Origin of the sequence: Pantoea dispersa, from assembly GCF_019890955.1 — a bacterium.
In the GTDB taxonomy this organism is placed as follows: domain Bacteria; phylum Pseudomonadota; class Gammaproteobacteria; order Enterobacterales; family Enterobacteriaceae; genus Pantoea; species Pantoea dispersa.
On the sequence record NZ_CP082346.1, the window covers coordinates 2,399,296 to 2,455,475 of the forward strand.

Consider the following 56,180-nt stretch of genomic DNA (forward strand, 5'->3'; position numbering starts at 1 on the left):
CTTCACGCCCAGCTGCGAGGCCAGCAGTTCACCGAGAATGACTTTATACTGGCCCGGCTGCAGCACGCTCTGCTGGGTGTTGACCAGATAAGGCGTCAGCGGATCCGGCTCGTCAGGATTGATGCCCAGCATCACGCCCACCGACACGTTGCGCGCACTCTGCAACACCACATCGGCGGTGGTCAGCGGCGCGATCCGCGTCACACCCTGCAGTTTGAGATCCTGCGCGCGCATCTGCTGCGGATTGATGCTGCCGGTGTCGCTGGTCACCAGCGCCTGCGGCATCAGGCCGAGAATGTTGCCTTCCAGCTCGCGCTCAAAGCCGTTCATCACCGACAGCACCGTCACCAGTGCCAGCACGCCGAGCGTGATACCAATTGTCGAGAGCCAGGAGACGAAACGACCGAAACGGTCTGAAGCACGTCCACGCATGTAGCGTAAACCGATGAATAACGCGACTGGTTGATACATGAGATCCGTCTTGGCCGTTGCCCAAAATTAAGTAGAGCGATGATAAAGGAGCCGTCTGCTTTATGAAACCTCTAACCCGCTGAGTCAGTTGCAAAGTTGCGTCAAAATGCGTCCTCCTGCGCGACAATGCACAAAATTACGACAAAATAGTGACGCTATTAGTACGATTATTCGTCAGCAGGTGGGTTAGACTTAGCTTGCAGTACCGGTCTTCGCATCACAGTAAGCGCAGTACGGAGGTTCTTACCATGAGCAGGTTTCCTAAAGGCAGTATCGTTAAACATAAATCTGGCGAGATCAAAGGCGAAGTGGTCAATGTCTTTGAGCAGGGAAACGCGCTAACCGGTTATTATGTGAAGTGGGACGATGGCAACAACAGCTACCATGTCGAGCGCGAGCTGTCATGGGCCAATGTGGATCGTCCTCGCATGCACTACACACAGCAATCCAGTAAATAACGTGACGCGGCCAGGTCGCCATCAATGACGACCTGGCAACCGGCCATACTGGCGGCCCTTCAGGGTGCCGCTGAGGTAAGGTGCGCATTCATGCACCCTGACATAAACTCAGAAAGGAGAGATGATCCTCACGGCGGAATGTGGAATGATGACGCCCTGGAAACTGAGGAGAGAATGTCGGACCTTATGTCGGAACAGCGTCGTTATACCCTGCCTGCTAAAGCAGGCGACCATCGTCAGCTCGGTCAGCTGGTCGGCGCCGCGCAGGCGGTTGAGTGTGCCAGCATCACCGAACGCCACAGCGGTCCGGTGTTAATGATCACCCCGGATATGCAATCGGCCCTGCGGCTGCAGGAGGAGATCAGGCAGTTTACCGATCTGCCGGTCACCAATCTTGCTGACTGGGAAACACTGCCCTACGACAGCTTCTCGCCCCATCAGGACATTATTTCCGCCCGTCTTTCTACGCTGTACCAGCTGCCCACCCTGACGCGCGGCATGCTGATTCTGCCGGTCAATACGCTGATGCAGCGCGTTTGCCCGCACAGCTTCCTGCACGGCCATGCGCTGGTGATGCAGCAGGGCCAGAAACTGTCGCGCGATGCCCTGCGCGACCAGCTGGAGCAGGCCGGTTATCGCCATGTCGATCAGGTGATGGAGCATGGCGAGTACGCGACGCGCGGCGCGCTGCTAGACCTGTTCCCGATGGGCAGCGATCAGCCTTACCGCATCGATTTCTTTGATGATGAGATAGACAGCCTGCGCCTGTTTGACGTCGACTCACAGCGCACGCTGGAGGCGGTGAGCGCCATCAACCTGCTGCCGGCGCATGAATTTCCCACCGATAAAGCGGCCATTGAGCTGTTCCGCAGCCGCTGGCGTGAAACCTTCGACGTGCGGCGCGAACCCGAGCACGTCTATCAGCAGGTGAGCAAAGGCACGCTGCCGGCCGGGATTGAGTACTGGCAGCCGCTGTTTTTCGAGCAGGAACTGCCTACCCTGTTTAGCTATCTGCCCGCCAGCACGCTGGTGCTGAATAGCGGCGATCTGCACGCCAGCGCTGAGCGTTTCTGGCAGGATGCTAACGCACGCTATGAAAATCGCCGCATCGATCCTATGCGCCCGCTGCTGGAACCGGCCACGCTATGGCTGCGCCCGGATGCGCTGCTCAGCGAGCTGAAAAACTGGCCGCGCATGCAGCTCAGCGCTGAGACGCTGCCGGAGAAAGCTGCGAACAGTAATCTGGGTTATCAGCCATTGCCGGAGCTGACGGTGCAGGCGCAGGCCAAAGCGCCGCTCGATCTGCTGCGCCAGTTCCTCGAACAGTTTACCGGTCAGGTGATTTTCTCAGTAGAAAGCGAAGGTCGCCGCGAGAGCCTGCAGGAGCTGCTGTCCCGCATCAAACTGCGCCCGCAGCCGATTGATCGCTTCGAGCAGGCCGATGAGCAGCCGTACAGTCTGATGATTGGCGCCAGCGAGCGCGGTTTTATCGACACCCAGCGCCAGCGCGCGCTGATTTGCGAAAGCGATCTGCTCGGCGAGCGCGTCAGCCGGCGGCGTCAGGACAATCGCCGCACCATCAATCCGGATGTACTGATTCGTAACCTCGCCGAGCTGCACCCGGGCCAGCCGGTGGTGCATCTTGAACACGGTGTGGGCCGCTACATCGGCCTGACCACGCTGGAAGCCGGCGGTATCGTGGCTGAGTATCTGATGCTCTCCTATGCCGGCGATGCCAAACTTTACGTCCCGGTGTCATCGCTGCATCTGATCAGCCGTTACGCCGGCGGCGCCGATGAAAATGCGCCGCTGCACAAACTGGGCAGCGATGCCTGGTCACGCGCGCGCCAGAAAGCGGCGGAGAAAGTCCGTGACGTGGCCGCTGAGCTGCTGGATATCTATGCCCAGCGCGCGGCCAAGGCCGGCTTTGCCTTTAAGCACGACCGCGAGCAGTATCAGCTGTTCTGCGAAGGTTTCCCGTTTGAAACCACGCCGGATCAGGCGCAGGCAATTAACGCCGTGCTCAGCGATATGTGCCAGCCGCTGGCCATGGACCGCCTGGTGTGCGGCGATGTTGGCTTTGGTAAAACCGAAGTGGCGATGCGCGCTGCCTTCCTTGCGGTGGAGAACGGCAAACAGGTGGCGGTGCTGGTGCCAACTACCCTGCTGGCGCAGCAGCATTACGACAACTTCCGCGACCGCTTCGCCAACTGGCCGGTGCGCATTGAGATGCTGTCGCGCTTCCGCAGCGCCAAAGAGCAGGCGCAGGTGCTGGAGCAGGCCAGCGAGGGCAAAATTGATATTCTGATCGGCACCCACAAGCTGCTGATGAGCGATCTTAAGTGGCGCGATCTCGGTTTGCTGATCGTCGATGAAGAGCACCGTTTCGGCGTGCGTCACAAGGAACGCATCAAAGCGATGCGCGCTGACGTCGATATTCTGACGCTCACCGCAACGCCGATTCCGCGTACTCTGAACATGGCGATGAGCGGCATGCGCGATCTGTCGATTATCGCCACGCCACCGGCGCGCCGTCTGGCGGTGAAAACCTTCGTGCGCGAGTATGACAGCCTGGTGGTGCGCGAAGCGATCCTGCGTGAAGTGCTGCGCGGCGGCCAGGTTTACTATCTCTACAACGACGTCGAGAACATCGAGAAAGCAGCGCAGCGGCTGGCCGAGCTGGTGCCGGAAGCGCGCATCGCCATCGGCCACGGTCAGATGCGTGAGCGCGATCTGGAACGGGTGATGAACGATTTCCACCACCAGCGTTTCAACGTGCTGGTGTGCACCACCATCATCGAAACCGGGATCGATGTGCCGAGCGCCAATACCATCATCATTGAGCGCGCCGACCATTTCGGTCTGGCGCAGCTGCATCAGCTGCGTGGCCGCGTTGGCCGTTCACATCATCAGGCCTATGCCTGGCTGCTGACGCCGCACCCGAAAGCGATGACCACCGATGCCCAGAAGCGACTGGAAGCGATTGCCTCGCTGGAGGATCTGGGCGCTGGCTTTGCGCTGGCGACGCACGATCTGGAGATTCGCGGTGCCGGTGAGCTGCTGGGTGAAGATCAGAGCGGTCAGATGGAGACCATTGGCTTCACGCTCTACATGGAGCTGCTGGAAAACGCGGTGGATGCGCTGAAGGCCGGACGTGAACCGTCGCTGGAAGATCTCACCAGCAATCAGACCGAGATTGAGCTGCGCATGCCTGCCCTGTTGCCGGATGATTTTATTCCGGACGTCAATACGCGCCTGTCGCTGTATAAACGCATCGCCAGTGCGGCCGATGAACAGGAGTTGGCTGAGCTGAAAATTGAGATGATTGACCGCTTCGGCAAGCTGCCCGATGCCGCGCGTAACCTGCTGGACATCGCCGCGCTGCGTCTGGTGGCGCGCCAGCTGGGGCTGCGTAAAATCGAAGCCAGCGAAAAAGGCGGCTTCTTTGAGTTCGCGCCGCAAAATCAGGTCGATCCCGGCTGGCTGATCGGCCTGCTGCAGAAAGATGCGAAGCAGTGGAAGCTGGATGGCCCGACGCGACTGAAATTCACCCGCGATCTCAGCGAACGCAAAACGCGCATGGAATGGGTGCAGAATTTCGTCGCCGAACTGGCGAAGAACAGGGTTTAAGGAGCGAGCTCGCAAACTTAGCGGAAAAAATTAAATCACCGCTTGATCCTGTGATATCACAAGGATGGCATCACAGGATTTATTCATGGAAGGAGCTCAATGATGAGCAGGCGAGAGGATATTCTTGACGGCAGTAAAGCAGAAAGAAGTGCTTACGGCCTGGTTTACACAGAAGTATTGGGCTGGATAGATCTCGGTCACGCCCAGGGCAATGACATCAGACAGTTATGGGCGCAAATGCTGTGCGGCGAAGCACAGAGCGGCCTGACGTATGACGTTACCTATAAACAATCAATGGCTGGCCTCAAAAGGCGCCTGACTGTGGGAAAATCAATCACCCGGCGTCTCAAAAAGGTCTGTCATATCACCAAAAGCAAAGCATAGCTCTTGCCATGATGATGACGCTGGCGCGCAGGTTTGAAGGGCTGCAGAATTCTTTCCCTTTTAGCTGGGCTACTGACAGCGGATTCAGTGGCGAAGACCTTGTATTGGATCTCCTGGGTTTTTACCGGGTTGTGGCATGCATGAGCGGCATTTTCAGCCACCTGAAACCAGTGAGTCAGGCGGATGCATTAAGACGCTGGGACCATTATGGAAAAATTGGCTCCTGGAAAAACGAAACCTTTAAGCCACTGCTTTTCCCTGACCCTCTTCAATTCCCTAACGCCAAACCTCACTTTGGTCAGTTACCGATCTTCATGCGAAGCGTAACGCCCTATAATCGGTGGACATCAGAAGATGTTGGCATCATAGACCCGGACCGTGGCTTTATCCATTTTGGTAAGGGCATTTCAAAACTATGAAAAAATCGCTCAGGATTCTACTTTGCGTTCTCATTGCGTGTGTGGTCGGTATGGCCTATGGCTTGAATTATCTCCGTATGGAGTTTGCAGATAGCGCTAATTATACAGAGCACGACACGCTGGATTACGACTTTTATACGCCTGATTTACTCAAAAAGATGCCGCGCATTACTGATAACTATAGCTTTTATTACAGTAACGTATCAGGTCCTAACCCCGCACTGATTTTTCAGCTGAGGTTTATTGGCGCGACCAACGCAGATAAAATTAATGCGTTTATGAAAGAAAAGGGTTTCAAACAAAGCGAAGCGTGCAGTTTCGCAGGTGACTGCTGGACTGGCGACGATCCGCTTGTCACCGTATCGATTGAAATTGAGGAACAACCGCGCACAATTCTCGTTTCGATGGTAGATAAGCGAACCTGATTACCTCATAAACATGCCTGCCAACAGATAATAAGCCAGACCGGTAATAGCTGATGAAATTCGTTATGAGGTGTAAGCCCCGGATCTCTTTTCTTTACCCTGAATTAAAAAACCAACATAAAAAAAGCGCCTTGCGGCGCTTTTTTTTGTTACTGCTGCTGTGAAGTAGCTTTGCCCAATCAGGCCTGATTCGAATTCAGGATCAGCTGACCATTACGGTCGAGCGGGATGCGGGTGCCAGGGTCATTCTCCATACGGATTTTGCCCTGCTGGTCGCCTATTTTATAGGTCACGTCATAACCCAGCATTTTTTCCTGTTTATCGTACACGGTTTTGCAGCGCTGCTCGCTGGTGGTGTAAGTGTCACGATCCTGCAGCGCACCCTGTACCTGGTTACCGCCGTAGCCGCCTGCCAGCGCACCGGCTACGGTCGCGATATCCCGGCCGCGGCCACCACCGAACTGGTGACCAATCACCCCACCGGCCACGGCACCCAGTACGGAACCGGCGATGCGGTTCTCATCCTGCACCGGACGACGGTGCGTGAGGGTAACGTTGCGGCACTCCTGACGCGGTTGCTTGATGCTCTCTTTGATTGGGGTTGCCGAAAGCACCTGAGCATACTGCGGGCCACGATCAAACACATCCATGCTGGCGACGGCGGCCACGCCCAACGCTGCTGCTACGCCGATTCCAATACCCGCTAACATTGATTTATTCACAGGAATGTCCTCCTGAAGTTGTTACCGCGCATTCCTGCCGCAACCCGATCCCGGGTTACCGAGGCATAACCGGCGTGCGCGCCGCGCCGTGTTCGTTGGCATAAGTTTTACAGATGGTCCGAAAATGCAACATCAGATTAATGGAGGAAACGCAGCGGAAAGCCAGCAGGACCAGCTTTTAGGAGAGTTCTGAGCGGCAGTGTCATTGCGCCGTAACCTGGCGCTGATTGAACGGCAATCAGCCGGTTACGGCAGCCGGGCACGCAGCGGGCGGGGGTGACCGCCCGCCAGCGATCAATGCAGTTTGAGACGCGGACGCAGCACGCGGTTGAGGCTGCCGACCAGCATCATCAGACCGGTCTTGAAGTATCCATGGAGCGCAATCTGGTGCATACGGTACAAGGAGATGTAGACAAAACGCGCAATACGCCCTTCCACCATCATCGAACCGCGCATCAGGTTCCCCATCAGGCTGCCAACGGTACTGAAGCGGGACAGCGACACCAGCGAGCCGTGATCTTTATACACGTAGGCTTTGAGCGGCTTGCCTTTGCGCTGGGCGAGGATGTTTTCCAGCGCACGCGACGCCATCTGGTGCGCAGACTGCGCGCGCGGCGGTACGAATCCGCCGCCCGGCAGCGCGCAGGAGGCGCAGTCGCCGATGGCGTAAATATCGTCGTCCAGCGTGGTCTGCAGCGTCTCTTTGACCACCAGCTGATTAATGCGGTTGGTCTCCAGCCCGCCAATCTCTTTCATGAAGTCTGGCGCTTTAATACCGGCCGCCCATACCATCAGATCGGCTTCGATGAATTCGCCCCCTTTGGTATTCAGACCATTGGCTGCTGCGCTGGTGACCATGGTTTGCGTCAGTACGCGCACGCCAAGCTTGCTCAGCTCCTGGTGCGCCGCTGCGGAGATGCGCGGCGGCAGCGCAGGCAGAATACGCTCGCCGGCTTCCACCAGCGTGACGTTGAGCGCGCTGCTGTCGAGACCTTTATAGCCGTAGCTGTGCAATTGTTTCACTGCGTTATACAGTTCTGCCGACAGCTCGACGCCGGTCGCGCCGCCGCCGACAATGGCGATATTGACTTTCTGCAGCTGCCCTTCGCTGGCAGAGAAGCGCAGGAACAGGTTGAGCATCTCATTATGGAACCGACGCGCCTGATGCGGGTTGTCGAGGAAGATGCAGTGATCTTTCACGCCTGGCGTGCCGAAATCGTTCGAGGTGCTGCCCAGCGCCATCACCAGACGGTCATACGCCAGTTCGCGCTGCGGTACCAGTAGCCCACCCTCCGCGTCGCGGATCTCCGCCAGTTCAATGGTTTTTGTGTCGCGATTAATTTGCGTCAGCGAACCCAGCTGGAACTGGAAACCGTGGTTGCGCGCATGCGCCAGATAGCTGAGCGCATCAATACCTTCATCCATCGAACCGGTCGCCACTTCATGCAGCAGCGGTTTCCACAGATGGCTGTGGTTACGATCGACCAGGATGATCTCCGCCTTTTTTTTGCGGCCGAGTTTATGGCCGAGCTGTGTTGCCAGCTCCAGCCCTCCGGCACCGCCACCGACGATGACGATTTTTTCCATGCTTGTAGTCAATGAAGACCCCCTCAAAGTTGTAAACCAAAAGTTAATTAATGGTTATATAAAACCTTAATAAACATAGGGTTGGCGACATTTAATCGCGAGCTGAGGGCAGAATAGCACGGCATAATCATCCGGACATAAGAAAATTGATGTACATCAATCTTTGCACTGCATTATCAGAATGTTACACGTTTTGTGCGCCGCATCACACGGCGCAGCAGCACTCAGGCAAGGGTTTTGAACGCTTTGATGCGTTGCAGATGCGGGGCAATATTTTTGAATTTGTGGCTGGCCTCCTCGTCCCACACGATTTCGTAGTACGGGTGCAATGCGGCCGCGCTGCGCTGATTATCCAGCGCTTCATCGTGACGTGACAAAATGGTCAGGCAGCGGTCGCGGTTCTTTTCACGGAAGTTGCTGACGCATTTGGTGGCGATATCAAGATACTCTTCCGGCCGGTCGATCTTGCCTTCCATGTTTTCATCAGGAAACAGGTTGGGGTTGAATATCGCCTGGCGCATGCCGCAAAGGAAGCCGATGCGTTCTGCCCAGTAGCCGCCCAGGCCGACGCCACAAATCAACGGATGCGCATCGCTGCCCTGCTGGAGCAGTTTGTCGCACTCTTTCAGCAGAAACTGCATGTCGTGTTTCGGATGGCGGGTGCTGTAGCTAATAAGTCTGACGTCCGGGTCAATAAACTGCAGCTGCAGCACCTTTTCATGGTTGCCCGGACTGTTGGAATCAAAACCGTGCAGATAGATGATCATGATTATCCTCAGCGTGGAGTGAGATCCGGGCAGCGGCGATTATCTGCCCGACGCTTTGTGCGCCAGCCAGCGATCCTGCAGGTCACTGAGCTGACGGTGATTTTGCCGCCAGCGCTCGCTGGCCTGCAAACTCTGACGGTCAAAACGTCCCTGATGGTATAACTGCGTGACGCGCGTCGCCTGGATCGGCGTCAAATTATCCAGCACGCTCACCGCGCCAGCACGCTGATTGCACACCAGGATCATATCGCAGCCGGCATTCAGCGACTGCTGAGCCCGTTCCGCGTAGCTGCCCATCACCGCCGCGCCCTCCATCGACAGATCGTCTGAGAAGATCACCCCGTTGAAGCCCAGCTCCTGCCGCAGCACCGTTTGCAGCCAGTAAGGCGAACCACTGGCCGGCAGCGGGTCCACTTCAGTATAGATAACATGCGCGGGCATCACCGCATCCAGCAGCTGCTCATCAATCAGCTGCTGGAAGATTGCCATGTCGTGCTGGCGCAGCGTGGCCGCATCGCGCGTGTCGCGCGGTGTCTCTTTGTGCGAATCCGCGCTGACCGCGCCGTGGCCCGGGAAGTGCTTACCGGTGGTTTTCATGCCGGCTTCGTGCATGCCGTGGATAAACTGGCGCGCCATCTGCAGCGCAATCGCCGGATCGGCGTGGAAAGCGCGATCGCCGATGGCCGCGCTGATGTGGCCGATATCCAGCACCGGCGCAAAGCTGATATCGATGTCCATGGCGATCATCTCCGCCGCCATTTGCCAGCCGGCCTGCTGCGCCAGCTCGCTAGCACGCGCCATGTCGTGCATCGCGGCGAACGATTGCATCGCCGGCAGCTGAGTAAAACCGTCGCGGAAGCGCTGCACGCGCCCGCCTTCCTGATCGACCGCCACCAGCAGCCGGTTGCGCGACGCCGCGCGAATCTGGCGTACCAGCTCCGCCAGCTGCGCAACATCATGGAAGTTGCGGGCGAACAGGATCAGTCCGCCTGTCAGCGGATGTTGCAGAATTTCGCGCTCTTCGGCGTCCAGCTCGTAGCCTTCGACGTCCAGCATCAGCGGTCCGGGCGTTGTCATCGTCATGTTTCGGTTCCTGAATTAAAGATCCTGCCAGCTGGCCTGCGCCAGCCGTTGCAATGTTTGGTCGTGGCTCTGCTCGGCGCGCAGCTGATACCAGCTGGCCATCAGCAGCTGCAGCCACGGCTGCCAGCGCCGGCTTTGACGCCGCAGCGCCGTTGCCGACAGCCGCGCCTCGGCGGCATAGTCGGTTATCCAGTGATCGTGTTGGGTGCTATCCACTGCGCCGACAGCAGCCAGCTCCAGCGCCACATCGCCATCCGCAGCATATTCCCAGTCAATTAAACGCAGGCCATCCGGCGTGGCAATCAGATTGCCAGGGTGGACGTCCATGTGCAGCGGTGCCAGCCGCAGCGGCGACGGTTCGCCGCGCTGCAGCAACTGGTTTAAGCGCCGCTGCCAGCGCCAGTGTCGCTGCTGACACATCTGCCAGTAGCGCTGCAGCAACGGTGCCAGCCGTAAGCGATAACCGGTCAGCGGCTGGTGATGCAGTCGCAGCAGCAGCGTCAGCACCGCTGCGCGCTGCGCGCTGAACTGATCCGGCGACAGCACCTCGCCCGGCAGCCAGCGCTGCAGCAGCCACGGTGCCTGCCACGCCAGCGGCTGCGGCGCCAGCGCCGTAGTACGCAGCTGACGCAGGATGCGGTATTCGCGCTGACGATCGACAAACGGGATGGGCTGCGACGGTGTACGGCGCGCCAGCAGATCGCCCTGCTCGCTGCGTACCTGCACGCTGTTACCGCTCAGTCCTGGCAGCGCGAAAAAATGACCGGCAGCTTGCGCCGTCGGCCATTGTTGCTGAACCAGATGCTGCAGCCGGGGATCAGGGTTGTGCAACGCCGTTGCCCGACCAGATGATTTCGCCGGTCTGCACCAGCATCAGCTGCATTTGCAGCGTAGGAGCTTTCACATCGCCCTGCGCGTTGCTGTACAGCACATACTGCGCGTTGACGATGCGCGCCAGGCCAATCGCTTTGCTGCGCGAGTTGAGGCTATCCTCTGGCGACAGGCCAAGCGTTTGCTTCGCCTGATTAAGCTGATCGTTTGAGACCAGGCTGAACTTGCCGTTATTCGCCAGCGCGTTCTCAATCGCTGCCGTGGCTTTTTCCGTTTGCAGCGAGCCGTTGGTGCTGTTTTTGATGCGATCCACCAGCAGCACGCTGCCCGGATTGACGCCCGCCGACTGCACCATATTGGCGACTAACGGCTGGACGCTGGCGTTCCAGTTGATGGTTTTCAGCTTCGGCGGCTGCGGCACAGTTTGCGGCGGCGGCACTGGCTGCGCGGGCGGTTGTTCTGGCTGGGTTGGCGTGGTCGGCTGCGTCGGTTCAACCGGCGCCGGGGTTTGTTGTTTCACCACACAACCGGTGAGCATCAGCGCAAACAGTAGCGCGCCGGAACGTTGTACACTGCGAATCACAGGTTACTCCTCAAAGATAAAGATAGAGACGCACCTTGCTGGCGGTCGGGTTACCCATTTGCGAGGCCACTTCTACGCTGCCGTGCGCCGGTACGGTTTGAGTCTGCGCCGGTTCCTGCGGCTCAATCTCCAGCCCTTTGTCATCGTACCAGTAGAAACGATAGTGCACGGTGACCGGCGTTTCACGCAGATTTTGCAGCACGCTGGCGGCGCGCTGCTGGCCGTCGCGGCTGGTCAGCGCAGGCTCATCGGTGATGATGCCCGCCGACAGTACGGCAGACTCCATCACCAGCGACTGGGAGGTGTTGATCATCGGCTTATCGCTGCTGCAGCCCACCAGGGTCAGCAACAGCAAGCCGCTCAGCCATTGACGCATCACAAGGTCCGCCTGAGGTTAGATGGCCAGCATCGGGCCCAGCGGCTGTCCGCCGACCAGGTGCATATGAATGTGGTAAACCTCCTGCCCACCGTGACGGTTGCAGTTGATGATCAGGCGATAGCCATCCCCGGCGATGCCTTCATCACGGGCAATTTTTGCGGCGGCGGTAACCATGCGGCCCAGCGCCTGCTCATGCGCCGCCTGCACATCGTTGGCGGTCGGAATCAGTACATTGGGGACAATCAGTATATGGGTAGGCGCTTTGGGCGCGATATCGCGGAAGGCGGTGACCAGTTCGTCCTGATAAACCACGTCGGCGGGAATTTCGCGACGAATGATTTTACTGAAAATGGTTTCTTCAGCCATGGTGCAGTTCCTTAAGCCTGAGTTCAGTCAGGCAGTATGCGTGAGGAATTCCGTTTCTTTCAACCTCAGGACCACTTTTCTTCATTAAATGGCTGCCTTTGCATCACTTTTTCACGCTGGCGCGGCGGGCGTTGTCTGGCGGCGGTAAAATAAAAAACCCCTCGGATGAGGGGTTTTGTCGCACCGAAGTTGCAGTGCGGTGAAGCGGCGGCAGAGGAGTAAAGCGTCCCGCGACAGGGATGTCGCGGGCCGAGCCCCAGGGATGGTGTTGGCGTCTTTACGATCTGACGCCGCTTCACCGCACCGGCCCGGCCTGCCGTCATGTCACTTACATACTGCGGATATAATCATCCATCTCGGTTTTCAGGTTATCGGACTTGGTGCCGAAAATCGCCTGCACACCAGAACCCGCCACCACCACACCACGCGCGCCGAGGTTTTTCAGTTCAGCCTGATCCACCTTCGCTACGTCCGCCACGCTGACGCGCAGACGGGTAATACAGGCATCAAGGTTAGTGATGTTCTCTTTACCACCGAACGCCGTGACCAGCTTGCCCGCCATTTCACTGCCGGTCGCGCTGCTCTGCTCCATCGCCGTATCTTCACGACCCGGGGTTTTCAGATTCAGTTTTGCGATCAGCACGCGGAACACGGTGTAGTACACCAGACCGTAGATGATACCGACAATCGGGAACAGCCAGATTTTGCTGCTGTTGCCGCTCAGCACGATGAAGTCGATCAGACCGTGTGAGAAGCTGGTGCCATCACGCATGCCCAGCAGAATACAGATTGGGAACGCCAGGCCCGCCAGGATGGCGTGGATCACGTACAGGATCGGTGCCACGAACATGAACGAGAACTCGATCGGCTCGGTGATACCGGTCAGGAACGAGGTCAGCGCAGCGGAGATCATGATACCGCCCACTTTGGCGCGGTTTTCAGGTTTAGCAGAATGCCAGATGGCGATAGCCGCAGCCGGCAGACCGTACATCTTGAACAGGAAGCCGCCAGACAGTTTACCGGCAGTCGGGTCACCCGCCATGTAGCGCGGAATGTCACCGTGGAAGACCTGACCAGCCGCGTTGGTGAATTCACCAATCTGCATCTGGAAAGGAACGTTCCAGATGTGATGCAGACCAAACGGCACCAGCGCACGCTCAACCACACCGTAAATACCGAACGCCACCACCGGGTTCTGATAGGCCGCCCACTGGGAGAAGTCCTGAATTGCGGTACCAATAGGTGGCCAGATGAAGGACAGCACCACACCGGTGAAAATCGCGGTCAGACCGGAAATGATCGGCACAAAGCGCTTACCGGCGAAGAAGCCGAGGTATTCCGGCAGCTTGATACGGTAGAAGCGGTTGAACATGTAGGCTGCAATCGAACCGGCAATAATGCCGCCCAGCACCCCGGTATCGGCGAGGTGTTTGGCTTCGATCTCGGCTGCCGGCAGATGCAGCACCAGCGGCGCGACCACAGCCAGGGTTTTCACCATAATGCCGTAGGCGACCACGGCGGCCAGCGCCGACACGCCGTCGTTATTGGTAAAGCCCAGTGCCACACCAATCGCAAAGATCAGCGGCATGTTAGCAAACACTGATCCACCCGCTTCGGCCATCACGTGGGAAACCACTTCCGGCAGCCAGCTGAAGTTAGCAGAACCAACACCTAACAAAATACCGGCAATCGGCAGAACCGATACCGGCAACATCAGCGATTTACCTACCTTTTGCAGGTTCGCAAATGCGTTCTTGAACATAGAAGCTCCTGAGTATGAGTGCATTTTTAGCGCAGTGCGCATGGCAAAGGGGGAGGATCCTTAGCCGGGGTGACGCTGAGCGTCTTTTGATTTATTACGAAGGGTAAAATAAATGACGACACGTTACTTTGACGGCTATCACGTTTCACCAAACACAGCGCTGAAATTTCAGTCATTTCTTACTGACTTGCTGCTATAAACAGCAATAAATCACTGCCTGCGCCGCGAAACACGCAGCGCAGATGAGTGATTTCAGATTAATTACAGAGTTTGAAATAAAGCGCGTTAGCCGCCGAGTCGGCTCATCGGCACCTTAAACAGGCGGGAGAAGTTTTCCGTGGTGGCGGCCGCCAGGCTAGCAAGATCGACGCCCTTCACCACGGCCATATACTCAGCTACGTCGCGGGTGAAGGCCGGCTGGTTTTCTTTGCCGCGATGCGGTACCGGCGCCAGATAGGGTGAATCGGTTTCAACCAGAATGCGATCCAGCGGTACATAGCGCGCTGCTTCGCGGATTTGTTCGGCGTTGCGGAAGGTCACAATGCCGGAGAAGGAGATGTAGAACCCGAGATCCAGCAGCTGCGCCGCCGTCTCTTTGTCTTCCGTGAAACAGTGCAGCACGCCGCCGCACCGCTCTACCTGTTCTTCACGCAGAATGGCCAGCGTGTCTTCGCGCGCATCGCGGGTGTGCACAATAATCGGCTTGTCCAGCGCAATGCCGGTGCGGATATGCTCACGGAACGAGGCCTGCTGCTGGGCTTTGGTCTCCTGCTGGTAAAAATAATCCAGCCCGGTTTCGCCCAGCGCAATCACCTGCTCTTCCGCCGCCAGACGGCGAAACTCTTCCACGTCATACGGCGTTTCCTGATTGAGCGGATGCACGCCGCAGGCCAGCGCGATGTTGTCACGATCGCCGACCAGCTGTTTGATTTTGTAGTAATCCGGCAGCGTGGTGGCAATCGCCAGCATGAATTTCACATCCCGCGCCGCCGCTTTGGCAATCACGTCATCCAGATCGCGGTGCTGGGTTTCATAATCAAGGCCATCAAGATGGCAGTGCGAATCAACAATAAACATAGATCTCTCTTTTACCCTTATCCGACCGTCGCGGGAGACAGCAAACGTCCCCAGGCAAGCAGACGGTCGGTCAGAATCAGTTCACGATTAAGCGCCGCCACGTGCAGCAACTGCTCGCGACACTGCAGCCACTGCTGCACGCTGGCATTCAGCGCGCTGCTGCTGAACTGCTGCGCCAGCTGCGTCACCACGTCCGGGCGATCGCCATTACTCAGCCAGTTGCTGGCGCCCTGCTGCACTTTCATCGCATCCACCAGCAGCGAAAGCAGCCAGCCGAGGCGAACCGCCACATCGTCGCTGTTGAGCGCCGGCAACAGCTGCAGAATATCGCCGCTCAGTGCGCTGTTCAGGCTGTCGCACAGCGTTTGCCGTGCCTGCCAGCGGTCCGGCTGTAACAAGGCCAGCGCCGCAGCAGGTGCACCGTTGCTCAGACGCAGCGCCGCGCGCAGAATCGCTTCCGGATGCGGCTGCTGTTTCTGCAGCCATTGCAGGCTGTGCGTCTCTTCCGGCGGCGACAGATGCCACGTCATACAGCGGCTGCGCAGCGTGGCCAGCAGTCGCGACGGCTCGCGCACGCTGAGGAAAAACCAGCAGTTAGCGGGCGGCTCTTCCAGCGTTTTCAGGAGCGCGTTGGCGGCGGCTTCGGTCAGTTGCGTCGCATCCGGCAGCCAGACAATTTTCGCGCCACCCTGCTGGGCAAAATGGTACAGCTTCTCACTGACGTCGCGAACCGCATCAATGCCGAGCGAGGCTTTTCCCTTTTCCGCTTCCAGCCGATACCAGTCCGGATGGGTGTGCGCCTGCATCAGCTGGCAGCCGTGACACTGGCCGCAGCTTTTCAGTCCCTGTGGCTGCTGACACATCAGCCAGCGGCTGACGCCCCACACCAGCGCATCGTCGCCCATGCCGTCGATGGCCTGAATCAGCAGCGCATGATGTGCCTGTCCACTCTGATGGCGGGCAATGATCTGTCGGTACGGCTGGTTCAGCCACGGATACCAGTTCATGCCGCCTGACCTGCCAGCCACTGACGCAGCACGTCTTTAAGTGACGCTGTCACATTCTCAATAGGCTGCATCGCATCGATGGTTTTAATGGTTGGATCGGCAGCGGCCAGCGCCTGATAGCGTTCGCGCGTGCGGGTAAAAAAGTTCAGCGACTCTTGCTCAATGCGATCCAGTTCGCCGCGCGCCCGGGCACGTTGCAGGCCAATCTCCGGCGTGACGTCGAGATAGAGCGTCAGGTCGGGACGAAAATCGCCCAGCACCGCATCGCGCAGCGTGGTCATCAGCTGGGCGTCGAGCCCGCGACCACCGCCCTGATACGCCTGCGACGAAAGATCGTGACGGTCGCCCACCACCCAGGCACCGCGTGCCAGCGCCGGTTTGATGACGTTTTCTACCAGCTGCACCCGCGCCGCATACAGCATCAGCAGCTCGGCTTTATCACTCACCTGTTCGCCATCAATGCCCTGTTTTACCAGCACGCGCAGCTGTTCGGCCAAAGGCGTGCCGCCTGGCTCACGGGTAAAGACCACGTCTTCAATGCCCTGCTCATGCAGGACCGCAACCACCGCCTCACGCGCGGTGGTTTTGCCCGCGCCTTCCAGCCCTTCGATGACGATAAACTTACTTTTCATTTTTTTCCTTCATCGCAAGCCGGTAAACCTGCACGGCTTTATTATGACTGGCCAGATTGGTGGTAAAGGTGTGACCGCCTTTGCCATCCGCGACGAAATAGAGGTAATTGGTCTTCTCCGGATGGGCCGCCGCCTCCAGCGAGGCGCGCCCCGGCATGGCAATCGGTCCCGGCGGCAGGCCGCTGATGGTATAGGTATTGTACGCGGTCGGGGTCTCAAGATCCTTGCGCGTCAGCGTACCGGTATAGCTGTCGCCCATGCCGTAGATCACCGTGGGATCGGTCTGCAGTTTCATACCGGTGCGCAGGCGATTGATGAATACCGAGGCAACGCGCGCGCGCTCTTCGCTGACGCCGGTCTCTTTTTCGATAATCGACGCCATGGTGACCATCTGCTGCGGCGTTTTATACGGCAGACTGGCCATCCGCCCCTGCCAGATCTCATCCACCAGCTTGTTCATGCGCGCGTGCGCCCGCTCCAGCAGTGCCACATCGCTGGTGTTGGCAGTATACAGATAGGTATCCGGATAGAAACCGCCTTCCAGCTGGCTGACATCAAGCTTAAGCGCGGCCGCAACACTGGCAAATTCATCATCCGGCAGCGTGTGTTTAAGGTATGGCGCTTTACGCAGCTCAGCCAGCCACTCTTTCAGCCGCGAACCCTCGACAAAGCGCAGCGGAAATTGCGCCTCTTTGCCGCTGGCCAGCAGTTGCAGTAGCTGGCGCACCGTCATGCCGGTCTCAAGGCGATACGTCCCGGCTTTGAAGTTAGCCAGATCGGGCTCCAGCTTCAGCAACGGGCCAAACCAGATGCTTTGCGGAATGATGTGCTGGCTCTCCAGCTGCGCTTCCAGCACCACGCGACCGCTGCCGGCCGGCAGGGTATACAGGGTTTCCTGGTGAATGGTTAATGGCATCGCGGCAAAGCGTTTAATCTGCCAGTAGCTAAATGCGGCAGCCAGGCCAGCGATGACTACGGCGCCGGCAACTATTTTTTTCATTCGGGTCATGATGCTTCCATCGTCTGGCAACTGGCGAGCAGTTGCTGGTACAGCGTGCGTGCGGAAAAGGTGACGTCGTCAATTTGCCGCACGGGTAATACTGGCATCAGCGCGTTACAGATCACCACTTCATCGGCGCTCAATACCACTGATCGGCTGGCCTCCACCTGCTGGCAGTCGTGACCGGCCTGGGCCAACTGCGCCAGCAGATAACGACGCATGATGCCATCAACGCCGGCCTGCGCGAGGCGCGGCGTGAAAATGGCCTCACCGCTGCGCCAGAATAAATTGGCCGCACAGCATTCCACTACCGTCCCGGCGGTGTCAAGCACCAGCGCTTCGTCAGCGTCGCACGCGTCCAGCTGCTGGCGAATCAGCACCTGCTCCAGCCGGTTGAGGTGTTTGATGCCGGCCAGCAGCGGGTTCTGCGCCAGCCGCACCGGGCTGGTCACCAGCCGCGCGCCCTGCTGCTGCAGCGTGGCGTAGTGCTGTGGCCAGGGGGCGAGCGCGATGATACGCGTGGGTTGTGTGCAGCCGGCGCGACTGTAGCCGCGTCCGCCCGCCCCCGGCGTCAGGATCACTTTGAGCACTGCTTCGCGCTGGCCCGCCGCCGCGCGGCGCATCTCTTCCGCCAGTAAGGCGCGGTCCGGCGCGGCCATCAGCAAACGCTGGCAGCCGTCCTGCAGACGCTGCAGATGCGCCTCCAGCAGCTGGATACGGCCCTCTCTGACTGCCGCGGTGGTGAAACAGCCGTCGCCGAACTGCACCGCGCGGTCGCGGGCAGAAAGGGTGTCCTGTGCCACTCCGTTAATCCACATGCGCTTCTCCTCTGCCGCTGGCGTCAGCGTTGAATAGCACTGTGGCGCGTAACATTCCACGCCACTGCGTGACAAAATATAAAAAAGGCCCGCATTGCGGGCCTCTGTTCGGCTGGATAGCGCTTATACCTTGCGGAAGATCAGCGAGCCGTTGGTGCCGCCGAATCCAAAGGAGTTACACAGCGTGTACTCCAGTCCGCTGACCTGGCGCGCCATATGCGGCACAAAATCCAAATCGCAACCTTCGTCAGGATTGTCGAGGTTGATGGTGGGCGGAACCGCCTGGTCGCGCAGCGCCAGAATCGAATAAATCGCTTCTACCGCGCCCGCCGCACCCAGCAGGTGACCGGTCATCGACTTGGTCGAGCTTACCATCACACTATGCGCTGACGCACCAAACACTGACTTCACCGCCTGCGCTTCTGCTTTGTCACCGGCCGGCGTTGAGGTGCCGTGCGCGTTAACATAGCCAATCTGCGCCGGATCCAGTTGCGCGTCACGCAGCGCGTTAACCATCGCTGCGGCTGCACCTGAACCGTCTTCCGGTGGTGATGTCATGTGGTAAGCGTCGCTGCTCATGCCGAAACCAACGATTTCCGCATAAATCTTCGCACCGCGTTTTTTCGCGTGTTCGTACTCTTCCAGCACCACGATACCGGCACCGTCGCCCAGCACGAAACCGTCACGATCTTTATCCCACGGACGGCTCGCCGCCTGCGGATTATCGTTACGGGTAGAGAGCGCACGCGCCGCGCCGAAACCGCCTACGCCCAGTGGCGTACTGGCTTTCTCAGCACCGCCGGCCAGCATCACATCCGCGTCGTTATACGCGATGATGCGCGCCGCATGACCAATATTGTGCACGCCGGAAGTACAGGCGGTCGCAATCGAGATGCTCGGACCTTTCAGGCCGTACATGATGGTCAGGTGGCCAGCGACCATGTTAACGATGGTTGAAGGCACGAAGAATGGACTGATTTTGCGCGGACCGCCATTGACCAGCGAGGTATGGTTATCTTCGATCAAACCCAGACCGCCGATCCCGGAACCGATAGCCGCACCGATACGTCCGGCATTCTCATCAGTTACGACCAGACCGGAGTCCGCCATAGCCTGAATACCGGCCACAACGCCGTACTGGATGAAGTCATCCATCTTGCGTTGATCTTTGCGCGAGATGTATTCATCGCAATTAAAATCTTTGACCAGACCCGCAAAACGCGTTGCGTAGGCACTGGTATCAAAATGGTCGATCAGGTTAATGCCGCTCTGACCGGCAAGGAGAGCACGCCAGGTAGACTCTACGGTATTGCCGACAGGAGACAACATGCCAAGACCGGTCACAACTACACGACGCTTAGACACGTTCGTCCTCCAGGGAGGGAAATAATGACGCTATGTGGGGCAAACATAAAACTCAGGCGGTCGAATGACCGCCTGAAGATATTCATTAACCTTTATGGTTATTGATATAGTCGATCGCTGCCTGAACGGTAGTGATTTTCTCAGCTTCTTCGTCTGGAATTTCAGTATCAAACTCTTCTTCCAGAGCCATTACCAGCTCAACGGTGTCAAGAGAATCTGCACCCAGGTCTTCAACGAAAGAAGCGCCGTTAACCACTTCGTCTTCTTTAACGCCCAGCTGCTCAGCTACGATTTTCTTAACGCGTTGTTCGATATCGCTCATACTATTTAATTTCCTATCAAAACTCGCTTTCGCGATGGTTTTCGTAGTGTATAAAATGTTGAAAAAGATGCAACAAAATCCCGGCTGGTCGAACCACGATTTTGCGTTATTCTGCGGTGTTTACCGCAGATAATGCAAATGATTTCGTGATTATCAGACCATGTACATGCCGCCATTGACGTGCAGCGTCTCACCCGTGATGTAGGCGGCTTCGTCAGAGGCTAAGAATGCAACAGCATTGGCAATCTCCTGCGGGTCGCCTAAACGACCTGCCGGCACTTCTGCCAGAATGCCCGAGCGCTGATCTTCGTTCAGTGCACGCGTCATGTCCGTCTCAATAAAGCCCGGAGCCACGACGTTTACGGTAATGCCACGTGACGCAACTTCTCGCGCCAGTGATTTGCTAAAGCCAATCAAACCTGCTTTTGCTGCCGCATAGTTTGCCTGACCCGCGTTACCCATGGTTCCAACTACCGAACCGATGGTAATGATACGGCCCACGCGCTTTTTCATCATGGCACGCATGACCGCCTTCGACAGGCGGAACACCGATGTCAGGTTGGTATCGAGGATATCCGCCCACTCATCGTCTTTCATGCGCATCAGCAGATTGTCACGCGTAATGCCTGCATTATTGACCAAAATGTCAACTTCGCCAAATTCGGCGCGAACTTTCTCGAGCACGCTCTCAATAGAGGCCGCATCGGTCACGTTCAGCAGCAGACCTTTGCCCTTGTCGCCGAGGTAAGCACTGATGGCTTCCGCGCCGCTTTCGCTGGTGGCAGTACCCACCACTTTTGCACCGCGTGCCGCCAGCGTTTCCGCGATGGCACGTCCGATACCGCGGCTGGCGCCGGTCACCAGCGCTACTTTACCTTCAAAGCTCATGATTTTCCTCTTATTCCTGGCCAAGCGCCGCAGCCAGTGACGACGGATCGTTCACCGCTGCAGCCGTCAGGCTGTCCACAATTCGTTTGGTCAGGCCGGTCAGCACTTTACCCGGACCGATTTCCAGCAGTTCAGTCACGCCCTGTGCAGCAATAAACTCAACCGCCTCAGTCCAGCGCACCGGGCTGTACAGCTGACGCACCAGTGCGCTGCGAATCGCCGCGGCGTCGCTTTCGCACTTAACGTCAACGTTATTGACCACCGGTACCGACGGCGCATTAAAGGTCACGCTTTCCAGCGCCACCGCCAGCTTATCCGCCGCAGGTTTCATCAGCGCGCAGTGTGACGGCACGCTGACCGGCAGCGGCAGCGCGCGTTTGGCACCGGCCGCCTTACAGGCGGCACCGGCACGTTCAACCGCTTCTTTATTGCCGGCGATAACCACCTGACCCGGCGAGTTGAAGTTGACCGGCGAAACCACCTGGCCCTGCGCGCTCTCTTCACAAGCTTTGCGAATTGCCGCGTCGTCGAGACCGATAATCGCCTGCATGGCGCCCGTACCTTCCGGCACCGCTTCCTGCATCAGTTTGCCGCGCAGTTCAACCAGCTTAATGGCGTCAGCAAAATTCAGCACGCCCGCACACACCAGCGCAGAGTATTCACCGAGGCTGTGTCCGGCCATCAGCGCGGGCTGTGCGCCATTTTTGCTCTGCCAGACGCGATAAATCGCGACCGAGGCTGCCAGCAGCGCCGGCTGGGTCTGCCAGGTTTTATTCAGCTCTTCAGCCGGACCCTGCTGGACCAGCTGCCATAAGTCGTAACCCAGCGCGTCAGAAGCTTCACGGAAAGTGGCTTCAACCTGTGGATTTTCCGCTGCCAGATCGGCCAGCATGCCGACGGTCTGCGATCCCTGTCCCGGGAAAACAAAAGCAATTTGCGTCATCTTGCGTTCCTGTCAATCAAAAGCGAACCAGCGCCGAGCCCCAGGTGAAACCGCCACCAAAGGCCTCGAGCAAAATCAGGTGTCCGGGCTTGATGCGGCCATCACGTACCGCTTCGTCCAGCGCGCTTGGCACCGACGCTGCCGAGGTGTTGCCGTGTCGATCCAGCGTCACCACCACTTTATCCATGCCCATGCCGAGCTTTTTGGCGGTGGCGCTGATGATGCGCAGGTTAGCCTGATGCGGCACCAGCCAGTCAAGCTGTTCACGATCGAGATTATTCGCCTGCAGCGTTTCATCGACGATATGCGCCAGCTCAGTGACCGCGACCTTAAACACTTCGTTGCCGGCCATGGTGAGGTAAGCCGGCTCATCCTGATGCGCGCGATCCTGGTACGGCAGCGTCAGCAGCTTACCGTAGCGGCCATCGGCATGCAGATGCGTGGAGAGGATGCCCGCTTCTTCGCTTGCGCCGAGCACTACGGCACCCGCGCCATCACCAAACAGAATGATGGTGCCGCGATCGTCAGGATCGAGGGTGCGAGCCAGCACATCCGCGCCGATCACCAGCGCGTGCTTCACCGCACCGTTTTTGATGTATTGATCGGCCACGCTCAGTGCATAGGTAAAACCGGCACAGGCGGCGGCGAGATCGAAGGCGGCGCAGTCGTTGATTTCCAGCATCTGCTGAATCATGCACGCTGAGCTCGGGAAGGCGTGGCTGGACGAGGTGGTTGCCACGATGATCAGGCCAACGTCGCTGGCTGCCACGCCCGCCATCTCCAGCGCACGCTGGGCAGCGGTGAAGCCCATGCTGGCTACCGTTTCATCCGGTGCCGCAATGCGACGTTCACGAATACCGGTCCGGGTGACAATCCACTCGTCCGAAGTCTCCACCATTTTTTCCAGGTCCGCGTTGCTGCGAACCTGCTCAGGCAAATAGCTGCCCGTACCGATAATTTTGGTAAACATCTACGCTTTGTCACTCCTGGCTAATACAGCGTCAAGGCGCGCGGCAATTCTCTCGGGAACTTGCTTGCGCACCGCCTGCTCTGCCTGTTCTATCGCCACGGCAAACGCGCGTTGATTCGCCGCGCCGTGGCTCTTGATCACTGTCCCGCGCAATCCTAACAGACAAGCGCCATTGTACTGGTCGGGGTTGAGATGACCGAAACGTTTAGCCAGACGCTTTTGGATCCAGCGTCCCAGCCATTTCAGCCACCAGGCCCGTTTTTTTCCTTCACCTGACGATTTGAGCAGAGAAAGAAACATTCTTACCACGCCTTCCATGGTCTTCAACGTGACATTACCCACGAAGCCATCACAGACCAGCACATCCGTCTTGCCGGTGAGGAGATCGTTCCCCTCAAGGTAACCAATATAGTTGATCTGCGGCGAGGCCCGCAGCACCGCCGATGCGGCGCGAATCGTCTCCAGCCCCTTCGTCTCTTCCTGACCGATGTTGAGCAGCGCGACGCGCGGCTGGCTGATTTCCAGCACTTCTTCCGCCATCACCGCACCCATCACGGCAAACTGCACCAGCATTTCACTGTCGGAATCGACGTTAGCGCCCAGATCCAGCACCACCGTCTTGCCGTGCTGCTGATGCGGCAGCACGGTCATCAACGCCGGACGCTCAATGCCATCCAGCGGCTTCAGTAATAATTTTGCCAGGCCCATCAGCGCACCGGTATTGCCGGCACTGACGCACGCCTGCGCTTTGCCCTCTTTCACCAGCTCTAACGCCACGCGCATGGAGCTGCCGCGGCTGTTACGAATCGCCTGCGAGGGTTTGGCATCACTTGCAATAACCGATTCGGCAGGGATTACCTGCACACGCCCCAGTAACGAGGAATCCGCTTTGGCAAGAAATGACGAGATGATGTCGGGATCGCCGACCAGAAGAAGAACCAGCTGCGAATGAGAGGCCAGTGCCTGCAAGGCTGCAGGCACTGTCACGCAGGGACCGAAGTCCCCGCCCATGGCATCAACTGCCAGGGTCAAACGTGTCAAGGTATCGCCTTGCGTAACCGCAAAGAATTACTTGGTGATAACCTTGCGACCGCGGTAGTAACCATCCGCAGTGATATGGTGACGCAGATGAGTTTCACCAGAAACTTTATCTACTGACAGAGTGGTAGTGGTCAGCGCATCGTGCGAACGACGCATACCACGCTTAGAACGGGTTGGTTTATTCTGTTGTACGGCCATGGACCTTACTCCTATTACTTACGCTTTAAACTGGCTAATACGGCAAATGGGTTTGGTTTTTCCGCCTCTTCAGGCAGCTGGCCAAAGACCATGTCCGCGTCGGACACTTCACAGTGTTCAGAATCATGCACCGGAACGACCGGCAGCGCGAGGATGAGTTCATCTTCGATCACCGCCAGCAGGTCGATTTCACCGAAATCGTTGACATCGACCGGCTCGTAGGCTTCCGGCAGTGCCTCGGCCTGCTCATCAGAAGAGACAGGACTGAAGCAATAGCTTACGTGCACAGCATGCGGGAACGGTTGGTTGCAGCGTTGACATAACAACGTTACCTGCACATCGGCTGTTCCTTGCAGAACAGCGAGGCGCTGGTTGTCAACCGCAAACGACATGGCACATTCCACATCACTGTCCACACTCACGACCGTTTCGGCCAGGCGCGCCACCAATTCAGGTGCGTAAACACCGTGATAATCCAGGCGTTTTTGCGCGGCGCGGACCGGATCGAGCGTCAGGGGTAATTTTACCTTTTGCATAGGGCGCGCATATTAACTTTGTAACGTCATAGAGTCAAAGAAAAAGGCCGGTTTACAGCATCTTTCACCCGTTAGTCGCATCCAGTGCGGCGCATAGTTTAAAATGCCTGTCATCTTTACGCTATCACTTCTGCAAAAAAATGATGACACCGCTGGTTTTAGCCTCAACCTCTCCGTTCCGTCAGGCGCTGCTGCGCAAGCTCGGCCTGCCGTTTATCACTGCCGCCCCTGAAAGCGATGAAACGCCGCTGCCGGGAGAAGCCGCGCCGCAGCTGGTGCAACGTCTGGCCATTGCCAAAGCGCAGGCGCTGGCCGCGCGCTATCCTGCGCACTGGATCATTGGGTCCGATCAGGTCTGTGTACTGGACGGCCGCATCGCCGGCAAGCCGCATACCGCAGAGAACGCCTGCCAGCAGCTGGCGCTGGCGAGCGGCAAAGCCATTACCTTTTATACCGGCCTAGCGCTGATTCACCCCGCCAGCGCGCAGCAGCATGTGCTGTGTGAACCCTTTACCGTGCATTTTCGGCAACTGAGCGCGGCAGAGATTGCGCGCTACGTCGAGCTGGAGCAGCCGCTGCAGTGCGCCGGCAGTTTCAAAAGTGAGGGACTGGGGATTTGTCTGTTCGAACGGCTGGAGGGGCGCGATCCCAATAGCCTGATTGGCTTACCGCTGATCGCGCTGAATGGCCTGCTAAGGCAGGCGGGCATCAATCCGCTGGACTGATGCCACGCTGTCAGGCTTTTTTCTGCAGGCGCAGCTGGGACAGGCAGTGCTTCAGTGCCTTATCCAGCGGCGCTTCCATACGCAGGCTTTCGCCGGTGTTAGGATGGGTAAACGTCAGTGCGGCAGCATGCAGGAACAGCCGCGCCAGACCGGTTGGTGCCAGCTGGCGATCGAATTCGCGATCGCCATAGCGATCGTCAAAAGCAATCGGGTGCCCGCCATGCAGGGTATGCACGCGAATCTGATGCGTACGTCCGGTCACCGGACTGGCTTTAACTAATGTCGCCAGGCCAAAACGTTCTTCAACTTTAAAGCGCGTTTCTGACGGCTTGCCCTCGGCGCTGACCCGCACCACGCGCTCGCCGCTTTGCAGAATGTTTTTCAGCAGCGGTGCCTGCACCACTTTCAGGTGCGATGGCCAGTCGCCGCGCACCAGCGCCAGATAATCCTTCTGCATGCCTTTCTCACGCAGCTGCTCGTGCAGCGAACGCAGCGCCGAGCGCTTCTTCGCCACCAGCAAAATGCCGGACGTGTCACGATCGAGACGGTGCACCAGTTCCAGGAAACGCGCCTCCGGGCGCAGCGCGCGCAACCCTTCAATCACGCCAAAGCTCAGCCCGCTGCCGCCGTGCACCGCGGTGCCGGACGGTTTGTTCAGCACCAGCAGATAATCGTCTTCATACAGAATGCACGACTCCAGCGCTGCTACTTTATCCAGTTTGGGCGACACTGCCTGCTCTTCACGCTCGGCCACGCGCACCGGCGGCACACGCACTTCGTCGCCGTCTTCCAGCTTATATTCAGGTTTTACGCGTTTCTTATTCACCCGCACCTCGCCTTTACGCAGAATGCGGTAAATCATGCTTTTCGGCACCCCTTTCAGCTGGGTGCGCAAAAAGTTATCAATACGTTGACCGGCATTTTCAGCCGTGATGGCGACAAACTGTACGCCGGGATTCTCTGTTTTCATGGCGGCGATTCTAAATAGTGTCCCCGGATAGCGCCACCCCTTTTTCTGTGCTTAACTCTGACTTTATCGCCGCGTTACGCTGCCAGAATGCTGGCTTTTTCAACGATGCGATGATTACCCCTGCAAATGAACAGGTTAAGGATGAACAAACTTCACAGCTCGGTAAAAGTCGCCTTGCTATAAGTTGCTAAGCAATGGAATAATGCAGAGGTTTCTGTCCTGGAAAGAGTCAGGCAGGAAAAAGAGCGAAATTAAGGTATTTTGCCGGATGAAACGGACACGCAGCAATGGCGTAAGACGTGATGTTTAATCAGGCACTTAGCGGGCTGCGGGTTGCGGCCTGGACGACAGACTGGGATGTGTGGATTTTTGAATACTCTGTAGCACTTCCACCTTCAGGCGCTGGTTTTCCTTATGAAAAACAGGCCACCGACAAGATTTGCGCCCCTTTAGCCGCCGACAACCGTGAGGTTGACGTCAGTGCATGCAGACACGGGGCCATCGGTTGATTCTCGTCCAGGGTAACGATGCCCGCAGCTTTATCACTCATGTGAGAATAACGAGTAAGTCACGATGAAAAGAATGTTAATCAACGCAACTCAGCAGGAGGAGTTGCGCGTTGCCCTTGTTGACGGACAACGTCTGTACGATCTGGATATCGAAAGCCCCGGACACGAGCAGAAAAAAGCCAACATCTACAAAGGTAAAATCACCCGTATTGAACCCAGCCTCGAAGCTGCGTTTGTTGATTACGGTGCCGAGCGTCACGGTTTCCTCCCTCTGAAAGAAATTTCCCGCGAATACTTCCCTGCTAATTACAACGCGCATGGCCGTCCGAACATCAAAGATGTGCTGCGTGAAGGCCAGGAAGTGATCGTACAAATCGATAAAGAGGAGCGCGGTAATAAAGGGGCAGCACTGACCACCTTTATTTCGCTGGCCGGTAGCTATCTGGTGCTGATGCCCAACAACCCGCGCGCTGGCGGCATTTCCCGCCGTATCGAAGGTGATGACCGTACCGAGCTGAAAGAGGCGCTCTCAGCGCTGGAGCTGCCGGACGGCATGGGCCTGATCGTGCGTACCGCTGGCGTCGGCAAATCTGCCGAATCGCTGCAGTGGGACCTCAGCTTCCGTCTGAAGCACTGGGAAGCCATCAAAAAAGCCGCAGACAGCCGCCCGGCACCGTTCCTGATTCATCAGGAAAGTAACGTGATTGTGCGCGCCTTCCGCGACTACCTGCGCCAGGATATCGGTGAAATCCTTATCGATAACCCGAAAGTGCTGGAGCTGGCGCGTCAGCACATCGCCGCGCTCGGTCGTCCGGACTTCAGCAGCAAAATCAAACTGTACACCGGTGAAATTCCGCTGTTCAGCCATTACCAGATCGAATCGCAGATTGAATCGGCGTTCCAGCGCGAAGTGCGTCTGCCGTCCGGCGGTTCTATCGTTATCGACAGCACCGAAGCGCTGACCGCCATTGATATCAACTCCGCCCGCGCGACACGCGGTGGTGATATCGAAGAGACCGCCTTCAACACCAACCTGGAAGCCGCCGACGAGATTGCCCGTCAGCTGCGTCTGCGCGACCTCGGTGGTCTGATTGTTATCGACTTCATCGATATGACGCCTGTGCGCCATCAGCGCGCCGTGGAAAACCGTCTGCGTGAAGCGGTACGTCAGGATCGGGCGCGTATCCAGATCAGCCACATTTCGCGCTTTGGTCTGCTGGAGATGTCGCGTCAGCGCCTCAGCCCGTCACTGGGTGAGTCCAGCCATCACGTCTGCCCGCGCTGTAGCGGTACCGGCACCATTCGTGATAACGAATCGCTGTCGCTGTCGATCCTGCGTCTGATTGAAGAAGAAGCGCTGAAAGACAACACCAAAGAAGTGCACGCCATTGTGCCGGTTCAGGTGGCCTCTTACCTGCTGAACGAAAAACGTGAAGCGGTCAGTGCGATTGAGAAACGTCAGGGCGGCGTGCGTGCCATCATCGTGCCAAACGATCAGATGGAAACGCCGCACTACTCGGTGCTGCGCGTGCGCAAAGGTGAAGAGACGCAAACCCTCTCCTATCACCTGCCGAAACTGCATGAAGCTGAGATGGCGCTGCCTTCGGAAGAAGAGCACGCTGAGCGTCGTCGTCCGGAGCAGCCAGCACTGGCCGCCTTCGTGATGCCGGATGCACCACCGGCTCCGGTTGAAGTGAGCGAAGAGAGCCAGCCGGCAGCGGTTGACGTCAAAGCCAAACCGGCGGTCGCAGCACCCGCGACGGTCAGCACCGGTTTTGTTGCGCGCCTGCTGGGTGGCCTGAAAAAACTGTTTGCCGGTGATGCGCCCGCCGCAGCCCCTGCTGAAGAGAAGACCGAAGCGAAAACGGCTGACGGTGAGAATACGCAGCAGCGTGGTGAGCGTCGTAACAATCGCCGCAACAACAACAATCGCCGCGAGCGCACGCCGCGTAACGGTGAGCATGCGCAGAGCCGTGAAGGCCGTGAGCCACGTGAAGCGCGCGAGCCGCGTGAACCCCGTGAGCCTCGTGAAGCCCGCGAGCCACGCGATCAGGATAACCGCCGTAACAAGCGTCAGAATGACGCGCGCGGTGAGCGTCCGGCGCTGACTGAAGAGCAACTGCAGCAGCGTGATGAGCAGCAGCAACAGCGTCGCGAACAGCGTGCTGAGCGCCAGCGTCGTCGTCAGGAAGAGAAGCGTGCGCAGCAGGAGCCGCAAGTTGCTGAGCAGGTGCCTGTTGTTGATAGCGTTGATGACAGCGTTGCGCAGGAAGACGAACGCGTTCAGGTTATGCCACGTCGCAAACAGCGCCAGCTCAGTCAGCGCGTGCGCGTAGGTGACAACGCTGACGCGATCCCTGCTGAGCTGCCTGCCGCTGCCGTTACTGAAGCGGTGCAGGAAAACAGCCAGCGCGCCCAGCTGAAAGAGCAAGCCGAAACCGCTCAGGATGAGCAGGATGACAGCGAGAACCGTGACGGGGCCAACATGCCGCGCCGTTCACGTCGCTCACCGCGTCATCTGCGCGTCAGCGGTCAGCGTCGTCGTCGCTATCGTGACGAGCGTTACCCTACGCAGTCTGCGATGCCGCTGGAAACAGCAGCTGCCTCACCAGAGATGGCGTCAGGCAAAGTGTGGATCACTTATCCGGTCACGCAGACTCACGAGCACTTCACTTCTAACCAGGCGCTGAACGAAATGCCAGACTATGGCTATCAGGATGCCGCGCCGGCGGAAGAACTGCCTGTGGCTGTCGAAGCCACAGCCGTGGCACAGCCCGAAACGCCAGCGCCAGAAGTGGTGCATCAGGCTGAACCACAGGCGCACACTGAGGTGCCGGTGGTGAATACTGATGACCTGACGCCAGTGGCGGCACCGGTTGATCACCAGCCAGCAGTGATTTCCGCAGCCGATGAAGCGGTTGCACAGGAAACCGCAGCAGAAGCGCAACCGGCTGTTACGCCTGCCGAAGAGACGCAGCCAGTGGTTACCGAAGCGGTTAGCGCAGCGGAACAGGCTCCGATCGAGGTGTCACCCGCAGTCGAAGCGCAGGTAGAAGAGGTGCTGTCCGCGCCGGTAGCGGCCGAAGCACCTGTCGCGCCGGTCACCGAACCGCACGCACCGGTTGCCGCCCGTGATACCGGGGTCAGCCATGCTGAGACCCGCTTTAAGCATCACGCTACGGCGCCGATGACCAAAGCACCGGCACCGGCATGGGAACCTGAGCCCGTGCGCCACAGTGACTGGGTCCGTCCGGCCTTCAACTTCGAAGGACGCGGTTCAGCCGGTGGTCACAGCGCCACGCATCAGGCTACCGCACCGGCTACCCGTCCGGAAAGCGCGTAAGTCTCTGCTGTAGAGCACTACCGTCTCCAAACCCCGGCTGGTCCGGGGTTTTTTATTGCCCGCATTCTCCCCTCCCACCTGACTGAACACTCTGAATAAAAGCCAAAAAAATCCCACGGCCCTCGCAGGCAGTGGGAAAAACTAAGCGTACCCGGTTTAAGTACGCTCAAACAGTCAGGTTTATTTATTCATCTGGAACAGCGACATCTTCGACATATCGCTAAAGGTGGTGTACGACGCCTGCAGCAGCTGCTGCTGCATGGTGTAGGTAGAAATGGCTTCGGTGTAATCGACGTTCACCAGCGTGCTCATCTGATCTTTCAGCGTCACCTTGCGGTCGTCACCTTTTGCATCCAGCGTATCCAGTTCGTCCAGCTGGGTACCAATCTCAGAACGCACCGCCAGCACGTTGTTCAGCGAGTTGCTGAAGCCACGGTTGGCTTTGTCCATCGCCGCGCTGAAGGTCTGTTTAGTGGCATCGTCAGCGTCATTCTGCGGCACTTTCAGCGCCGCAATGGCGTCATCCAGCATATTGAACAGGTTAGTCTGGCTGGCGCTGCCATCCGGCTCCGGCTTGGCGTTGCTGGTCAGCTGGTCAAAAATTGAATTACCGGTATGACCCACCGTCATGGTGCGTTCGCTGTCGACTTTCTGGGTGATCGCGTCGCTGCCACCGCTATAGATGATTTTACCGCTGGCATCTTCGGTGAACGGCGGCTTGTCGGACGCATAGCCGGCAAACAGGTAGCGGCCGTTCCCGTCTTTGCTGTTGGCCAGGTTGAGCAGCTGCGAGCGAATGCCCTCCAGCTGGGTAGCATAAGACGCGCGGTCATCGTCACTCAGCGAGCCGTTACCGGCGCTGATCAGCGTGGATTGCGCCGACTGAATCGCCGTCGTGACATCACTCAGCGTGCTCTCTTCCAGCGACAGGCCCTGATTCGCGAACGAACGCGCCAGCGCGAACTGGCTGTCGCGCGCCTGCGTCTGCGACAGCACCACGGCGCGCGAAGCGGCGATCGGATCGTCAGACGGATTGGTCACGCGGCGACCGGTTGACAGTTGTTCACCCGCTTTCAGCCAGGAGGATTGCGCGTCAGTGACGCCGCGCACCTGCTGGTCGAAAATCATATTGGTACTGAGTCTCATCGGTCAGGCCTCCCGTATTAACCGCGAATGCTCATCAGAGCATCGAAAATGGTATTGGCGGTTTGCAGTACCTGCGCGTTCGCCATGTAAAATTGCTGATATTTGCTCAGGTTGGCGTACTCTTCGTCGAGGTTTACGCCAGAAACCGACTGCTGACGTTCGGTCAGCTGCGTCACCACGCCCTTCTGGGTGGTAGCGGCGGTTTCGAGGTTTTTGGTTTTGTTGCCAACGGTGCTCACCAGGCTGGCATAACCCTGTGCCAGCGTGGCGTTACCGTTAATCAGTTTGGCATCCTGCAGGTCCAGCAGCTTTTGCGCGTTACGGTTATCGCTGGCGCCACCCGCAGCCGAAGCTGCCGCGATCTGCGATTCACTGGTGATAGCCACTGACATGCCGCTAATCACATCCTGCACCGGTTTGACCAGGAAGCTGTCTTTGGCGTTAGCCGTTCCATTTACCGTTAATGACAGTCCGTCAAAGCTCATGGTGGTATTGCCGGCACCGTCGCTGCCCATGGTCGGCGTCACTTTCACGTTGTCCGAAAGACGCGTCACCGACCAGTTGCTGCCGTCATAGCTGACGCTGTAGTTAGAGGCTTTCATCGCCCCGGTATCGGTCCAGCTGGCACTGACGGTAGCGGCAGAGGTGTTTTTGCTGTTGGTCACCACTGTCGGGCTACCAATATTGAAGAAGTTGATGCCGGTGTTGCCTTTGCTGTCATAGCCCTGGCTGTGCACCTGGTTGAAGCTGGTGGTGAATGCCGCTGCCAGCTGCCCGAGCTGGTTCTGCGCGTTGTCCAGATCCTGGGTACGGAACGCCAGCAGGCCCCCGAGCGAACCGGTGGTCAGCGTTTTTTCCGGGATCTCAACGTTACCGGCCTGCTTATCGACATAGCCCACGGTAATGCGCGACGCATCGCTGCTGGAAGGCATGGCGATCAGCGAGGTGGTTTTGCTGCCGTTGACCAGCGTGGTGTTGCCCATCGAGACGATGTAATTACCGTCCTGCTGCGAAACGTTTACGCCGACCAGGCCATTCAGGTTATTGACCAGCTGATCGCGCTGATCGAGCAGGTCGTTAGGCGCAGAGCCGCCGCCGGTGGTCAGCTTGGCGATCTGCGTGTTGAGATCGGCAATCTGGCTGGAGTAGGTGTTGATCTGCTCGACGCTGGCTTTGATGTCCGTATTGACGCTGTTTTGCATGCTGGTCAGATACTGTGCGGTAGTCTGGAACTGGTTTACCAGTCCCTGCGCATAGCTCAGCATAGACTGACGCGCAGAAGGATCGTCCGCGTTACTCACCACGTTCTGCACGTTAGTGAAAAAGCTCTGAATCGAGTCAGACAGGCTGGTGGTCGACGTCGACAGCAGATCATCAATATTCGAAATCTGGTTGTACTGTGAATTGACCGCGCTGTAGTTGGCGCTGTTACCGCGCAACTGGGCGGTAATAAACTCATCGTATTCACGCTGCACGCCGGTCACGTTGACGCCGTTGCCATAATAGTTGCTGCCCTGCAGCGTACTGTTGGCCTGCGACAGCAAAATCGTCTGGCGCGAATAACCGGCCACGGTGTAATTACTGATGTTGTTACTGGTGGTGCTTAATGCGGCCTGTGCGGCGCTCAGCCCGCTCATCGCGGAGTTAATTATGCTGGACATCTCGGTTCCTTTTTCCCGTTAACCGGGCTGGCAGTCATCAGTGCGATTGCGCGGGCCACAACGCCCGCGGCATGTGAAGGTTATCGGCGTGCTTAAGCGAAACTTGAGCGGAAAAATCAGAACAGGTCGGTGAAATCCTGGCTGTAAGCCTTAACCACTTTTTCGCCCATGTTTTTGAATTGCTGGATCATTCCTACCAGTTTCTGCGCATATTTCGGGTCAGTCGCGTAGCCGGCCGCCTGCAGCGCGCGCGCGCCCTGCTCGGCGCTCGGTGCATTCGCCACCGCCGCATAGCGCGGGTTACTGGAAATCAACCGCACGTAGTCGCTGAGCGCTTCGAAATAGGAGCCATAAACGCGGAAGGTGGCGCGCACTTTCTTCGCTTCACCGCCCTCGTATTCCGTGGTCATGATGTCGGTGGTTTCGCCCTTCCAGTCGCCGCTGGCTTTGATCCCGAACACGTTGTAGCTCGGCTTGCCGTCGCGCGTCAGGATCTGCCGCTGGCCCCAGCCGGACTCCAGTGCCGCCTGCGCCAGAATCAGATGGTGAGGAATGCCGCTCTGCTGGCTGGCCACTTTCGCCGGCTGCGCCAGCTGGGCGATAAACTCATTGCTGTCACCCGGCAGGCTGGCCGGCGAGACCGGCAGACGCGGCACCGCTTTGCGCACCATCTGCTCCAGCTGCGTGGGCGCCATGCTGCTATAGATGAAGCTGTTATCCAGTTTCATCGGCACGGTACCGGCGCTTTCGTCCGGTGCCTGCGCCGGCTGCATCTGTTTGACAATGGTGTCGGCCAGACCCAGTCCGCGCTTGCCGATTTCCTGTGCAATCTGCTGATCGTAAAGCGAGGTGTAAAGCCGCGTCTGATCGTTGCTCAGCATGCCATCCTGCGGCAGCGCTTCACGCATGCTCTTCAGCATCATCTGCACGAACATCCCTTCGACCTGCTTCGCCACCTGCAGCGCTTTGCCTTTCGGGTCCACGGCAGCCTGGCGTTTCAATTCGTTCAGCGAGCGGCTGTCATACGCCGCGTTCATCAGCGATTGCGTATCGGTCATCAGATAATTTCCAGCTTCGCGCGCAGGCAGCCCGCGCTCTCCATCGATTGCAGAATCGACATCAGCTCAATCGGTGTCGCACCCAGCGCATTCAGCGCCCGCACTACGTTGTTCAGGTTGGCACTGGCGTTAACCCGCTGCAGCGCGCCACCGCTCTGACGCAGATCGATCTGCGTTTGCGTGGTGGCAACCGTCTGACCACCGGCAAACGGCGTATCCGGCTGGCTGACGTTCTGCTGCTGATTAACCGTGACCGACAGGTTGCCCTGCGCCACCGCACAGGTGTTGAGCGTCACTTCGCGATTCATCACCACCGAACCGGTGCGCGAGTTAATGATCACTTTGGCGTCTTCCAGCGGCACCGACACGTCGATGTTCTGGATCTCCGCCAGCAGACGTACCTGCGAGCTGTTATTTGGCGACACGCGGATTTGCACGGTACGGGCGTCCAGCGGCAGCGCTGACCCCACGCCACGGCTGTTGATGGCATCAGCAATGCGCTGCGCCATGGTGAAATCTTCGTTGTTAAGCTGCAGGTTGATGGTGTTCTGGCTGCCGAAGTTGCTCTGCAGCTCACGTTCCACGGTGGCGCCACCGGTAATGCGGCCGCCGTTGAGCTGGTTAACCTGCACGCTGCTGCCACCGGCCGAGGCGCCCGCCCCGCCGACCAGAATGTTACCCTGCGCCAGCGCGTAAACCTGGTTATCGACGCCCTTCAGCGGCGTCATCAGCAGCGTACCGCCGCGCAAGCTTTTGGCGTTACCCAGAGAGGACACCACCACGTCAACTGTCTGTCCCTGACGGGCAAACGACGGCAGTTTGGCGGTGACCATCACCGCCGCCACGTTTTTCAGCTGCATGTTGGTGCCGGCAGGCACGGTGATGCCCAGCTGCGACAGCATGTTACTCACCGTTTGCGTGGTGAACGGCGTCTGGGTGGTCTGGTCACCGGTGCCGTCAAGGCCAACCACCAGACCGTAACCAATCAGCTGGTTATCGCGTACGCCCTGCACGCTGGTGAGATCGCGGATGCGATCGGCCTGCGCCATCAGGCTGCTGATGCCGAGCAACAGGCCCAGGCCCAAACGCAGCAGTGTAGTGTTTTTCATCATGACCTCTTACATCGGCGAGACGTTCAGGAAGAAGCGCTGGAACCAGCCCATGGTCTGCGCCTCATTGATATAACCGTTACCGACGTACTCAATACGTGCATCGGCGACCTGCGTTGACAACACCGCGTTGCTGGCGCTGATGGTGCGCGGGTTCACTACGCCAGAGAAGCGAATAAATTCGGTGCCCTGGTTGATTTCAATCTGTTTCTCGCCGACCACGCGCAGGTTGCCGTTCGACAGCACCTGATTAACGGTGACGGTGATGGTGCCGGTAAAGGTGTTGTTGGCGGTCGCGCCACCTTTGCCAGCGAAATCGTTTTTGCCGTTGGCATCGAGCGCGGCTTTTTCGCCGCCGGCGCCCACCAGTCCGGCCAGGCCGGTTGGGATGGCGCTCAGGCCAAAGCTGTTGCTGCCATCGCGGCTGGCATTGGCTGAAGAGCTTTTGCTGGCGCTGACGTTTTCCTGCAGCGTAATGGTCAGGGTGTCACCAATGTTACGTGGACGACGATCCTCAAACAGCGGCTGATAGCCGTAGTTGAGCGGCGCCACGCCCTGAAAAATGGAACCGTTCACCACCGGCGGTGCGGATGGCGTCGGCTCAGCCGTCGTCGCACCCTGTACCAGTGGCGTGCGCGGCACCAGCGCACAACCGTTAAGGGTCAGTAGCAGCGTGGCTACTAACCAATGCCCAGGCTTGAGAATCACTTGCTTCGCCACGGAGTTCTGACCTTTTTCATGTTCTTAATCGGGCCAGACGCGCTGGCCCAACGATCCCGGCATTACAGCTGGGTTAACTTCTGCAGCATCTGATCGGAGGTGCTGATCGCTTTGCTGTTGATCTCATAAGCGCGCTGCGTCTGGATCATGGTCACCAGCTCTTCCGCCACGTTGACGTTGGAGGTTTCTACATAACCCTGATACAGCAGACCGGCCCCGTTCTGGCCCGGCGTGCTTTCGGTTGGTGCGCCAGAAGCCTGGGTTTCCTGATAGAGGTTTTCCCCGACGCTATCCAGTCCGGCATCGTTCATGAAGGTGCTGAGCGTCAGCTGGCCAACCTGCGCCGGCTGCGTCTGCCCCTGCTGTGTCACCGTCACCACGCCGTCACGCGCAATGGTGATGCTGGTGGCATTCGCTGGAATAGTGATGCCTGGCTGCACCGGGAAACCGGCGTTGGTCACCAGCTGGCCGTTCTGGTCCACCTGGAACGAGCCGTCGCGGGTATACGCAGAGGTGCCGTCCGGCATCTGCACCTGGAAATAGCCCTGACCGTTGATCGCCACATCTTTTGAGTTGCTGGTCTGCGACAGGTTGCCCTGGTTGTGCAGACGTTCGGTGGTCACCGGACGCACACCGGTACCGATCTGCAGGCCCGACGGCAGCGTGGTCTGTTCTGACGACTGCGCACCCGGCTGACGCAGGGTCTGGTACATCAGGTCTTCGAACACCGCGCGTGAACGCTTAAAGCCGTTGGTGCTGACGTTCGCCAGGTTGTTGGCGATGACGTCCATGTTGGTCTGCTGTGCGTCAAGACCGGTTTTCGCGATCCATAAAGAACGAATCATTGTGTTTTCCTTAAGCCTTAGCTGCTCATATTGAGCAGCTGATTAGCCCGCTGTTCGTTTTCATCGACGTTGGAGATCACTTTCATCTGCATCTCGAAACGTCGGGCGTTGGCGATCATGTCGACCATGGTTTCCACGGGCTTCACGTTGCTGCCCTCCAGCACGCCCGGCATCACCTGCACGGTCGCGTCATTCGGCAGCGCCGCGCCGCGCTGTGCCTGAGTGGCGGCGCTGGGACGGAACATGCCGTCATCACCGCGCGTCAGTTCCTGGCCTGTGGCACGTACCAGCTTCAGCCGTCCGAGCTGCACCGTGGCGTTCGGCGCGTCACCGGCGTTAAGCGCGGTGATGGAGCCGTCGGCGGCAATGGTCAGTTGCGCGCCCTGCGGCACGGCAATCGGACCGCCATCGCCCATCACGGGATTGCCCTGAATGGTCAGCTGGCCGGTCGGGCTGATCTGCATGTTACCGTTGCGGGTATAAGCTTCGCTGCCGTCAGCGGTACGCACCGCCAGCCAGCCATCCTGCTGCACCGCCACATCGAGCGGACGCTCGGTATAATCGAGCGAGCCCTGCGACATATCGGCACCCGGCGTCGAAGCGGCGACCAGCGTACGTGTTGGCAGCGACCAGCCATTGACCGGCACCGCGCGCAGCGCATTGAGCTGAGCGCGAAAGCCCGGCGTCGAGGCGTTGGCGAGGTTGCTGGCGGTGACAGACTGTTGCTCCATCGTCTGACTGGCCGCGCCCATCGCGGTATATATTGCGTGATCCATAAAGCAATCCCGTTAGCGTATTAACGAAGGTTGACCAGGGTGTTAAGAATCTGGTCCTGCGTTTTGATGGTCTGGCTGTTGGCCTGATAGTTACGCTGGGCAACGATCATATTCACCAGCTCTTTACTCAGGTCGACGTTGGACGCTTCCAGCGCGCCGGAGGTCAGGTTGCCGTAGGTACCGGTGCCTGCCAGACCGACTGCCGCCTGGCCCGAAGAGTTGGTTGCCGACCAGACGTTATCGCCTTCGGACTTCAGCCCTTCCGGGTTAGAGAAACTCGCCAGCACAATCTGACCCAGCAGCTGGGTTTTCTGGTTGGAGTAAGTCCCGGTGATGGTGCCGTCGTCGTTGATGGTGTAGCTGGTCAGATCGCCCGGTGCATAGCCATCCTGGGTTGGGTTACCGAAGTTGGTTTTGCCGGTGTTCTGCTGCAGGCTGCCGAGCACGCTGAGGCTGACGGCCTGGTTGGCCGCAGCACCGTTGGCACCCTGAATGGTCAGCGCCACTGTGCTGGCCGAGGTCAGGTTACCGCTGGTATCGAATACCATGTTGAAGTTACCGGCAGCCTGACCGGTGGTGGAATCAATCGCGTGCACCGTCCAGTTGTTGTCGGCCGTTTTGACGTAGTACAGATCCAGCGCGTGGTCGTTACCCTGCGAGTCGTACACGGTCACGGTGCTTTTGGCGTTGTAAGTATCCACGTTGGTTGCCGTGAACGCACCGCCGGTTGGCACCGCATCGGTTGAGTTCAGGTTGGATACCATGGTGGCGGTAGTGGTGGCGCGCGCCGACATCTGGGTGGTAGGAATGCTCAGCGCGACCGGGTTGGCACCGGCCTGAATGGTTGGCGGAGTGCCGTTAGCCGGATAGCCGGTTACGGTCAGGCCCTGGGTGTTCACCAGGTTACGGTTTTCGTCCAGCGTGAACTGGCCGTTGCGCGAATAGAACACGCCGCCGCTGGCGTCGGTCAGACGGAAAAAACCGTTGCCGCTCAGCGCCACGTCCAGCCCACGGCTGGTAGAGGTGGTGGTGCCGTCGTTAAAGTTCTGAATCACCGCTGCGACTTTGGTACCCATACCCACGTTCGAACCGGCGAACATATCGGCAAACGCGATGGTGCTGGATTTAAAGCCGGCCGTCGCAGAGTTGGCGATGTTGTTACCAATAACGTCGAGGTTGCTGGAGGCAGCGCCCAGGCCGCTCACCGCTTGTGAAAATGACATGCTATTTCTCCTGCTAAGAGGTTAGTCAGAGAATCTGACGAATTTCATCGAGGGTCGCGGAGCCCATGGTGCCGAGATCCAGTTTTGCGGTGTTATTCACGGTGCTGACGCCATTGACATAGGCGTAGTTCAGCGGCTGTGCCACCAGTTGGGTGCTGCCATTGCTGGCGGCGAGTGAAACCGTATATTTGCCGTCCGGTGCGGCGCTGCCATCGTCCATCTTGCCGTCCCACGAGAAGGTGTGAACGCCGGCGCTGAGACCGCCGAGATCGATGGAGCGCACTACGCTGCCGTTGCCATCTTTGATGGTGACGCTGGTGGCGGTCGACGCGGTGCCCAGCTCCACGCCAAACGGCGTGCTGGTGCCGCTGCCGACCAGCACCTGGCTGCCCTTCACCATCACGCCATGGCCGATCAGCGTTGAGCTCTGCAGCGACTGGCTGGTGCTGATCTGACCGGAGATCGATCCCAGCGTGGTATTGAGTTTTTCAATGCCGCTCAGGGTGTTGATCTGCGTCAGCTGGGTTGTCAGCTGACTGTTGTCCATCGGGTTAGTCGGGTCCTGATTTTTTAGCTGCGTCACCAGCATGTTCAGGAACTGGTTTTGCAGATCCTGCGCGCTGTTGCCGCTGCCGGTGCTGCTGCTGGAGCTGAGGACCGTGGGGTCGAGGTTGTCTTTAATCCCTACTGCAAGGCTCATAATGCGTCTCCGTTACTGACCCATGGTGAGGGTTTTCATCATCATTGACTTCACCGTGTTCAGCACTTCGACGTTGGCCTGATAGCTGCGCGACGCGGACATGGTGTTAACGGTTTCGGCGACCACGTCGACGTTAGGCATTTTGACGTAGCCTTTCTGGTCAGCCAGCGGATTACCCGGGTCATACACCAGTTTGGCGGGCGTCGGGTCGTTCACGACACCGGCTACTTTGACGCCGCCGGTGGCCGCGCCCTGAGCGGCATCGGTCTGGAAAATCACCTGCTTCGCCACATACGGCTGACCGTCCGGCCCGGTGACGCTGTCGGCGTTGGCCAGGTTACTGGCGCTGACGTTGAGCCGCTGTGACTGTGCGGTCATCGCAGAACCGGCGATATCAAAGATATTCAGCAATGCCATGATTATTGCCCCTGCAGAACGCTCATCATGCCTTTGATCTGGCTACTGATGAGGGTGAGATCGGTTTGGTATTTCAGGCTGTTATCCGCAAACTGCGTACGCTCGCGATCCATATCCACGGTGTTACCATCCGCGGCAGGCTGATCGGGAATACGGTACAGCAGATCCAGTGCGGGCTGTGAGTTGGTCTGCGCTTCAATGTGACGTGATGACGTGACATTGAGCGCCAGGCTGCTGCCTTCGGCACGGCCGTTCTGCATCACCTTGCTCAGCTGGCTGGCAAAGTCGATATCCCGCGCCTGGTAGCCCGGGGTATCGGCGTTGGCAATGTTAGACGCCAGGATCTCCTGGCGCTGCGCCCGCAGGTTTAATGCTTCTGTACCAAATCGCAGCGCGGCATCGAGTTTGTCGAGCATGCTTCCTCCGCGAATGAGAATTTCGAGCTGACAGCTTAATGGGACAAAAGCAAGGGCTATCGTCTGAATAGCAGCAAAAATCGTGGCTATTTTTCACCTTGAATTTTTGGTGCGCGGAGTAGACTCAGTGCCATCTTTTCGACAGGAGGCGTTGATGCGTACAACTTCTTCCCTGCTGGCCCTGCTGTGGCTGGCCTTCGCGACGCCCGGCTATGCCGCCGATCTCAGCGCGCAGCTGACTCAGTTCTTTCAGGCACGCGATCCGCAGCACGCCGCCGGTATGACCGTGGTGGTCCGCACGCCGCAGACGCAGTGGCCCGCCTGCGACACACCGCAGCTGCTGCTGCCGGGTAACAGTCGCCAGTGGGGCAATCTGAGCATTGCCGCCAGTTGCGGCCAGAATCGTCGCTATCTGCAGGTGCAGGTGCAGGTCACCGGCGAGTATCTGGTGGCCAATCGTCAGCTGGCGCGTGGCAGCAACGTCAGCGCCAGTGATTTCCGCCTGGAGAGTGGCCGGCTGGATACGCTGCCGGCGCGCGCGCTGCTCAGCAGCAGCAATCTGGCGGACGCCATTGCCCTGCGTGACATTGCGCCAGGCCAGCCGGTGACGGCCACCATGCTGCGCCAGCCGTGGCGGGTGAAAGCCGGTCAGAATGTGATGGTGATTGCCAGCGGCAACGGCTTTAATGCCAGCAGTGAAGGTCGTGCGTTAAACAACGCCAGCGCGGCGCAGACGGTGCGCGTGCGCATGAGCAATGGCCAGGTGGTAAGCGGTCGTGTCAGCGAGGATGGGAATATTCTGATATCGCTATAAAGCGTTAAAGAACGCTGTTGTTCTGCCGATAGAGATATCAACAATGATATTACCCTATGCTGACTCAGTTGGCTGATCCCCAACTGACCCTAACAGGAGCCACACCATGAGTATCGACAGAACGCAGCCTTTAAAACCGGTGAGCACTGTACAAACCCGTGACAGCAGCGACAACCAGGCAAAAGTGCGTCAGAACAGCGCACCGGCCGCCAGCACCAGCCAGAATGGTGCAGAAGTGACGCTGAGTCCCGCTCAGGCGCAGCTGATGCAGCCGGGCAGCAAAGATATTAACACAGCGCGCGTAGAGCAGCTGAAGACCGCCATTCGTAATGGTGAACTGAAAATGGATACCGGTAAGATCGCCGATGCGCTGATCGCCGATACCAGGGCGTTTTTAGAGGGTAAATAGTCCCGATGGATAATCTGCTGACCACCTTAGATAAAATGCAGGATGTGCTGAGTTCGCTTAACGTCGTGATGGATGAAGAGCAGCAGCAACTTTCTGCCGGACGGATTAATGGCAACCTGCTGCAGCGCATTACAGAAGATAAAAGCGCGCTGCTGACGACGTTGAATTATCTGGACGAAATGCGCCGCAAAACCGAGCTGTCGCTGGGTACCAAAGCGCCTTATCGTGGTCACAGTGATATCGCACGCCGCTGGCACAGCATTCAGCAACATACCCAGCGTCTGCGCGACGCCAATCAGCACAATGGCATGCTGTTGCAGCATCAGATGACCTTTACCGAACAGGCGCTGTCGGTGCTGAAACCGCATCAGACCCAGTCCTTTTACGGCCCGGACGGCCGCGGTTTAGGCCAGAGCACGCTGAGCCGCAAAGGCTAAACGCAGCCGTGCTGCGGGTCCGCTGAATCAGGGTCGCCACACCGGGCGACCCTTTTTATTGTTCGCTCACACCGCCGTGCGGCGGGCAAAATCGCTCGGGCGGAAGCCCAGTAAACCGAGCATCACGAAGTAAGCGCCGCCGCCAATGGCGCACACCGCCGCCAGCCGCAGTAACCGCCACCACATCTGCCCCTCTTCCCACGCCGGCATCACCTGCAGAATGCCCAGCAGCGCAGCAGCCATCACCGCGACGGCGACCAGCAGACGCAGCAGGAAACCGTGCCAGCCCGGCTGCGGCTGAAAGATTTGCTGTTTGCGCAGCTGCCAGTAGAGCAGCGCCGCATTCAGGCAGGCCGCCAGACCAATCGACAGCGACAGACCAGCGTGCTTCAGCGGGCCAATAAACGCCAGGTTCATCAGCTGGGTCATGATCAAGGTGGCGATAGCAATCTTTACCGGCGTTTTGATGTCCTGCCGCGAATAAAAGCCCGGCGCCAGCACTTTCACCACGATCAGCCCCATCAGCCCAACCGAATAGGCAATCAGCGCGCGCTGGGTCATCGCCGCATCAAAAGCGGTAAATTTGCCGTACTGGAACAGCGCCACGGTCAGCGGACCGGAAAGAATACCCAGCGCAACCGCGCTCGGCAGCGCCAGCAGGAAGCACAGACGCAGGCCCCAGTCCATCAGACGGGAATATTCATCGTGATTGCCGCTGGCAAAACTCTTCGCCAGCGACGGCAGCAGGATGGTGCCGAGCGCCACGCCCAGCACGCCAGAGGGAAACTCCATCAGACGATCGGCGTAGTACATCCACGACACCGAGCCGGAGACCAGAAACGAGGCGAAAATGGTATTGATGATCAGCGAGATCTGGCTCACCGACACGCCGAGAATCGCCGGGCCCATCTGGCGCATCACCCGCCACACGCCGGCATCGCGCAGGTTGACGCGCGGCAGTACCAGCATGCCAATCTTTTTCAGGTGCGGCAGTTGATAAAACAGCTGCAGCAGCCCGCCCACCACCACTGCCCACGCCAGCGCCATCACCGGCGGATGGAAGTGCGGCGCGGCAAACAGCGCAAAGCCGATCATGCTGATATTCAGCAGCGTGGGCGCGAACGCCGGGACGGAGAAGCGGTTCCAGGTATTAAGAATCGCCCCGGCCAGCGATGCCAGCGAGATCAGCAGAATATAAGGAAAGGTGACGCGCAGCAGCGAACTGGTTAAGGCGAACTTGTCGGCGGTATCGGCAAAACCCGGCGCCGTTACCACGATTACCCAGGGGGCTGCGACCATGCCCAGCACCGTCACCACCGCCAGCACCAGCGTCAGCAGGCCTGATACATAGGCAACAAACACCCGCGTGGCGTCTTCGCCCTGCTTGCTTTTATATTCGGCAAGAATTGGCACGAAGGCCTGTGAAAAGGCGCCTTCGGCGAAAATACGGCGCAGCAGATTGGGCAGTTTGAACGCCACAAAAAAGGCATCGGTGGCCATGCCAGCCCCGAAAACGCGCGCCACAATGGCGTCGCGGGCAAAGCCCAGCACGCGGGAAAACAGGGTCATCGAACTGACCGCAGCCAGCGATTTCAGCAAATTCATAATGAGTGGCGCATCCTGAAAAGTGTCGGATAAATGAGCAACTTAGCGCGGACATCCTGCGATGTCCGGCGATAGTCTACTGCTGCGGTGGGAAATGACCAGCATTGAGTGTTACAAGGGATTATTCCTGACGGCGTCGCGCCACAGTTTTTCCACCAGACGCTGCGCCGCCAGCGCCTGTTCACCGCTGGTTTCAGGCATCGTCTGATTTTCTACGCACTGGATAAAATGGTGTGCCGCACCGCTGAAGCCACGCTGGGTCAGATGGCTTTGCCACGCCGGCGGGACATCACTGCGCAGGCCACTAAGCGTCTCTTCACGCCAGTCGCGCATCTCATTAATCTCGATGTAACGCCCGTCGCAGATGGCGCTGACCACTTCACGCTGCGTGCCCGCGCGGCGATGCATACTGGTGGTAATTTGCAGCGATCCGGCCGAGAAATGGTGCTCACCGTAGAGCATTGCGCCGTCATCATAGGTGTCGATATGGCCGAGCTCCAGCCTGAGCTTGCCGCCGGCCAGCCACAGCGCGGTATCGACCACGTGCAGATAATCATCCAGCAGGGTAAAGCGCAGGTCGTGCGGGCCGACGCTGTCTGCCCGGTGTTTCTCAATGCGCAGCGAGGACGCGCCCGGCAGCTGCGCTTTCAGCTGCTGGTAGCGCGGTGCAAAGCGCCGGTTGAAGGCCACCATCAGTTTGCGTTTGCGCTTTTCCGCCAGCGCCACCAGCGTCTCGGCCTGCTGCAGCGTTTCGGCCAGCGGCTTATCGACACAAACATCTTTACCGGCCAGCAGCAGCGCCTGCACCACCTCAAAATGGCTGGCGGTGCTGCTGTGCACAAACACCGCATCGCTGGCCGCCGCCAGCGCATCCAGCTGACTAAAATAAGGAATACGGTAACTGTCGCAGATCGGCTGCGCCCGCGCCTGGCTGGGCGAGAACGCGCCCACCAGCTGCCAGCCGCTGGCCTGCGCCAGCACCGGCAGCCAGGCTTTCTGCGCGATACCGCCAAGCCCCACCACACCAATACGCAGCGTCATTTCACGCCTCCCGCTGCAGCAGTTGCTGCAGCTGAGCATCAAGGCGCGCCACCTGCGCTTCCAGCTGAGCAACGCGCGCGCCCAGATCTTCAGGTTCAGGCGACGCTGTGAGGCTGGCAGGTAGCTCATCCGCCACCTCGCCGCCAAACAGGTGCATATAGCGGCTTTCACGCTTGCCCGGCTCGCGTGCCAGACGCACGACCATGGGGCCGTCGTCGCGCGTTGCCAGCCCCTCCAGCGTGCGTTCCACTTCGGCCATGTCCTGAAACTCATGCAGACGACCACTGCGGGTACGCAGTTCGCCCGGCGTCTGCGCGCCGCGCAGGAACAGTAGCGTCAGCACCGCCACTTCGGCGGCATTCAGCTGCAGATTGCCAAACGCCGAGTTGCAGAAACGCTGTTCATATTTGCTGACGCGCTGACCGAAACCGCTGTTAGCGGTGACCAGATGCTTTTTCACCAGTTCATCAAGCTGCGCCTGCACCTCACTTTCGCTCAGGTTCATCACCGGCTCGCGGTTAGATTTCTGATTACAGGCGGTGACCACGCCATTGAGGGATAACGGATACTGATCCGGCGTGGTGACCTGCTTCTCCAGCAGGCAGCCGATCACGCGCAATGCCTGCGCGGAGAGAGCCATCTTCATTACGTGTTCCTTTTATTATTGTCCGCGACGATCCGGGTTCCATTCGCGCCAGGTAAGCGCCGTCAGCACATGATCCTGCCAGCGGCCATCAATCAGTAAATAGTCTTTGGCGTAGCCCTCTTTTTCAAAACCGAGGCGCGCCAGCAAATCACCGCTGCGCTGATTGTGCGGCATATAGTTGGCCATGATGCGATGAATGCGCTGCTGGCGTTGCATGTAGCGAATCGCCGCCTGCAGCGCCTCAAACATCATGCCCTGCCCCTGCCACTTCTCTCCCAGCGAGTAGCCGAGATAGCAGGCATGAAACGATCCGCGCAGCACATTGCTGAAGTTAGCGACGCCGCGCACTTCATGCTCTTCCGGGTCCATCAGCACAAAATAGAACGCGGAGCCCTGTTTATGCATGTCGGCAATTAAACCCAGGCGCGCCTGCCAGCCAGAGGGATAACAGTGGCTCTCATCGCGCACCGGTTCCCAGGGTTTAAGAAAGGCGCGGTTTTCGGCGTAGTAATCCGCCAGACGCCAGGCATCGCGTTCATGTACTAAACGCACCACCAGACGATCGGTGGTAAGCCGCACGCGCGGGCCAGCAGAGCGATAGCCAAACATCATGACTCCTGAAATCCATAACGAAAGAAAGATGTACGCCAGCGGCGTTACTTCTCACTATAACCGTCACCCCGGCTGCGGTAAAACCCCGCGCATCGCTCACGGCAATTGATTCCGATTAAGGATTAATTTCTCTTCAGGCTGGATAAAAAAATATCATCCTGAAAACACTATTTTTCCCGCCGGAGCAGGCAGAAAATAGACCAGCTGGTCACTTTTCCTTCTCACTTGCTCAGGATTCAGCATGTCACGGGTTGCGCGGGCACGACGCCTTGGAAAAACGTTTCTGTTAGTCGATAACATGCTGGTGGTAATGGGATTCTTTGTGGTGTTTCCCCTGATCTCCATTCACTTTGTGGAACAGCTTGGCTGGGCCGCGCTGCTGGTGGGCATTGCGCTCGGCCTGCGTCAGCTGGTGCAGCAGGGGCTTGGCATCTTCGGTGGGGCCATTGCTGACCGTTTTGGCGCGCGGCCGCTGATTGTCACCGGCATGCTGATGCGCGCCGCCGGTTTCGCCTGTATGGCGCTGGCGCATCAGCCGTGGCTGCTGTGGCTGGCCTGCCTGCTGTCCGGACTGGGCGGCACGCTGTTCGATCCGCCACGCAGCGCGCTGGTGGTGAAACTGGTGCGGGCACGCGAGCGCGGGCGCTTCTTTTCGCTGCTGATGATGCAGGACAGCGCCGGTGCGGTGCTGGGCGCGCTGATTGGCAGCTGGCTGCTGGCGTGGGATTTCCGTCTGGTGTGCTGGGTCGGTGCGGCGGTGTTTGTCGTCGCCGCCATCTTTAACGCCGTGTGGCTGCCAGCATGGCGCATCTCTACGGAGCGTATCGCCATGCGCGAGGGAATGCAGCGCGTGTGGCGCGACCGCCGTTTCCGCCTGTATGTCTTTACCCTGACCGGCTATTACATTCTCGCCGTGCAGGTGATGCTGATGCTGCCGGTCATGGTCAATCAGGTGGCGGGCGCACCGGCGGCGGTGAAGTGGATGTACGCGATTGAAGCGCTGCTGTCACTCAGCCTGCTCTATCCGCTGGCGCGCTGGAGTGAAAAGCGCTTCCGCCTGGAAACACGCCTGATGGCCGGACTGTTTCTGATGACCTTCAGCCTGCTGCCGGTTGGCATGACCGATTCGCTGCCGTCGCTGTTTTTGCTGATCGCCGTCTTCTATCTCGGATCGATCATCGCTGAACCGGCACGTGAAACCCTGAGTGCCTCCCTGGCCAGCGCCCGGGCACGCGGCAGCTACATGGGGTTCAGCCGGCTCGGCCTGGCGATTGGCGGGCTGATTGGCTACTCCGGTGGCGGCTGGATGTTCGATATGGGCCAGCAGCTGGCCCTGCCGGAGCTGCCGTGGATGCTGCTCAGCACCGTCGGCATGATCACGCTGCTGGCGCTGTGGTGGCAGTTCCAGCCGCGCCAGGTGGCACCGGCGATCTTCAGCAGCTAGTTTGCCGGTTCAGGCGTTCTCTTCCATACTTCCCGCACGTCCGGAAAAAGGGTGACCTCCGTCACCCTGAGAATCACAGGAGAAACGGGATGAAACTTTACATCTACGATCACTGCCCTTTCTGCGTCAAAGCACGCATGATATTTGGCCTGAAAAACCTGCCGGTTGAGCTGATTGTGATGCTCAATGATGAGGAAGCAACGCCGAAAAAGCTGATTGGCCAGAAAATGGCGCCGATTCTGCAAAAAGCCGATGGCAGTGCGATGCCAGAGAGCATGGATATCGTGCGCTTTGTCGATAATCAGGATCGCCAGCCGCTGCTGACCGGCAAGCAAAATCCCGCCATCGCCGACTGGCTGCGACGGGTCAATGGCTACATCAACAAACTACTGCTGCCGCGCATCGCTGAGGCCGCCTTTGCTGAATTTGCCACCCCCGAAGCGCGTGATTACTTCCGCGAAAAGAAACAGGCCAGCCTCGGTGACTTTGCCGAACTGCGTAAGCATGCCCCGGGCTTCATCAAAAATATCAGTGATGATCTGCGCCAGCTGGATAAATTGATCGTCAAACCCAATGCGGTGAACGGCGAGTTGTCTGAGGATGACATTCATCTGTTTCCGCTGCTGCGCTCGCTGACGCTGGTTTCCGGTATCGAATGGCCGAGCCGCGTTGCCGACTACCGCGATAATATGGCGAAACAGACGCAGGTGAATCTGCTGTCGTCGATTGCGGCCTGATGGCGCTGTGATGAGAAGCGCGCGGCTGCGTTTCTCATCTCTCTCCTGGTGACACCTGGCCCTGAATCAGGCAGGCTTAAGGCTGTTTGGCCGTATCAACCAGGAAGAAGAAATGATGAAGAAGGCGTTTCCCGGGCTGTTTGCCCTGTTTTTTGCCGTGCTGCTCAGCGGCTGTAACCAATTGACGCAATACACCATCAGCGAGCAGGAAGTGAATCAGGCGCTGCAAAAGCGCAACAACTACGAGAAAGACATCGGCGTGTCCGGGCTGGTGAATGCCCATATTGTACTGACCGACCTGAGCAGCCAGATTGGCCGTGAAGAACCCGGCAAAGTAACGCTGTCTGGTAAAGCCAACATCAACGTCAGCTCGCTGTTTGGTCCGCAGCAGGCCGAAATGCAGCTGAAGATGAAAGCGCAACCGGTGTATAACGCGCAGCAGGGCGCCATCTATCTGCAGGACCTCGAAATCGTCGACGCGCAGGTGCAACCTGAGAAGATGGCGTCGATCATGAAAACCCTTACGCCGTATCTGAACGAATCCCTCAAGCGCTATTTCAATGAAAAACCCGCCTACGTGCTGAGCGCCGACCGCAGCAAAGGTGAGGCGCTGGCGAAGAAACTGGCTAAAGGGCTGGAAGTGAAGCCTGGCCAGCTGGTGATTCCGTTTACCGATTAACGTTGCAAGCGGCCGTTCTCAGTGGCGGCCCTGTATAGCGTGGCAGGATGCCGGCATTATTCTGCCCGCGCCTGCCGCGCAACCTGCCGCGCCTGCGGTTATTTCTCTGCCGCACTGCAAAATCCCGTGCAAACGGTTGCCCGCCCCCTTATGATTAGTCCCCGGCCTAAACGAGCCATTTCGTTTTCACCTCAGCCGGAGCCTTTTTGAATGACAGCCCAACCCCAGCAAATCACGATTCGCCGCCCTGACGACTGGCACATCCACCTGCGCGATGGCGCGATGCTCAATGCAGTGCTGCCCTATACCAGCGCGGTGAATGGTCGTGCGATTGTCATGCCAAATCTGGTTCCGCCGGTCACCAGCGTTGCGGCTGCCGAAGCGTATCGCGCACGCATCATGGCGGCGCTGCCTGCTGGGCATCACTTCACGCCGCTGATGACCTGTTACCTCACCGATTCGCTCGATGCGGACGAAATCGAACGCGGCTTCCGCAGCGGTATTTTTACGGCGGCAAAACTCTATCCGGCACACGCCACCACCAACTCCAGCCATGGCGTCACCAACATTGCTTCAATTGCCTGCGTGCTGGAGCGCATGCAGGAAATCGGTATGCCGATGCTGGTGCACGGCGAAGTCACCGATGCGCACATTGATATCTTTGATCGTGAAGCGCGCTTCATCGAAACCGTGCTGCAGCCGCTGCGCCAGCAGTTCCCGGGCCTGAAAGTGGTGATGGAACACATCACCACGAAGGAAGCTGCGGAATATGTAGCCGCCGGTAACGAACTGCTTGGCGCGACCATTACGCCACAGCATCTGATGTTCAACCGCAACCACATGCTGGTGGGCGGCGTGCGCCCGCATCTTTACTGTCTGCCCATTCTGAAGCGCAACATTCATCAGGAAGCGCTGCGTAACCTGGTGGCAAGCGGCAACCGGCGTGTCTTCCTGGGCACCGACACGGCACCGCACCTGCGCCACCTGAAAGAAGCCAGCTGCGGCTGTGCCGGTGTATTTAATGCGCCGACGTCGCTGCCCGCTTATCTGACCGTATTTGAAGAGCTTGGCGCACTGGAGCATTTTGAAGCCTTCTGCTCTGAGAACGGCCCCAGTTTCTACGGCCTGCCGCTCAACGACGGTACCCTGACGCTGGTGCGTGAGCCGTGGACGGTGCAGGAGAGCATCACGGTCGCTGACGATACGCTGGTTCCGTTCCTCGCCGGTGAAACCCTTAACTGGCGCATCAAAGAATAATCATCTGCCGCTTGCCTTCGGGAATTTTATACTGTACAAATAACCAGTATATTATCCCGGAGGCGTTTATGCGTGTTGAAATTACAGTAGCAAAGACTCAGCCCCTTCCCGCCGGTGCACTGGATGCACTGAGCGCTGAACTCACTCGCCGTATCTCCCGCGATTTTCCCGACGACAATCATCACGTCAAAGTGCGCTATGCCGGTGGTAACCAGCTCAGCGTGTTTGGCGGCTGTAAAGAATCACGCGACCGCATCAGCGATATTTTGCAGGAAACCTGGGAAAGCGCTGACGACTGGTTTATTACCGATTAACCGCCACTGTGCCGTTTTTGCCGGGCCCGCCGCCCGGCTTTTTTGTTTTTATTTCCCGCTCGCCAGAAAAACCCGCGCCAGCTAGACTCTGATTAAACGATGTCCTATTCTTGCCTCGTCGTGCTTACAGGAGGTGTGTTGCACATGACTACTGAAAAACCAGAAGAGGCGATGACGTTTGGGGAATTACTGGCCTTCATTGCTGAACAGCAACGCCGTTTGACCGTGCTGGAAAATGCCTTTGCTACGCTGACCTTCTGTCTGGACGATCGCGCCAGTCAGCTGCTGGCTCACAATCTGACGCTCGAAGCGCAAAACCAAAATCATGACGCTCAGTTACAGCAGCATTTTGCCCGGCTGGCGGACGAGATCCACCGGCGCAAAGGGCAGCTGCCTGCCGAGTCGCAGGGATAATTTCAGATTTTTACCCTGGCGTTCAGCACGTTAAAGTTTTAATGCTGAGATGCCGATAATCGGTATGACGACATGTTGCGCTGCGACAATAAATACCCAGCTGCGTAAGGCGTTTATTTATTCGTTGAAAACCGGCTTTTGGCTGCTTTTATTTTGCTGTGTTTTTAACCACCACACTTTTTAACTACTGTACTGTTAATTCCATGTTATAATTATCTCGCTAGTGCAAGATACAGACGCATTGAACCTCGAAAGCACTTCGTTTAACGAGTAATAAGGAGGTTATAATGGACAGAAGTAAAGACGTCATCCAGACCCATCCGCTGGTGGGATGGGATATCAGCACCGTTGACAGCTATGACGCCATGATGATCCGCCTGCACTCGCTATCATCGCAGGACCAGAAAGAAGAAGAAGCTGACGTGGGCCCAACATACTGGCTGACAACTGACGTAGCCAGACAGTTTATCTCTATCCTCGAAGCTGGCATTGCAAAGATCGAGTCCACTGAGCAATACCTACGCGATAATCGCAAGCACTAATCATCACCATCGCGTGAAAAGGCACCCTACAGGGTGCCTTTTTCATGGGCGCACTCTTTTGATATGCTATTGAAAAAAATCGCCGTTTTGCAGGAGTGATGTCGTCATGGTTTATGATCTGATTGTGGTGGGAAGTGGTTCCGTCGGAGCTGCCGCGGGTTTCTACGCAACCCAGGCGGGCCTGTCGGTGCTGATGATCGACAGCGCGCACCCGCCCCACAGCCAGGGGACGCATCACGGCGAAACCCGCCTGATTCGTCACGCTTACGGCGAAGGTGAACGCTACGTGCCGCTGGTGCTGCGCGCCCAGACGCTGTGGGATGAGCTGGAGCGCCAGAGCGGCGAACGCATCATGCACCGTAGCGGCATTCTTAATCTGGCGCCGGCCAGCTCGGATTTCATTCACAACGTGATCGACAGCGCTAACCGCTGGCAGTTGGCGGTGCAGGTGTTACAGGCCGATGAGGTGCGTAAACGCTGGCCGCAGCTTAGCGTACCGGACGGCTACGTAGGCGTGTTTGAGCCCAACTCTGGCTTCCTGAAATGCGAACAGGCGGTGCGCAGCTGGGTGCAGCTGGCGGAACAGGCTGGCTGCGCGCAGCTGTTTAACTGCCCGGTCAGCGCGATTGGCCGCGAGGGCGATCTGCAGCAGGTCACCACCAGCGATGGCGTATTCCGCGCGCGCAAGCTACTGATCAGCGCCGGCACCTGGGTCAGTCAGCTGGTGGACAATCTGCCCGTTACGCCGGTGCGTAAGGTGTTTGCCTGGTATCAGGCCGATGGGCGCTACAGCGAAAATAACCAGTTCCCCGGCTTTACGGTAGAGATGCCGGATGGCAGCCATTTCTACGGCTTCCCGGCAGACAATAATGCCCTGAAAGTGGGACGCCACGATGGCGGTCAGCCGATGCAGACGCCAGCGGACCGCAAACCGTTCGGCAGCATCGCCGCTGACGGTAACGAAGCCTTTAGCTTCCTGCGCCAGTTTCTGCCAGGCGTAGGCGTGTGCCTGCATGGTGAAGCCTGCAGCTATGACAACACGCCGGATGAAGATTTTATTATCGATACCCTGCCCGGTGAGCCTGACCGACTGATCATCACCGGCCTGAGCGGCCACGGGTTTAAATTCGCCAGCGTGCTGGGTGAACTGGCCAGCGAATTTGCGCAGAATAAACCGCTCTCCTTTGACCTCACGCCCTTCTCACTTTCGCGTTTTGCCTGATTTTGTTGCTGCCGGTGCGGAGCGCACTGGCAGTTATTGACCTTTCCTGACACAGATTTACTTTCCGCCCACGTTTATGGCGCATTTGGTGTAGCAATAGCCATTGCCGCCAGGGCTAAAACGGCTATTTGCTTATCTATTCAGAATTATTGAATTACACCGCCCGCCTTTCGCCATATATATCGAACCCGTAAATTCAAAGTTATAGAAAAGTAAGGACGATTGATTTTCTATTTCAGGTTGTAGATTCTCATTACCACTTATTTCCTGATAACGGCTTAACTATGTGGCGTAATTCTCCACGGCACTACGGTGCGTTAACCATTGCGTTGCACTGGCTGATGGCGCTGACGATTTACGGTATGTTCGCGCTGGGTTTATGGATGGTCGGACTTGGCTATTACGACGGCTGGTATCACAGCGCCCCTGAGATTCACAAAGGCATCGGCATCTTACTGTTTGCTGCTCTGCTGCTGCGCCTGGGCTGGCGCGTGATATCGCCACCGCCGGCACCACTCACCAGTTACTCGCCGCACGTACGCCGTGCCGCCCATGCGGCGCACTGGCTGCTGTATGGCCTGCTGCTGGTGTTGCTGATCAGCGGCTATCTGATCTCTACCGCAGACGGCAAGCCGGTCTCAGTGTTTGGCTGGTTTGAGGTACCGGCACTGTTTACCGGCGCGGGTGAGCAGGCCGATGTCGCCGGTGAGGTCCATTTATGGCTGGCGTGGGCTTTGGTGCTGTTGTCTGCGCTGCACGCCCTGGCCGCGCTGAAACACCATTTTGTCGATCGCGACATGACGCTGAAACGGATGCTCGGTTACCGCATCCCCTTAACCTCTGAAAAGGAAAAGTAATATGATCAGGAAAACCCTGCTGGCGCTCAGCGCCGCTGCCCTCTTTTCGACCAGCCTGAGTGCCAGCGCGGCTGAGTATAAGTTTGATAAAGAGGGTCAGCACGCGTTTGTTCAGTTCCGCATTCAGCATCTTGGCTACAGCTGGCTGTACGGCAGCTTTAAAGATTTTGATGGCAGTTTTACTTTCGATGAAGCCAATCCCGCCGCGGACAAGGTCAACGTGACCATCAATACCAACAGCCTCGATACCAACCATGCCGAACGCGACAAGCATCTGCGCAGCGCGGATTTCCTCAATACCGGCAAATTCCCGCAGGCCAGCTTCAGCTCGACTGAGGTTAAAAAACAGGGCAAGGATTATAAGATCACCGGCAACCTGACGCTCAACGGCGTAACGAAGCCGATCACGCTGGATGCGCAGCTGATTGGGGAAGGCAAGGATCCGTGGGGCGGTTATCGCGCCGGCTTTGCCGCCAGCGGCGAAATCGTGCTGAAAGAGTTCAACATCAGCAAAGATCTCGGTCCGGCCTCGCAAAAAGCCGAGCTGATCATTTCAGTAGAAGGTGTGCGTCAGTAATCAGCAGTACAGCCTGGCGGGCAATGCGCCAGGCTGTTAAGCCGTTACTTTTTGTCCGGCGCGGGGATCGCCATGGTCATGTTGAGTAAACCGCGCGATTTATTGAACACTTTGTTGCCATTTTCACGGCCAGCGCGGCGCGCGCGCTGCTCTTCCGGCGCCAGTTTCGACTCTTCCATGCACAGCGGGCTGCAGCAGTTCTGATACTTTTCTGCACAGCTCGGGCACTGGATAAACAGCAGATGGCAGCCGTCATTAACGCAGTTGGTGTGGCTGTCGCACGGTGCACCACACTGATGGCAGCTGGAGAGAATATCGTCAGAGATACGCTCGCCCATACGCTCGTCAAACACGAAGTTTTTGCCTTTGAAGCGCACCGGTAAACCCTGCTCGCGCGCGCGGCGGGTATATTCGATGATGCCCCCTTCAATGTGGTAAACATCATCAAAACCGTTGTGCTTCATCCACGCACTGGCTTTTTCACAGCGGATGCCGCCGGTACAGTACATGACGATTTTTTTGTCTTTCTGCGCCTGCAGCATATCCACCGCCATCGGCAGCTGATCGCGGAACGTATCGGCTGGCACTTCCAGCGCGTTGTCGAAGTGGCCCACTTCGTATTCGTAGTGGTTACGCATATCCACAAACACCGCATCCGGATCGTCGAGCATGGCGTTGACTTCGGCCGCTTTAAGATAGTTACCGACGTTACTGGCGTCGAAGCTACCGTCTTCAATACCGTCAGCCACGATGCGATCGCGCACTTTCAGGCGCAGCACCCAGAACGATTTGCCGTCGTCATCCAGCGCGATGTTCATGCGCAGATTGTCGAGCGCCGGGTCAAAGGCATAGAGCATCGCCTTCATCGCCTCATAGCGACTGGCCGGCACGCTGATTTGCGCATTAATCCCTTCCTGCGCCACGTAGACGCGGCCGAACACCTTCAGCTGGGTTAAGGCAACATAGAGACGGTCGCGGAATGCCCGTGGATCGGCAATCTGGAAGTATTTGTAAAAAGAGACTGTGGTACGCGGCTCGGTTTCGGCCAGCATACGTTCTTTCAGCTCTTTATTGGAAACGAGGTTGTGTAACACTGGCATGGTGAACACCTGTTAGCAATCAGAGAAATTTAGCGCGCATATGATACCTGAATTGAGCGTGATGCAAAGCCTCTGGTGCAATTCTCCTGCCATCAGCCACAATCGACGGGGTTCTGCGTTGTGCTCGCTAATATCTGCGCAGAAATGCTGTTCGTCGTGCGCTGACGCACGGATGGTTGATTTCAGTCAGAGAGAAAAAATGGCATAATCCCGGCCAATTACAGAAACCGGACTCTCTGGTACACGACGCAGGACATTGATATTTCCATGACGCAACTTCCGCAATTTACCCGCGAACTCCTTCATCCACGCTACTGGCTGACCTGGCTGGGCATCGGCTTCCTCTATGTGCTGGTGCTGTTGCCCTACCCGCTGCTGTACGTGACTGGCTGCGGGCTGGGACGCCTTGCCATGCGTTTTATGAAGCGTCGTGTTCAGGTCGCGCAACGCAATCTGGCGCTGTGCTTCCCGGATATGCCGACCAGCGAACGTGAAGCCATGGTGAAGCACAATTTCGAATCGGTGGGAATGGGGCTGATTGAAACCGGCATGGCGTGGTTCTGGCCGGACTGGCGTATTCGTAAATGGGTCAGCACCAGCGGCCTGGAGCACGTTACCGAGGCGCTGGCCCAAAAGCGCGGCATCCTGCTGATTGGCATGCACTTCCTGACGCTGGAGCTGGGCGCGCGCGTGTTTGGCATGTATAACCCGGGTATTGGCGTGTATCGCCCTAACGACAACAAGTTACTGGACTGGCTGCAAACCTGGGGACGCATGCGTTCCAATAAAAGCATGCTGGACCGCAAAGATCTGAAAGGCATGATTCGCGCCATGAAGAACAACGACATCATCTGGTATGCGCCCGATCACGACTACGGCCCGCGCAGCAGTGTATTCGCCCCGTTCTTCGCCGTTCAGGAAGCCGCGACCACCACCGGCACGCATATGCTGATTCGTCTGGCTAATCCGAGCGTGGTGCCGTTTCTGGCACGCCGCCTGCCGCATGGCCGCGGCTACGAACTGAAAATGATGCCGGATATCCGCCACAAATTCTCACTGGAGAGTGAACTGGATACCGCTATCGTGATGAATAAAGTGGTGGAAGAGACGGTACTGCTGGCGCCTGAGCAGTATATGTGGCTGCATCGCCGCTTTAAAACCCGACCCGAAGGGCAGCCTTCACGCTATTGA

Annotated in this window: 59 protein-coding genes and 1 pseudogene (1 of these 60 running past the window's edge); 20 read left to right on the forward strand and 40 right to left on the reverse strand. The window is 58.1% G+C overall.

The window, feature by feature from the left end:
• Positions 1-471, reverse strand: partial view of a lipoprotein-releasing ABC transporter permease subunit LolC gene (gene lolC, locus K7H94_RS11160; RefSeq protein ID WP_222951048.1) — the start only. Its footprint begins 729 nt before the window's first position; 471 of the gene's 1,200 nt are visible here — the first part of the coding sequence; it begins with the start codon at positions 469-471; its stop codon lies off the left edge, out of view.
• 248 nt (positions 472-719) lie between these two features.
• Here lolC and K7H94_RS11165 point away from each other — a divergent pair, with 248 nt between their 5' ends.
• The 4 genes and pseudogenes from K7H94_RS11165 (at position 720) to K7H94_RS11180 (ending at position 5,787) form a co-directional block, all read left to right on the forward strand.
• A complete protein-coding gene (locus tag K7H94_RS11165; RefSeq protein WP_058759483.1) occupies positions 720-929 on the forward strand; it encodes a hypothetical protein in 210 nt (69 codons plus the stop codon).
• A gap of 186 nt (positions 930-1,115) precedes the next feature.
• Positions 1,116-4,559, forward strand: coding sequence for a transcription-repair coupling factor (gene mfd / locus K7H94_RS11170; RefSeq protein ID WP_021506389.1), 3,444 nt, complete (start codon positions 1,116-1,118; stop codon positions 4,557-4,559).
• Positions 4,560-4,661: 102 nt separating this feature from the next.
• A pseudogene (locus tag K7H94_RS23300) lies at positions 4,662-5,362 on the forward strand (hypothetical protein).
• Positions 5,359-5,787, forward strand: a complete 429-nt coding sequence (locus K7H94_RS11180; RefSeq protein ID WP_222951049.1) for a hypothetical protein — start codon at positions 5,359-5,361, stop codon at positions 5,785-5,787. Before K7H94_RS23300 ends, K7H94_RS11180 begins: the two are co-directional and overlap by 4 nt.
• A gap of 179 nt (positions 5,788-5,966) precedes the next feature.
• Here the strand turns inward: K7H94_RS11180 and K7H94_RS11185 are convergent, their stop codons facing one another.
• The 22 genes from K7H94_RS11185 to yceD all read right to left on the reverse strand — a co-directional run bounded on the left by K7H94_RS11185 (position 5,967) and on the right by yceD (position 24,664).
• Positions 5,967-6,509 carry a glycine zipper 2TM domain-containing protein gene (locus tag K7H94_RS11185; protein WP_031279257.1) on the reverse strand — a complete coding sequence of 181 codons (543 nt, stop codon included), beginning with the start codon at positions 6,507-6,509 and terminating at the stop codon, positions 5,967-5,969.
• A gap of 294 nt (positions 6,510-6,803) precedes the next feature.
• Positions 6,804-8,108 carry an NAD(P)/FAD-dependent oxidoreductase gene (locus K7H94_RS11190; protein WP_031279261.1) on the reverse strand — a complete coding sequence of 435 codons (1,305 nt, stop codon included), beginning with the start codon at positions 8,106-8,108 and terminating at the stop codon, positions 6,804-6,806.
• A gap of 212 nt (positions 8,109-8,320) precedes the next feature.
• Entirely contained in the window at positions 8,321-8,863 is a 543-nt protein-coding gene (gene ycfP / locus K7H94_RS11195; protein ID WP_021506392.1) for an alpha/beta hydrolase YcfP, read from the reverse strand.
• A gap of 39 nt (positions 8,864-8,902) precedes the next feature.
• On the reverse strand, positions 8,903-9,946 hold the full coding sequence (gene nagZ, locus K7H94_RS11200; protein ID WP_222951050.1) for a beta-N-acetylhexosaminidase: 1,044 nt from the start codon (positions 9,944-9,946) through the stop codon (positions 8,903-8,905).
• 15 nt (positions 9,947-9,961) lie between these two features.
• Positions 9,962-10,777, reverse strand: coding sequence for a thiamine kinase (gene thiK / locus K7H94_RS11205; RefSeq protein ID WP_222951051.1), 816 nt, complete (start codon positions 10,775-10,777; stop codon positions 9,962-9,964).
• The gene (gene lpoB / locus K7H94_RS11210; protein ID WP_127833923.1) at positions 10,764-11,360 is read right to left on the reverse strand and encodes a penicillin-binding protein activator LpoB; all 597 of its coding nucleotides are present in this window, start codon (positions 11,358-11,360) and stop codon (positions 10,764-10,766) included. Before lpoB ends, thiK begins: the two co-directional genes overlap by 14 nt.
• A gap of 10 nt (positions 11,361-11,370) precedes the next feature.
• Positions 11,371-11,736, reverse strand: coding sequence for a YcfL family putative periplasmic lipoprotein (locus tag K7H94_RS11215; RefSeq protein ID WP_021506396.1), 366 nt, complete (start codon positions 11,734-11,736; stop codon positions 11,371-11,373).
• An 18-nt stretch (positions 11,737-11,754) separates the two neighbouring features.
• Complete coding sequence (hinT, locus tag K7H94_RS11220; RefSeq protein ID WP_058759480.1) at positions 11,755-12,105, reverse strand: purine nucleoside phosphoramidase; 351 nt, start codon at positions 12,103-12,105, stop codon at positions 11,755-11,757.
• 328 nt (positions 12,106-12,433) lie between these two features.
• Positions 12,434-13,867: a PTS glucose transporter subunit IIBC gene (ptsG, locus tag K7H94_RS11225; RefSeq protein ID WP_021506398.1), complete on the reverse strand. Its 1,434-nt coding sequence runs from the start codon at positions 13,865-13,867 to the stop codon at positions 12,434-12,436.
• A 285-nt stretch (positions 13,868-14,152) separates the two neighbouring features.
• Positions 14,153-14,944 carry a metal-dependent hydrolase gene (locus tag K7H94_RS11230; RefSeq protein ID WP_058759478.1) on the reverse strand — a complete coding sequence of 264 codons (792 nt, stop codon included), beginning with the start codon at positions 14,942-14,944 and terminating at the stop codon, positions 14,153-14,155.
• 17 nt (positions 14,945-14,961) lie between these two features.
• Positions 14,962-15,951, reverse strand: coding sequence for a DNA polymerase III subunit delta' (gene holB / locus K7H94_RS11235; RefSeq protein WP_222951052.1), 990 nt, complete (start codon positions 15,949-15,951; stop codon positions 14,962-14,964).
• Positions 15,948-16,583: a dTMP kinase gene (tmk, locus tag K7H94_RS11240; RefSeq protein ID WP_141495562.1), complete on the reverse strand. Its 636-nt coding sequence runs from the start codon at positions 16,581-16,583 to the stop codon at positions 15,948-15,950. The genes holB and tmk overlap by 4 nt, the downstream gene beginning before the upstream one ends.
• Entirely contained in the window at positions 16,573-17,592 is a 1,020-nt protein-coding gene (mltG, locus tag K7H94_RS11245) for an endolytic transglycosylase MltG (protein ID WP_222951053.1), read from the reverse strand. Before mltG ends, tmk begins: the two co-directional genes overlap by 11 nt.
• The gene (gene pabC / locus K7H94_RS11250; protein WP_222951054.1) at positions 17,589-18,401 is read right to left on the reverse strand and encodes an aminodeoxychorismate lyase; all 813 of its coding nucleotides are present in this window, start codon (positions 18,399-18,401) and stop codon (positions 17,589-17,591) included. Before pabC ends, mltG begins: the two co-directional genes overlap by 4 nt.
• Before the next feature lie 123 nt (positions 18,402-18,524).
• Complete coding sequence (fabF, locus tag K7H94_RS11255; RefSeq protein ID WP_222951055.1) at positions 18,525-19,766, reverse strand: beta-ketoacyl-ACP synthase II; 1,242 nt, start codon at positions 19,764-19,766, stop codon at positions 18,525-18,527.
• A gap of 85 nt (positions 19,767-19,851) precedes the next feature.
• On the reverse strand, positions 19,852-20,088 hold the full coding sequence (gene acpP, locus K7H94_RS11260) for an acyl carrier protein (RefSeq protein WP_010617251.1): 237 nt from the start codon (positions 20,086-20,088) through the stop codon (positions 19,852-19,854).
• Between the two features lie 153 nt (positions 20,089-20,241).
• Positions 20,242-20,976, reverse strand: a complete 735-nt coding sequence (gene fabG / locus K7H94_RS11265) for a 3-oxoacyl-ACP reductase FabG (protein WP_021506405.1) — start codon at positions 20,974-20,976, stop codon at positions 20,242-20,244.
• A gap of 10 nt (positions 20,977-20,986) precedes the next feature.
• Entirely contained in the window at positions 20,987-21,919 is a 933-nt protein-coding gene (gene fabD / locus K7H94_RS11270) for an ACP S-malonyltransferase (RefSeq protein WP_058759472.1), read from the reverse strand.
• Positions 21,920-21,935: 16 nt separating this feature from the next.
• Entirely contained in the window at positions 21,936-22,889 is a 954-nt protein-coding gene (locus K7H94_RS11275; protein ID WP_021506407.1) for a beta-ketoacyl-ACP synthase III, read from the reverse strand.
• Positions 22,890-23,930 (reverse strand): phosphate acyltransferase PlsX, encoded by a 1,041-nt coding sequence (gene plsX, locus K7H94_RS11280; protein WP_058759470.1) that lies wholly within the window; start codon positions 23,928-23,930, stop codon positions 22,890-22,892.
• Positions 23,931-23,957: 27 nt separating this feature from the next.
• Entirely contained in the window at positions 23,958-24,128 is a 171-nt protein-coding gene (gene rpmF / locus K7H94_RS11285) for a 50S ribosomal protein L32 (protein WP_016192161.1), read from the reverse strand.
• A 14-nt stretch (positions 24,129-24,142) separates the two neighbouring features.
• Entirely contained in the window at positions 24,143-24,664 is a 522-nt protein-coding gene (yceD, locus tag K7H94_RS11290; protein WP_058759469.1) for a 23S rRNA accumulation protein YceD, read from the reverse strand.
• A gap of 143 nt (positions 24,665-24,807) precedes the next feature.
• Between yceD and K7H94_RS11295 the strand changes: the two genes are divergently transcribed.
• Positions 24,808-25,389, forward strand: coding sequence for a Maf family protein (locus K7H94_RS11295; RefSeq protein ID WP_010617257.1), 582 nt, complete (start codon positions 24,808-24,810; stop codon positions 25,387-25,389).
• Positions 25,390-25,399: 10 nt separating this feature from the next.
• Here the strand turns inward: K7H94_RS11295 and rluC are convergent, their stop codons facing one another.
• Positions 25,400-26,359 (reverse strand): 23S rRNA pseudouridine(955/2504/2580) synthase RluC, encoded by a 960-nt coding sequence (rluC, locus tag K7H94_RS11300; protein ID WP_222951056.1) that lies wholly within the window; start codon positions 26,357-26,359, stop codon positions 25,400-25,402.
• Positions 26,360-26,932: 573 nt separating this feature from the next.
• On the opposite strand from rluC, the gene rne reads away from it, so the two are divergent.
• Positions 26,933-30,211: a ribonuclease E gene (gene rne, locus K7H94_RS11305; protein WP_222951057.1), complete on the forward strand. Its 3,279-nt coding sequence runs from the start codon at positions 26,933-26,935 to the stop codon at positions 30,209-30,211.
• Between the two features lie 180 nt (positions 30,212-30,391).
• On the opposite strand, the gene flgL is transcribed toward rne, so the two are convergent.
• From flgL to flgB, 11 genes are all read right to left on the reverse strand, one after another.
• Positions 30,392-31,357, reverse strand: a complete 966-nt coding sequence (flgL, locus tag K7H94_RS11310) for a flagellar hook-associated protein FlgL (RefSeq protein ID WP_058759465.1) — start codon at positions 31,355-31,357, stop codon at positions 30,392-30,394.
• Between the two features lie 17 nt (positions 31,358-31,374).
• Positions 31,375-33,018 carry a flagellar hook-associated protein FlgK gene (flgK, locus tag K7H94_RS11315; RefSeq protein ID WP_021506414.1) on the reverse strand — a complete coding sequence of 548 codons (1,644 nt, stop codon included), beginning with the start codon at positions 33,016-33,018 and terminating at the stop codon, positions 31,375-31,377.
• Between the two features lie 116 nt (positions 33,019-33,134).
• Complete coding sequence (flgJ, locus tag K7H94_RS11320; RefSeq protein WP_021506415.1) at positions 33,135-34,076, reverse strand: flagellar assembly peptidoglycan hydrolase FlgJ; 942 nt, start codon at positions 34,074-34,076, stop codon at positions 33,135-33,137.
• A complete protein-coding gene (locus K7H94_RS11325) occupies positions 34,076-35,125 on the reverse strand; it encodes a flagellar basal body P-ring protein FlgI (RefSeq protein WP_230201060.1) in 1,050 nt (349 codons plus the stop codon). Before K7H94_RS11325 ends, flgJ begins: the two co-directional genes overlap by 1 nt.
• A 69-nt stretch (positions 35,126-35,194) precedes the next feature.
• Entirely contained in the window at positions 35,195-35,905 is a 711-nt protein-coding gene (locus K7H94_RS11330) for a flagellar basal body L-ring protein FlgH (protein WP_021506417.1), read from the reverse strand.
• A 62-nt stretch (positions 35,906-35,967) separates the two neighbouring features.
• Complete coding sequence (flgG, locus tag K7H94_RS11335; RefSeq protein WP_021506418.1) at positions 35,968-36,750, reverse strand: flagellar basal-body rod protein FlgG; 783 nt, start codon at positions 36,748-36,750, stop codon at positions 35,968-35,970.
• A 17-nt stretch (positions 36,751-36,767) separates the two neighbouring features.
• Entirely contained in the window at positions 36,768-37,526 is a 759-nt protein-coding gene (locus tag K7H94_RS11340; protein WP_058759464.1) for a flagellar basal body rod protein FlgF, read from the reverse strand.
• A gap of 20 nt (positions 37,527-37,546) precedes the next feature.
• Positions 37,547-38,749, reverse strand: a complete 1,203-nt coding sequence (gene flgE, locus K7H94_RS11345; protein WP_021506420.1) for a flagellar hook protein FlgE — start codon at positions 38,747-38,749, stop codon at positions 37,547-37,549.
• Between the two features lie 25 nt (positions 38,750-38,774).
• Positions 38,775-39,449, reverse strand: a complete 675-nt coding sequence (flgD, locus tag K7H94_RS11350; RefSeq protein ID WP_021506421.1) for a flagellar hook assembly protein FlgD — start codon at positions 39,447-39,449, stop codon at positions 38,775-38,777.
• A 12-nt stretch (positions 39,450-39,461) separates the two neighbouring features.
• Positions 39,462-39,866 (reverse strand): flagellar basal body rod protein FlgC, encoded by a 405-nt coding sequence (gene flgC / locus K7H94_RS11355; protein WP_021506422.1) that lies wholly within the window; start codon positions 39,864-39,866, stop codon positions 39,462-39,464.
• 2 nt (positions 39,867-39,868) lie between these two features.
• Positions 39,869-40,282, reverse strand: a complete 414-nt coding sequence (gene flgB, locus K7H94_RS11360; RefSeq protein ID WP_021506423.1) for a flagellar basal body rod protein FlgB — start codon at positions 40,280-40,282, stop codon at positions 39,869-39,871.
• Between the two features lie 154 nt (positions 40,283-40,436).
• Between flgB and flgA the strand changes: the two genes are divergently transcribed.
• The 3 genes from flgA to flgN all read left to right on the forward strand — a co-directional run bounded on the left by flgA (position 40,437) and on the right by flgN (position 41,942).
• On the forward strand, positions 40,437-41,096 hold the full coding sequence (gene flgA / locus K7H94_RS11365; RefSeq protein ID WP_021506424.1) for a flagellar basal body P-ring formation chaperone FlgA: 660 nt from the start codon (positions 40,437-40,439) through the stop codon (positions 41,094-41,096).
• Positions 41,097-41,202: 106 nt separating this feature from the next.
• Positions 41,203-41,505, forward strand: a complete 303-nt coding sequence (flgM, locus tag K7H94_RS11370) for a flagellar biosynthesis anti-sigma factor FlgM (protein ID WP_058775421.1) — start codon at positions 41,203-41,205, stop codon at positions 41,503-41,505.
• A 5-nt stretch (positions 41,506-41,510) separates the two neighbouring features.
• Positions 41,511-41,942: a flagellar export chaperone FlgN gene (flgN, locus tag K7H94_RS11375; protein WP_058775420.1), complete on the forward strand. Its 432-nt coding sequence runs from the start codon at positions 41,511-41,513 to the stop codon at positions 41,940-41,942.
• Between the two features lie 66 nt (positions 41,943-42,008).
• On the opposite strand, the gene murJ is transcribed toward flgN, so the two are convergent.
• The 4 genes from murJ to rimJ all read right to left on the reverse strand — a co-directional run bounded on the left by murJ (position 42,009) and on the right by rimJ (position 45,843).
• Positions 42,009-43,547 carry a murein biosynthesis integral membrane protein MurJ gene (murJ, locus tag K7H94_RS11380; protein ID WP_058775419.1) on the reverse strand — a complete coding sequence of 513 codons (1,539 nt, stop codon included), beginning with the start codon at positions 43,545-43,547 and terminating at the stop codon, positions 42,009-42,011.
• A gap of 111 nt (positions 43,548-43,658) precedes the next feature.
• A complete protein-coding gene (locus tag K7H94_RS11385) occupies positions 43,659-44,588 on the reverse strand; it encodes a Gfo/Idh/MocA family protein (protein WP_222951058.1) in 930 nt (309 codons plus the stop codon).
• A gap of 1 nt (position 44,589) precedes the next feature.
• Positions 44,590-45,234: a DUF480 domain-containing protein gene (locus tag K7H94_RS11390; protein ID WP_222951059.1), complete on the reverse strand. Its 645-nt coding sequence runs from the start codon at positions 45,232-45,234 to the stop codon at positions 44,590-44,592.
• Between the two features lie 15 nt (positions 45,235-45,249).
• On the reverse strand, positions 45,250-45,843 hold the full coding sequence (gene rimJ / locus K7H94_RS11395) for a ribosomal protein S5-alanine N-acetyltransferase (protein WP_021506430.1): 594 nt from the start codon (positions 45,841-45,843) through the stop codon (positions 45,250-45,252).
• Between the two features lie 244 nt (positions 45,844-46,087).
• Here rimJ and mdtH point away from each other — a divergent pair, with 244 nt between their 5' ends.
• From mdtH to K7H94_RS11445, 10 genes are all read left to right on the forward strand, one after another.
• Positions 46,088-47,290 carry a multidrug efflux MFS transporter MdtH gene (mdtH, locus tag K7H94_RS11400; RefSeq protein WP_104092805.1) on the forward strand — a complete coding sequence of 401 codons (1,203 nt, stop codon included), beginning with the start codon at positions 46,088-46,090 and terminating at the stop codon, positions 47,288-47,290.
• Between the two features lie 89 nt (positions 47,291-47,379).
• Positions 47,380-48,027 (forward strand): glutaredoxin 2, encoded by a 648-nt coding sequence (gene grxB, locus K7H94_RS11405; RefSeq protein ID WP_222951060.1) that lies wholly within the window; start codon positions 47,380-47,382, stop codon positions 48,025-48,027.
• Between the two features lie 115 nt (positions 48,028-48,142).
• A complete protein-coding gene (locus K7H94_RS11410) occupies positions 48,143-48,706 on the forward strand; it encodes a lipoprotein (protein ID WP_021506433.1) in 564 nt (187 codons plus the stop codon).
• Between the two features lie 210 nt (positions 48,707-48,916).
• The gene (pyrC, locus tag K7H94_RS11415; RefSeq protein ID WP_222951061.1) at positions 48,917-49,963 is read left to right on the forward strand and encodes a dihydroorotase; all 1,047 of its coding nucleotides are present in this window, start codon (positions 48,917-48,919) and stop codon (positions 49,961-49,963) included.
• A 68-nt stretch (positions 49,964-50,031) separates the two neighbouring features.
• A complete protein-coding gene (gene dinI / locus K7H94_RS11420; protein ID WP_021506435.1) occupies positions 50,032-50,277 on the forward strand; it encodes a DNA damage-inducible protein I in 246 nt (81 codons plus the stop codon).
• A gap of 144 nt (positions 50,278-50,421) precedes the next feature.
• A complete protein-coding gene (locus K7H94_RS11425) occupies positions 50,422-50,691 on the forward strand; it encodes a hypothetical protein (RefSeq protein ID WP_010617279.1) in 270 nt (89 codons plus the stop codon).
• Positions 50,692-50,978: 287 nt separating this feature from the next.
• The gene (bssS, locus tag K7H94_RS11430) at positions 50,979-51,233 is read left to right on the forward strand and encodes a biofilm formation regulator BssS (protein ID WP_021506436.1); all 255 of its coding nucleotides are present in this window, start codon (positions 50,979-50,981) and stop codon (positions 51,231-51,233) included.
• Positions 51,234-51,339: 106 nt separating this feature from the next.
• A complete protein-coding gene (solA, locus tag K7H94_RS11435; protein WP_222951062.1) occupies positions 51,340-52,455 on the forward strand; it encodes an N-methyl-L-tryptophan oxidase in 1,116 nt (371 codons plus the stop codon).
• Positions 52,456-52,739: 284 nt separating this feature from the next.
• Positions 52,740-53,312, forward strand: a complete 573-nt coding sequence (locus tag K7H94_RS11440) for a cytochrome b (RefSeq protein WP_222951063.1) — start codon at positions 52,740-52,742, stop codon at positions 53,310-53,312.
• 1 nt (position 53,313) lies between these two features.
• Positions 53,314-53,889: a YceI family protein gene (locus K7H94_RS11445; protein WP_021506439.1), complete on the forward strand. Its 576-nt coding sequence runs from the start codon at positions 53,314-53,316 to the stop codon at positions 53,887-53,889.
• Positions 53,890-53,933: 44 nt separating this feature from the next.
• On the opposite strand, the gene trhO is transcribed toward K7H94_RS11445, so the two are convergent.
• The gene (gene trhO / locus K7H94_RS11450; RefSeq protein ID WP_222951064.1) at positions 53,934-54,989 is read right to left on the reverse strand and encodes an oxygen-dependent tRNA uridine(34) hydroxylase TrhO; all 1,056 of its coding nucleotides are present in this window, start codon (positions 54,987-54,989) and stop codon (positions 53,934-53,936) included.
• 267 nt (positions 54,990-55,256) lie between these two features.
• On the opposite strand from trhO, the gene K7H94_RS11455 reads away from it, so the two are divergent.
• Positions 55,257-56,180: a Kdo(2)-lipid IV(A) acyltransferase gene (locus K7H94_RS11455; RefSeq protein ID WP_021506441.1), complete on the forward strand. Its 924-nt coding sequence runs from the start codon at positions 55,257-55,259 to the stop codon at positions 56,178-56,180.

Excerpts from the sequence above, each read along its gene's own strand:
- flgG (WP_021506418.1), bottom strand. The coding sequence starts at position 36,750 with ATGATTCGTTCTTTATGGATCGCGAAAACCGGTCTTGACGCACAGCAG.
- rne (WP_222951057.1), top strand. The coding sequence starts at position 26,933 with ATGAAAAGAATGTTAATCAACGCAACTCAGCAGGAGGAGTTGCGCGTT.
- K7H94_RS11445 (WP_021506439.1), top strand. The coding sequence starts at position 53,314 with ATGATCAGGAAAACCCTGCTGGCGCTCAGCGCCGCTGCCCTCTTTTCG.
- murJ (WP_058775419.1), bottom strand. The coding sequence starts at position 43,547 with ATGAATTTGCTGAAATCGCTGGCTGCGGTCAGTTCGATGACCCTGTTT.
- ycfP (WP_021506392.1), bottom strand. The coding sequence starts at position 8,863 with ATGATCATCTATCTGCACGGTTTTGATTCCAACAGTCCGGGCAACCAT.
- tmk (WP_141495562.1), bottom strand. The coding sequence starts at position 16,583 with ATGAAAAGTAAGTTTATCGTCATCGAAGGGCTGGAAGGCGCGGGCAAA.
- grxB (WP_222951060.1), top strand. The coding sequence starts at position 47,380 with ATGAAACTTTACATCTACGATCACTGCCCTTTCTGCGTCAAAGCACGC.
- K7H94_RS11440 (WP_222951063.1), top strand. The coding sequence starts at position 52,740 with ATGTGGCGTAATTCTCCACGGCACTACGGTGCGTTAACCATTGCGTTG.
- bssS (WP_021506436.1), top strand. The coding sequence starts at position 50,979 with ATGGACAGAAGTAAAGACGTCATCCAGACCCATCCGCTGGTGGGATGG.
- K7H94_RS11425 (WP_010617279.1), top strand. The coding sequence starts at position 50,422 with ATGACTACTGAAAAACCAGAAGAGGCGATGACGTTTGGGGAATTACTG.
- mltG (WP_222951053.1), bottom strand. The coding sequence starts at position 17,592 with ATGACCCGAATGAAAAAAATAGTTGCCGGCGCCGTAGTCATCGCTGGC.
- rimJ (WP_021506430.1), bottom strand. The coding sequence starts at position 45,843 with ATGTTTGGCTATCGCTCTGCTGGCCCGCGCGTGCGGCTTACCACCGAT.
- holB (WP_222951052.1), bottom strand. The coding sequence starts at position 15,951 with ATGAACTGGTATCCGTGGCTGAACCAGCCGTACCGACAGATCATTGCC.
- flgB (WP_021506423.1), bottom strand. The coding sequence starts at position 40,282 with ATGCTCGACAAACTCGATGCCGCGCTGCGATTTGGTACAGAAGCATTA.
- dinI (WP_021506435.1), top strand. The coding sequence starts at position 50,032 with ATGCGTGTTGAAATTACAGTAGCAAAGACTCAGCCCCTTCCCGCCGGT.
- K7H94_RS11180 (WP_222951049.1), top strand. The coding sequence starts at position 5,359 with ATGAAAAAATCGCTCAGGATTCTACTTTGCGTTCTCATTGCGTGTGTG.
- K7H94_RS11215 (WP_021506396.1), bottom strand. The coding sequence starts at position 11,736 with ATGCGTCAATGGCTGAGCGGCTTGCTGTTGCTGACCCTGGTGGGCTGC.
- K7H94_RS11275 (WP_021506407.1), bottom strand. The coding sequence starts at position 22,889 with ATGTTTACCAAAATTATCGGTACGGGCAGCTATTTGCCTGAGCAGGTT.
- K7H94_RS11165 (WP_058759483.1), top strand. The coding sequence starts at position 720 with ATGAGCAGGTTTCCTAAAGGCAGTATCGTTAAACATAAATCTGGCGAG.
- K7H94_RS11230 (WP_058759478.1), bottom strand. The coding sequence starts at position 14,944 with ATGTTTATTGTTGATTCGCACTGCCATCTTGATGGCCTTGATTATGAA.
- flgN (WP_058775420.1), top strand. The coding sequence starts at position 41,511 with ATGGATAATCTGCTGACCACCTTAGATAAAATGCAGGATGTGCTGAGT.
- K7H94_RS11410 (WP_021506433.1), top strand. The coding sequence starts at position 48,143 with ATGAAGAAGGCGTTTCCCGGGCTGTTTGCCCTGTTTTTTGCCGTGCTG.
- K7H94_RS11295 (WP_010617257.1), top strand. The coding sequence starts at position 24,808 with ATGACACCGCTGGTTTTAGCCTCAACCTCTCCGTTCCGTCAGGCGCTG.
- K7H94_RS11390 (WP_222951059.1), bottom strand. The coding sequence starts at position 45,234 with ATGAAGATGGCTCTCTCCGCGCAGGCATTGCGCGTGATCGGCTGCCTG.
- mdtH (WP_104092805.1), top strand. The coding sequence starts at position 46,088 with ATGTCACGGGTTGCGCGGGCACGACGCCTTGGAAAAACGTTTCTGTTA.
- flgK (WP_021506414.1), bottom strand. The coding sequence starts at position 33,018 with ATGTCCAGCATAATTAACTCCGCGATGAGCGGGCTGAGCGCCGCACAG.
- acpP (WP_010617251.1), bottom strand. The coding sequence starts at position 20,088 with ATGAGCGATATCGAACAACGCGTTAAGAAAATCGTAGCTGAGCAGCTG.
- ptsG (WP_021506398.1), bottom strand. The coding sequence starts at position 13,867 with ATGTTCAAGAACGCATTTGCGAACCTGCAAAAGGTAGGTAAATCGCTG.
- pabC (WP_222951054.1), bottom strand. The coding sequence starts at position 18,401 with ATGTGGATTAACGGAGTGGCACAGGACACCCTTTCTGCCCGCGACCGC.
- flgL (WP_058759465.1), bottom strand. The coding sequence starts at position 31,357 with ATGAGACTCAGTACCAATATGATTTTCGACCAGCAGGTGCGCGGCGTC.
- pyrC (WP_222951061.1), top strand. The coding sequence starts at position 48,917 with ATGACAGCCCAACCCCAGCAAATCACGATTCGCCGCCCTGACGACTGG.
- flgE (WP_021506420.1), bottom strand. The coding sequence starts at position 38,749 with ATGTCATTTTCACAAGCGGTGAGCGGCCTGGGCGCTGCCTCCAGCAAC.
- flgA (WP_021506424.1), top strand. The coding sequence starts at position 40,437 with ATGCGTACAACTTCTTCCCTGCTGGCCCTGCTGTGGCTGGCCTTCGCG.
- fabG (WP_021506405.1), bottom strand. The coding sequence starts at position 20,976 with ATGAGCTTTGAAGGTAAAGTAGCGCTGGTGACCGGCGCCAGCCGCGGT.
- mfd (WP_021506389.1), top strand. The coding sequence starts at position 1,116 with ATGTCGGAACAGCGTCGTTATACCCTGCCTGCTAAAGCAGGCGACCAT.
- flgC (WP_021506422.1), bottom strand. The coding sequence starts at position 39,866 with ATGGCATTGCTGAATATCTTTGATATCGCCGGTTCTGCGATGACCGCA.
- flgD (WP_021506421.1), bottom strand. The coding sequence starts at position 39,449 with ATGAGCCTTGCAGTAGGGATTAAAGACAACCTCGACCCCACGGTCCTC.
- hinT (WP_058759480.1), bottom strand. The coding sequence starts at position 12,105 with ATGGCTGAAGAAACCATTTTCAGTAAAATCATTCGTCGCGAAATTCCC.
- K7H94_RS11385 (WP_222951058.1), bottom strand. The coding sequence starts at position 44,588 with ATGACGCTGCGTATTGGTGTGGTGGGGCTTGGCGGTATCGCGCAGAAA.
- fabD (WP_058759472.1), bottom strand. The coding sequence starts at position 21,919 with ATGACGCAAATTGCTTTTGTTTTCCCGGGACAGGGATCGCAGACCGTC.
- flgM (WP_058775421.1), top strand. The coding sequence starts at position 41,203 with ATGAGTATCGACAGAACGCAGCCTTTAAAACCGGTGAGCACTGTACAA.
- nagZ (WP_222951050.1), bottom strand. The coding sequence starts at position 9,946 with ATGACGATGACAACGCCCGGACCGCTGATGCTGGACGTCGAAGGCTAC.
- K7H94_RS11455 (WP_021506441.1), top strand. The coding sequence starts at position 55,257 with ATGACGCAACTTCCGCAATTTACCCGCGAACTCCTTCATCCACGCTAC.
- rpmF (WP_016192161.1), bottom strand. The coding sequence starts at position 24,128 with ATGGCCGTACAACAGAATAAACCAACCCGTTCTAAGCGTGGTATGCGT.
- K7H94_RS11340 (WP_058759464.1), bottom strand. The coding sequence starts at position 37,526 with ATGGATCACGCAATATATACCGCGATGGGCGCGGCCAGTCAGACGATG.
- flgJ (WP_021506415.1), bottom strand. The coding sequence starts at position 34,076 with ATGACCGATACGCAATCGCTGATGAACGCGGCGTATGACAGCCGCTCG.
- solA (WP_222951062.1), top strand. The coding sequence starts at position 51,340 with ATGGTTTATGATCTGATTGTGGTGGGAAGTGGTTCCGTCGGAGCTGCC.
- rluC (WP_222951056.1), bottom strand. The coding sequence starts at position 26,359 with ATGAAAACAGAGAATCCCGGCGTACAGTTTGTCGCCATCACGGCTGAA.
- trhO (WP_222951064.1), bottom strand. The coding sequence starts at position 54,989 with ATGCCAGTGTTACACAACCTCGTTTCCAATAAAGAGCTGAAAGAACGT.
- K7H94_RS11325 (WP_230201060.1), bottom strand. The coding sequence starts at position 35,125 with ATGGCGCAGGCCGATCGCATCCGCGATCTCACCAGCGTGCAGGGCGTA.
- yceD (WP_058759469.1), bottom strand. The coding sequence starts at position 24,664 with ATGCAAAAGGTAAAATTACCCCTGACGCTCGATCCGGTCCGCGCCGCG.